The organism is Burkholderia sp. Ac-20345, from assembly GCF_017104825.1.
Lineage (GTDB): Bacteria > Pseudomonadota > Gammaproteobacteria > Burkholderiales > Burkholderiaceae > Burkholderia > Burkholderia lata_B.
This window is the reverse complement of record NZ_JAAGPO010000053.1, coordinates 1-56,652: the sequence shown is the minus strand read 5'-3', so window position 1 is coordinate 56,652 and position 56,652 is coordinate 1. Positions and strand designations below refer to the sequence as shown.

The window sequence follows — 56,652 nt, the reverse complement described above, 5'->3', positions numbered from 1 at the left end:
CGACACCGTACAGCAACGCTTGCGGCAACAGTGCGCGCGTGGCGAGCGCGGTGCCCGACAGCAGCCCGCCGCCGCCGAGCGGCGCGAATACCGCGTCGAGCGGGCCGACTTCGTCGAACAGTTCCTTGGCCGCCGTGCCCTGGCCGGCGATCACGTCCGGGTGGTCGTAGGGCGGGATCAGCGTGAGCCCGTGCTGCGCCGCGAGATCGCGCCCGATCTGCTCGCGATCCTCGGTGTAGCGGTCGTAGGTCACGACCTTGCCACCGTAGCCGCGCGTCGCGGCCATTTTCGCGGCCGGCGCATCCTGCGGCATCACGATCGTCGCGGGAATGCCGAGCATGCGCGCCGACAGCGCAATCGCCTGCGCATGGTTGCCGGACGAGAACGCGACGACGCCGTTGCGGCGCTGCTCCGCATCGAAGCGCGACAGCGCGTTGAACGCGCCGCGGAACTTGAATGCGCCCATGCGCTGCAGGTTCTCGCACTTGAAGAACACCTGCGCGCCGAGCGCTTCGTCGATCGTCCGCGACGTCATCACCGGCGTGCGGTGCGCATGGCCTTCGAGCCGCGCCGCGGCAGCGGCAACGTCGTCGTACGTGGGGAGAGTCGGAGAGTTCATGGGTTGCCCGGTGGTCATGAAAATCGGTCAGCAGGAAAGCAGCGCGAGTATCGCGCTTGCGTTATTTCGCATCGTTGTAGACGGTCGCGCGCGAGACGCCGAGATGCTGCGACACGATCTCCATCGCGCGGCGCACTTCGAGGAAACCGTCAGCCTTCAGCGTCTGCATCAGCTCGCGGCGCTGGTCGGTCTTCAGTTCGCGCGGCGTCGTGGCGAGACGCATCGCGAATGCGTCGATGCGTTGCCGGATCGCATCCGCGCCGGCCGGGTCGAGCGTTTCGGCGATGGCTTCGCCGTCCGTGCTGCAGAACTGGTTCAGCATGCCCTGGAAGCCGCGGAACAGCGTGACGTCGGCATTCAGGCACAGCGCGGCCACATAGCGGCCGGTCGAATCCTTGATGCCGATCGACGTGCTTTTCGCGGTGCGGCCGTCGGCGAAGCGGTTCGGGTAGTTCGCGAGCACGGGCGGGAAATCGTCGTCCGCGATGCGGGCGAGGCCGAGCTCGGTCGCGGGATCGCCAACTGCGCGCCCCGACAGGTTGTTGTGGATCGCGAGGATCGCGTGCTTCGGCGTGCGCAGGTCGTGGACCACGACTTCGGTGAACGGCGCGAACATCGCGCCGAGCCCTTCGGCAATGCGCTGCACCTGTTCGATCAGCGATGCCTGCTCGGACAGCACGAGTTTCCGGGTGGTGGTCATGATGGTTTCGCGTTCAGGTTTCGGATCGAGGCGACGGCTTCGGGAACGGGGCAACCGGCGTGTTTATACGCCGTCCGCGGCTTCCGGCCGCGTGATGTCGGCGAGCAGCGGCTGCGCGATCCGCACGTAGTCGGCCGCGTCGAGCACGACGGAGCGGTCGAGGCGGCCCGCGTTGAAAGCGATCTCGGTGTTGCGTTCGACCAGTGCCGGATCGACGACGAGCGTCACGCTGGGGTCGAACACGAACGGCGGCACGGCGCCCATCACGCAGCGCGTGACGGTGGCCGCGAGGTCGGGCGACGCGAGCGTTGCCTTGCGGCGGCCGACCGCATCGGCGACCTTGCGGAAATCGATCTTCAGATGGCCGGGAATCACCGCGAGCGCGGTGGTGTCGCCGCCATCCTTGAACGAGCAGAGCATCGCTTTCGCGCCCTGTTCGGGGCGTGTACCGCGCAGCGCGGCAATCGCGTCGGATTTCCCTTCGGCCGGGTGCTCGAGCACGCGGAATCGTGCGCCGGACGTAACCAGCAGATCGCAAAGCGTGTCGAAAACGGGGTGGTCGCTCATGTCGCTCCGGGCAAATGGGGCCGGGGAATCGAGGCGCGCTCGGGTTCGAATGCTTCAGCGTGCCGGTCGATGGAATGTCCAATTATAGACGTTTTGTCATGGGTGTGGCAAAGGGGCGGGAGGCCGGGGAGTGGAGGGCGTGGCGGGAGGAAAGGGGATCGTCGAAAAAGGGGGGCGTTGCGGAATGGGTCGGGGCGGCGGTCGCGACGCCGCCGTCGCGCCGCTGGTGACGACGGGAGCGCGCGACCGCCCGCCGTTACTTCGTCAATCCTCGTTCCTCCCATCGGTCCCACGTCTTCAGTGCCTGACGGGCGACCCTGCCGAACAGAAACGACAGGGTGTCGCTCTTCATCGACATCGATTTCCTGTTCACGATCCAGAAGTCCGTCAAGGCCGATTGCTTTCCGCTCAGCAGATCCGCGATCGTTCGGCCGTTGAGGTGTGTCAAGGCGACGCCATGACCGAAGCATCCGCCCGAGTAGATGATGCGTTCGTCATCGATGAAACCGATCTCCGGAACCATGTCCATCGTCACCGAAACCGGGCCGCCCCATCGGTAGTCGATGCGCGTGTTTCGTAGCTGCGGGTAGATCCATTTCAGGTGTTCCTCGCAATGCCGCCACGCCGCTGGGGCTGGCGTTTCTTCCATGGCATCCGTCCTGTAGCTGATCGCATCCCCGCCTCCCATGAGAATGCGGCCATCGGCCGTCGGCCGGAAATAGTGCAGCATCTGCCGGTTGTCGCCGAACGACTGTCGTTCCTTCCAGCCGATGCTTTCCCATTGCGCATCGCTCAAGGGTTCGGTGACGACCTGATACGTCCAGAGCGGATACTGGCGCGCTTTCAGCTTCGACGAGGCGGGAACCTGGCGAGAATAGGCATTCGTCGCCACGACGATCCTGTCCGCCTCGATCCGGCCATGCGGCGTCGCGATGCGTACCGCCAACGGCGTTCTTTCCAGGCTGGTGACGGGTGTCAGCTCGTAGATCGAGACCCCGCTCGACATCGCCAGGGCCTTCAGCGACCGAACCTGCTTGCACGGGTCGAGATAGCCGGTGTCCGACTCGTAGATGCCGCCTGCGAAGCGTTCGGAGTGGAAGTCCTGCTGGAACCGGTGCGCGTCGTGCCACACCATGTCCGTGTCGATGCCCAGCTGCTGGAACAATTCAAACGTCTTCTGCATGCGGCCCAATTGCTGTTTCGTGTAGCTCGCGCGAACCAGGCCGCCATGGCAGTAGTCGGACTGAAAGCCGTGTTCGTCGATGAGCTGCCGGGTGTGCGCCACGGCGAGCTTCAGGTAGTGATGGGCATCGACCATCTTTTGCTTGCCCCAGCGCAGCACGACCATTTCCGGCTCCAGGCCGAACATCTTCGTGCTGAACCCGGCGTTGCGACCGCTGGCGCCGAATCCCACGATAGCGGCTTCCAGCACGACGACTCGGGCGTTGGGATTGTCCTTCTTGAATTGAAACGCGGTGTTCAGCCCGGTGAAGCCGCCCCCGATGATGGCGACATCGACCTTGAGATCCCCGATCAGCGACGGGTTGGGCGCATATTCTCCGTAGGCTTGCTGCCAGAATGACCTGGCCTGCAGCGGTGATGTTGGGTCGAATGCCATGACGATGCTCACATGTGGGGAGATCCGGTCGCCGCTCCACGAATGACGGTGAGGGCGCAGCGGTCGATTTCACGGGTTATAAGGGCTCACACTTGTTGATGTCGGCTATTGATTTCGGTATCCATAATAATTTTCTCGTTCTGAAGAATGAACGCGTCGACGCGGCTTGCCAGCACTGCATCATCGCCATCCAGTGAGCGCCTCATCATGTCGATCTGGAATTCCTCCTGATCGACCATGTAATCGAGAAAGGCACGCACATCGGAAGGGCCGATGTCTCGAAGCCGACGCAACACTTCGCAGTAGGCGATAGTCTCCGCGTACACGTGCTTCAGGAGCGGCGTCAGCAGGCTCGTCGGGACTGAACCCACCACCCAGGCCTTCACCCGTGTGGTCAACGAGGGCGTAGCATCCATCCCCCAGCGCGTTGCCGCGGCATGGTAAATCGGCGCATTGAACGCTTCCAGTTTCAGATAGGCGGCCCAAAGTCGCTGGCGCGGATCGCCGTCGAGGCGCCCCGCAAGTCTTCCAATGGCACGCAAGGCGAACGCGCGGTTCTGGATCTCGTAGTGAAATCCGTCGGTGAATGCGTTGGTCGGCATCAAGATATCCCGCTCATTTAAGGCCAGCGTTTGGCAGGGAAAAGCGGTTCCCTGCCATGCCGGCATGTCGATCGATTCGAGTGATAGAAAAGTAATCCTAATAATTAAGGTCCGGCATCCATCAATGGTCGGAACAATGGGTTAGGTACTTAGTCGCTGGAAACGCCGCCAGCCTCGCGCTCGACAACGCCGTACCGCTTCCCGCGAGGAAAGTGATCCTTGTGAGCCTGTTATGCGTGGCGTCGGGCAATCTGCCCCGTATGCAATACGCCGGTGCGTATCGACGATAATATGTCGCGTGACCTATTCGTGCAACACCGGCGATGAACGTGCATCGTGGCTCGAGACGGGCGCCGAACGAGTCGCATGTACGCTCGCCGATGGATACCGTCTCGTCTCCGCGATTCGGAAACCTGCGTAGAATGTCGCCGTCAGGTTCGGCATCTCGGCTTCCACATTGGACCGGCGCCTGGAAGCCGACGGCAAATGCGGGTCGATCGACACGACCCAGTGTCACGCCTCGATGCTTCGCAATATCCGGTCGACCAACCTATATCTCGGCTACCCGTGTACCGAGCGGGCGCGGTGCGGCCGGTATGCGGCCGGGCATGAGCGGCGCCGACGCGTCATCAGCACCATTGCCCCGGGCATTCGCTCACAGGGCAGCAGGAGGAATTCGTGAAGAGGGCGGTTCTCGATAACGGACGCGTCTTGACCGAACGCGGCAAGAACACCGTGAATAAAATTATGGCCAGTGCGATCGAGATCTTCGTCGTCGAAGGCTACGGTGGGCTGACCATGCGGAAGGTCGCGGCAAAAGCGGGATTGGCGCTGTCGAACCTGCAGCACTACTTTCCCACGCGCGAAGACATCTTCGAGGCCATCCTTTCCGTGACGCGGGAGGCGTATGCCAATACGTACGACAGCGTGCGTGCGGACACGTCGCTGACACCCGAGGGCCGTCTGGAGAAAGTGGTCCGACTGTTGCTCGAAGACGGAAAGCAGCCCAAGACCCAAAGCCTGTTCGTGAACTTCTGGGCACTGGCCCAGACGCAAGAGTTCGCGCGGAAAATGCTCGAAGAGGGATACGGGTTTCAACGAGGCGTGATCGCCGGATTCATCGAAGCCGTGAACCCGGCGCTGTCACAAGCAGCGCTCACCAGGCGAGCTGCACTGGTCACGGCGCAGATCGAAGGGCTTATCGTGCTGATACCGCAAAGAAATCGGTTCCCGTCGGATATCAAGGGAATCGAGGACGATGTGGTGATGGCCATTCTGGCCTTGGCCAAGGCGCCATGAGTTGAATCGCTGTGGCGGTTTGGCGCCAGCCGCGGATTGTAGGAGCTTCGGAGCGCGGAAAATTCTGCGCGCCAAGGTTGGCCGAGGCGCAGCGTTATCTCTCGTAGATCCACGGGGCAGAGACGTTGGCCCGACGAGGCTTGCTTGCAACTGGCTGGAATGTGGATCTACGAGGAGTAGACGGGCAATGTTGATCAGCACGCAGGAAAAGGGCGGGGAGGATTCATCCTCGGGGCCGCGATATCCAGGCATTCGAAAAATCAAGAAACGCCACTTCTCCATAAAAACGGTGCTGGCACTCATACTGGCGCTTGTTGCAAATTGCACGTTTGCCGCAAGCGACGTGGGCGACAACGATCAGCAGCAAGCCGCGTTGCGTACCCTGATGGGCAAGGATCCGGTGCCGTCGGACAGTGTCAAGGGTGTCGCGTTGTCGCCATGGGCGCATGGACCATCGGCTTCAGGGCCGCTGTGGGTCGTGTCGGCATTGGTCCAGCGCTCGACTGAAAGCGTCGACGCGGAGTTGTGGACGGGTGTCCTGACCCGCGACGGACAAGGGTTCCACCTGCTCGCGAGTGACCGAAGCGAGCGCGTCGATACGTCACCGATGTTGTGGAATGCATTCCTGACCATGGACGTGATTCCCTACCGGATCAGCGCGCAGGAAACCGCCTTTGGTGTTCGCTTCAACAATAACTACACATCGACCTCCCATAGCGATTCGACCGGGATACTGAGCCTGTATCGCTATGCCGATGCACGCGTGACACCGATCTTCACTGCAGTTACCGACTGGTCGACCTATGACAAGGACGGGGCTGCGGCGTGTGTCGTGGAGAAGGCCGGAAAAGACAAGGATCCGGGCGACGCACGGCAGGATGCGTGTGATGCGGAAAACACGGAGGAGGTGCATTACGTGTTGTCGTTCAGCCCTCATATGAGCAACGGGCACTACGACCTCCTTGTGCGTCCGAAGGGTAAAACCGCGTCGGGCAAATCCGCGCGGTTTGCCTGGAATGAAAAGACTTATCAGCCGCGTCGATTCGCCGGTGACTGGCACTGAAAGTCGCTGCGTGTGGGCCAGGTGTCGACGGTCTCATGCATATAGGCAGCCGTTGGCTATGGCTCTTCATCACGGGGATACCTTACAAACCATGCAGACGGAAATCGAAGCCCCGGGCCCCGTCGGCCCGCTGAAAGGCACGCTCTTGTCTCCGGACATCGCCGACGCTCCGGTGGTGCTGATCGTGCCGGGCTCGGGCCCGACCGACAGGAACGGCAACGCGCCGAACGGGCTCCAGGCGTCGACCTACCGATTGCTCGCGGAAGGATTGCTCGATGAAGGCATTGCGTCGGTTCGAATCGATAAGCGCGGCATGTACGGTAGTGCATCGGCGATACCGGATGCCGATGACGTCACGATCGAGGACTACGCGGCTGACATCCATTCGTGGATAGCCGCCATCCGGGCGCGGACAGGTGCTTCCAGCGTATGGGTGTTGGGGCATAGCGAGGGTGGTTTGGTGGCGTTGTTGGCTGCGCGGCAATCGGCCGATATCTCCGGCCTGATTCTGGTTTCTACCGCGGGACGCCCGCTAGGGCCGGTATTGAGGCAACAACTGCAATCGAGTCCTGCAGTTGCCCCGTTCCTGGAAAATGCGATGTCGATCCTCGATTCCCTGGAAGCCGGGGATCGGGTAGAGGGAGCCAGGATCGATCCTGCACTCATGCCGTTGTTCAGGCCGCAAGTTCAGCGCTTCCTGATGAGCGAATTGACGGTTGATCCGGCAGCGCTGCTGGCCGGTTATATGAATCCCGTGCTCATCGTGCAGGGATCGCGGGATATCCAGGTTGCCGTACAGGACGCGGAACTGTTACAGCGAGCAAATCCGCAGGCCGAAATGGCGCTGATCGCCGACGCCAATCATGCACTCAAGACGGTTCACACGGCGGATCTGCAAGAAAACCTCGCCGCTTATTCGAACCCGGATCTGCCGCTGGCGGACGGTGTCGTGGAGGCAGTTTCGGCGTTCGTGCACACATCGACAGCGAGTCGGCGCTAGTTCCGGAGGAAGCCGGTTCGTCCGCCGCCGCGGCCTTTAAAGGGGCGTGTAACTGCCGGATGATGTCGAGCGTCTGCTGTCGGGAAGGCGGAGCGGCCGTTTCAACCCGTTTCGGCCGGACGCGTCGGGCGGGAGTCGGCCATAACGGGACTTTCGGCGGATTCGCCGAGATCGACGACAATCGCTATGCCACCGAAATCGTGAGGCTGTCGGTTCGCTGGCTTGGACGACAGAAGCACGTCATTCCCGTTCGGTAACCGTCACGGAACAGAGGCTCCCAAATGAAGAGACGCAAGCTATCGATGATCCTTTGCGTCGCTGCCGCAAGCATCACTGCGATGGCAAACTCACAAGAGCCTGGTTGTCACAACGACGGATCGGGTGCTGATAGTGCTGTTTGTGCGCACCAAGGTTTCGTTAGAGCCGACGCGCAGCTGAACGACGCTTACCAGGCCGCCCTTGATCTCTTGGGTGTCGATACCGAGCGGGCTGATGCGAGAGCTGCGTTAGTGGCGGCACAACGACAATGGATCAAGTTCCGCGATGCTGACTGCCAGGTTCAGGATCGCATCTTTCAACATGGAACATTACGCGCTGCGATCGTAGAGTCGTGTCTGAAAAATTTGACGGAACAACGAACGACAGAGCTGAAAAAACTTTGGCTGCCTTAGTTGAAAGACCGCAAACAGCAAGTCTGAAGGACCGCTTCGAGTTGCAGATTCAACCGGTCAACGCAACAAAAAAACGAACCATGACAAACCTGATTCGATTCCGCGTCCGACCGGTGTTTCACGGCAGCGATCTTCTGGTCGAGGTACTTGACGACCATCGCGCAGTGGATTTCCCGAACGTCGTCGCGATCCTGCAAGATGCGCTGCATTCGGTCCAGGTCCCGCATCCGGACGGCCTTGATGAGCCCGTGGTCGCATTGTCACAGGACCGTTACTTCAGCTATTGGACATACGCTCGAGGCAGCTACGAAATAGACGACGATATCTGGGGCCTGTTCGTTACGGCCTCTATCGACAACGCCGCTATCGTCGCGGACATTGAAAGCGCACTCCTTTTGACGGGAAAGTTCGTCAAGGAAGAAGTGGATTTCAGCAAGTTCGAGTGAGTTGAAAGAATCCGGGAAAGCTTGCACAACCACGACGAACGACCGCTCTCGGGGGGGCAGCAGGAGCCTCTCCAGGTTGATCAACGCCAACGACGGAAATCCGCGAAGCAGCAAAAACGAGCCGGCGACGCGCATATGCGCGCCACCGGCCCGCAACGGAACACGGCCATAAATCCAGAGGAAGGCGATCGCACCACGCGATCGCCCGACCTCACCCCCGCACGGCCTTCACCACATACTGACTCGTCGGCACCACATCGATCTTGTCGAAATCGATGAAGCGTCCACAGCTGTCCATCATCTCCGCCACATTCCGCTGAAATTTCTCGTCATCGCCGACCGCGTCGAAGAACGCATGCGGATCGGTCATCGCCGCAGCGGGGAAGCATTCCTCGACGATCGCGTCGTACCCAGGCGCCGCATGCGTGAGCGCGCGCACCACGACGTTCTGCACGTACAGGAAATTGTCCTGCGTATCGATCGCGACGCGCGTGTGATGCCCGTGCCACACGTCGAGCCACGCTTCAAGCGTAAGCCGCGGCGGCCGTTTCAGAAACGCGAGCTGCGAGAACCCGCTGGTCCGCTCGCCCGGCCGCGCCGGAAAGCGCGTATTCGGAATCGGTTGCGACTCGGTGACGAGATACGCAGCCATGTGCGGGACGACTGCGCGCACCGCATCGTCGAACGGCTGACGGAACATCGCGTTCGCGCTATCGACCCACACCGCGACGATCCCGTCGATGCCCGGGTGAGTATTGGTCTGCTTCAGGCCGGCGGCCGGTGCGACATCCGCATCGGCGACGTTCACCTGCACGCCGTGCGCACCGAGCGACAGCAGCGTGTCGGCGAGTTGCGCGCGCACCGTGCGGCTCCATTGATCGGGCGCGGCCTGCGTATCGCGCCACAACACGTAAATGACTTTCTCCATTGTTCCGGCTCCAGGGGGAATGACGGGTTCGGCGGCATGGCCGCCGGGGTTCAGGAAGCGGTTTCAGGCGATCCGGCCGTCTGGTGCGCGCCCGGCGCGAACCGGTTCGCGGTCAGCGAGAACGACGGCGGGATCGGCGACGTGACGGTTTCGAACAGTCGTTCATGACGCGTCGCGTGAATGCGCCACACGCCATCGCGTTTCACGTACTGGTCGTCATAGAACGCTGTGCCGTGCAGCAGGTAGTTATCCTCAAGATTGATCGCGTGATCCTCGAGAAACCACACGCCGCACGCGTGATCGGCCGAGACCAGCGTGAGCTCCGGGTGATGGCCGTGATGCATCGTCAGGAAGGTCGGCTTGCCGATCAGCTCGCGCAGGCTCGACACGAACGCGTCGCGGCCGTCGTACGCATAGCGGCCGCCGTACAGCCGCGCCTCGCAGTCTTCGGTCAGGCAATCCGCGAGCAGCGCCCAGTCGTGCGTGTCGACCGCGCGGAAATACCGGTACTTCAACTGTCGGATCTGCTCGTACTCATGGAGCGTGCGGGTCGTGTCGTCCATTGCCGGGTCTCGTGGTGGTGTCGTTCGATGGTAGGAACGAAGCCGCCTGCATCACATCGTCTGTTCGGACGAACGCGGCGCACGCATACGGCCAGCTTCGCCGAGACGAATCGCCAGCTTCATCCGAACGGGTGATGGCCGCCGCATCGCGCGGCGGTAACGTGGCATCGACGCGGCGTTCGAACCGCGCCGGCACCGAACAAGGAGACAGGATGACCCTCATCGAATCGCTGGAAGCGCGCGTGCGCCGGCTCGAGGACGCCGACGCAATCCGCCGGCTGAAGGCGCACTACTTCACGTGCTGCGACCGCAAGGATCCGCAAGGGATGCGCGACTGCTTCGCGCCCGGCCGCGTGCACATCGACTACGGCCGGATCGGCACGTTCGACACGCGCGACGGGCTCGTCGACATCTTCGCGCAACTTGGCTGCCATCCTCACATCGTCGAGATGCACCACGGCGTGAATCCCGAGATCGACGTGCTCGACGACACGCATGCACGCGGCACGTGGGGCCTGCACTACCAGATGATCGACACGAACGCGCGCACGCTCACGCAGCTCGGCGCGTACTACGACGACGAATACCGGAAGGTCGACGGCGAATGGAAGATCGCGGGCACGCGCTGCGTCGTCACGTCGACGCTGTCGGCCCGCTACGAAGGCGATGCGCCGGGCGTGCTGTTCGCCGGCGCGCAACCGCCGGCCGCCTGACGCTCGCCCGCGCCCCGCACGTGGCGCACATTCCACAGGAGACATCGAACATGACACAGAACCACGAGGCGCCGGTCGCCGTCGTGACGGGCGCCTCGCGCGGCGCGGGCAAGGGCATCGCGCGCGCGCTCGGCGCGGCCGGCATGACCGTCTATGTAACGGGCCGCTCGCAGAACGAAGGCGATGCGCCGCTGCCCGGCACGATCCACGAGACCGCACGCGAGATCGATGCGCTCGGCGGCCGCGGGATCGCGGTGGCCTGCGACCACGCGGACGACGCGCAGGTGAAGGCGCTGTTCGAGCGCGTCGAACGCGACAGCGGGCGGCTCGACATTCTCGTGAACAACGCGACCTACCTGCACGATCAGTTGATCCTGCCGGGCCCGTTCTGGGAGAAGTCGCTCGATCTCGTCAACATCCTCGATGTCGGGCTGCGCTCCGCCTATGTCGCGAGCTGGCATGCGGCACGGCTGATGGCGAAGCGCCGCAGCGGGCTGATCGCGTTCACGTCGTCGTTCGGCGCGAGTTGCTACATGCACGGCGCGGCCTACGGCGCGCAGAAGTCCGGCGTCGACAAGTTCGCGAAGGACATGGCCGTCGACCTGAAGCCGTTCGACGTCGCGGCCGTGTCGATCTGGATGGGCCCGCTACGCACCGAGCGCACGACGCGCGTGTGGGAAGAACACCCGGATCTGTACAAGGAATTCTCGCTCGTCGCGGAGAGCCCGGAATTCACGGGCCGCGTGATTCACGCGATCCACGGCGATCCGCAACGCATGGCGCTGTCGGGGCAAGTGCTCGTCGGCGCGGAAGCCGCGCGGCAGTACGGCATCGCCGATCTCGACGGCAAGCAGCCGCCGTCGTACCGCGAACTGCTCGGCGGGCCCGTGCAGGCGCATCCGGCAATCGTTGCCTGAGGAGCACGCATGGGCATCCTGAAAGGCAAGGTCGCGCTCGTGACGGGCGCGGGGCAGGGCGTCGGCCAGGGCGTCGCGCAGGCGCTTGCGGCGGAAGGCGCGCAGGTCGCGGTGGTCGGCCGTACCCGCGACAAGCTGCTCGCGACCTGCGAAGCGATCCGTGCACGCGGCGGCGTGGCCGAACCGTTCGTGTGCGACGTGATGGACGCCGCGCAGATCGCGCAGTGCGTGGACAGCGTCGTCGCGCGGTTCGGTGGCGTGCAGATCCTGATCAACAACGCGCAGGTCGTGCCGCTCGGCCGCCTGCTCGACGTGACCGATGGGGATTTCATGGCGGGGCTCGAATCGGGCCCGATCGCGACGCTGCGCATGATGCGCGCGTGCCATCCGCATCTGAAGGGCGACGGCGTGATCGTCAATTTCGCTTCGTCGGCCGCGGTGCGCTGGGATGCGTCCGGCTACGGCGCGTACGCGGCGACGAAGGAGGCGATTCGTGCACTGACGCGTGCGGCCGCCTGCGAATGGGGCGTGGACGGCATCCGCGTGAACGCGGTCGCGCCGCATGCGTTGTCGCCGGGCCTGAAAGGCTGGGTCGACGCGAATCCGCAGGAAGCCGCCGCGTTCTTCCGCACGATTCCGCTCGGCCGCGTCGGCGACTGCGAGCAGGACATCGGGCGCGCGATCGTGTTCCTGGCGAGCCGCGACGCCGCATACCTGACGGGCGCGACGCTGCCGCTCGACGGCGGGCAGGCGTACTGGGGCTGAAGGCGCGCGGCACTGGGGCCACGCGCCAATCATGATCCGGCAAACACGCGCGTGGGCGCGGTGTGACAGCCGGCAAACCGGAATCGAAGAGAGGACGACATGGGTCGACTGGAAGGAAAGGTAGCGATCGTCACGGGCGGTGCGCGTGGCATGGGCGCGGCGACGTGCCGGTTGTTCGTCGCGGAGGGTGCGCGCGTCGTGATCGGCGACGTGCTCGACGTGGAAGGCGAAGCGCTCGCGCGCGAGCTCGGCGACGCGGCGCGCTTCATGCGGCTCGACGTCGCCGACGAAGCGAACTGGGTGCGCGTGACCGAAGCGACGATGGAGCAGTTCGGCCGTATCGACGTGCTGGTCAACAATGCGGCCGTGCTGACGTTCGGTGGCATCACCGAGCTGTCGAAACGCGATTTCGAGCGCGCGGTGTCGATCAACCTCGTCGGGACGTTCGTCGGAATCCGGACGATCGCGCCGCACATGATCGCGCAGAAGAGCGGGTCGATCGTCAACATCTCGTCGGTGGATGGGCTGCGCGGCGTGAACGCGCTGGCTGCGTACGTGTCGAGCAAGTGGGGCGTGCGCGGGCTGACGAAGGTCGCGGCGCTCGAACTCGGTCATCAGGGCGTGCGCGTGAATTCGATCCATCCGGGCGGCGTGAACACCGCGATGTCGAACCCGACCGGCGCGCCGCTCGAGGAAATCAACAAGCACTATGCGAACGTGCCGCTGCAACGCGTCGGCCTGCCCGACGAAATCGCACGCGCGACGCTGTTCCTCGCGAGCGACGAAGCGTCGTACTGCAACGGTGCCGAACTGGCCGTCGACGGCGGGATGGCGGCAGGCGCGTATTACCCCGGATTGCCTGGCGCGCCGTTTTGAGCAGGGGTGTTTGCTACACGTTCACGTCGGATGTTTGTGTACGCAACCTAATTCAGGGTTTGCCTGAGTAGCGAAAACGTGAATTCGCACGGCCCGCGTTCGCGTTGGCCTCACGCGGGAGCAGCGCGCCGAATTTGACGCTCCCGCGAAACCCTTGCCGGACGGCCGTCCCGGCCGTTTCGTCCCCAAAGCGCACGCAATGGCGCTGAAAAAAGCACGCACAGGCAACCGGCGTGCCGGCTCGCCGACATAGTTGTTTCTTGTTGCAACGCAACGTTTGCCGAATAACGGCGATGGTATGCTGGCCGTCATGGAGTTGTACGGCAGGTTGCTTGTATGGCGAAACTCGCGTTCGCACCTACTAAAGAGACATCACCTTCTCTCGCTCGCATCGCGGCATCGACGCGCGCTCCGCTCGCGCGTCCCGTCCTGCGCGCCGCCGCACCCTGCGCTCCAATCGCATACCCCATCTCGCGGGCTCGCCCCGCAACCCCCATCCCCGCCCAATAATCTGGAGACATCCTCATGTCGCAAAACAATCTGGCCGAAGCAACACACGGCCCGCTGATCGCTCCGCCGGCTTTCGTCAAACATCGCAAGCTGATCGACTGGGTGTCGCGCATCGCGGCGCTCACGGAGCCCGAGCGCGTCGTGTGGTGTGACGGTTCGCAGGAAGAAAACGACGCGCTGTGCCAGGCGATGGTCGACCAGGGCACGCTCACGCGCCTGAACCCGGCGAAGCGCCCGAATTCGTATCTCGCGCAATCCGATCCGTCCGACGTCGCGCGCGTCGAGGATCGCACGTTCATCTGCGCGGCATCGCGCGACGACGTCGGCCCGACCAACCACTGGGTCGAGCCCGCCGAAATGCGCGACACGCTCAACGGCCTGTTCCGCGGCTCGATGCGCGGCCGCACGCTGTACGTCGTGCCGTTCTCGATGGGCCCGCTCGGCTCGCCGATCGCGCACATCGGCGTCGAACTGTCCGACAGCCCGTACGTCGCCGTGAACATGCGGATCATGACGCGCATGGGCCGCGAGGTGTACGACGTGCTCGGCGAGGACGGCGAATTCGTGCCGTGCGTGCACAGCGTCGGCCATCCGCTCGAAGCCGGCCAGCAGGACGTGCCGTGGCCGTGCAACCCGGTCAAGTACATCGTGCATTTCCCCGAAACCCGCGAGATCTGGAGCTTCGGATCGGGCTACGGCGGCAACGCGCTGCTCGGCAAGAAGTGTTTCGCGCTGCGCATCGCATCGACGATGGGCCGCGACCAGGGCTGGCTCGCCGAGCACATGCTGATCCTCGGCGTGACGTCGCCGGCCGGCAAGAAGTATCACGTCGCGGCTGCGTTCCCGTCCGCGTGCGGCAAGACCAACTTCGCGATGCTGATTCCGCCGCAGGGTTTCAATGGCTGGAAGGTCACGACGATCGGCGACGACATCGCGTGGCTGAAGCCGGGCCGCGATGGCCGACTGTATGCGATCAACCCGGAAGCCGGCTTCTTCGGCGTCGCACCGGGCACCGGCGTGAAGACCAACCCGAACGCGATTTCGACGCTCACCGAAAACGTGATCTTCACGAACGTCGCGCTGACGGAAGACGGCGACGTGTGGTGGGAAGGGCTGACCGACACGCCGCCCGCGAAGCTGACCGACTGGCAGGGCAACCCGTGGACGCCCGAGATCGGCAAGGAAACGGGCCGCAAGGCCGCGCATCCGAATTCGCGCTTCACGGCACCGGCCGCGCAGTGCCCGTCGATCGACGGTGACTGGGAGAACCCGGCCGGCGTGCCGATCGACGCGTTCATCTTCGGTGGCCGCCGTTCGACGACCGTGCCGCTGGTGACTGAAGCGCGCGACTGGGTCGAAGGCGTGTACATGGCCGCGACGATGGGTTCGGAGACGACTGCCGCGGCAGTCGGCCAGCAGGGCATCGTGCGCCGCGACCCGTTCGCGATGCTGCCGTTCTGCGGCTACAACGTCAGCGATTATTTCGCGCACTGGCTCAAACTCGGCAAGCAGCTCGAAGACACGGGCGCGAAGCTGCCGAAGATCTACTGCGTGAACTGGTTCCGCAAGGATGCGAACGGCAAGTTCGTGTGGCCGGGCTTCGGCGAGAACATGCGCGTGCTGAAGTGGATGCTCGATCGCCTCGAAGGCACGGGTGGCGGCGGCGAGCATGCGTTCGGCGTGTCGCCCGCGTATGAGGATCTGCACTGGGACGGCCTCGATTTCACGCGCGAGCAGTTCGATGCGGTGACGTCGATGAACGCCGACGAATGGCGTGAGGAGCTGAAGCTGCATGCGGCGCTGTTCGATACGCTGAAGCTGCGCCTGCCGGCCGAAATGACCGACACGATGAAGAAGATCGAGCAGCGCATCGGCGCCTGACGGTCCGCCTCCGCATAGTCGTCCTGACGTCCCGCCGCCGGCATGCATCGCCGGCGGCGGGACGTTTTTGCATCCGTGCCAGGCACGCGCCGTTCGCTTATTGCGCCAGGCAATGCGCGACGACTTCGTCCACCGCGCGCTGCACGTCGCCGCGCCGGTAGCGCAGCAGCGCGCTGTCGGCCGGATCGGGCTCGTACGACACGACGTTGCCGCGCCCCGTGTAGATCGCCATGTCGGGCAGCAGCGGGTGCTCCTGGTCGAGCGACGGCACGTCCTGTGGATTGCCGGCCGCGCGGAAGAAGGCAGCGAAGTAGTCGGCGAAGCTGAGATTCTCGTCGCCGACGAGGTAGGCCTTGCCCGCTTCGCCGCGCTGCAGCGCCCCCCAGATCGCTTCCGACAGCGATTGCGTCGAGATGAAGTTGCTGCCGCCGGCCGGCCCGAACACGGGCAGCCCCGCGAACTGGCCCTGCGCATAGCCCGTGTAGGCAGCGAACATCTCGTTGCGCAGCCCCGGCACCGACCCGACGACGAACGGGGCATTGACGCTGCACACGGCGAACGACGGCGTTGCGAGCCCACGCACGCGCTCGTCGGCGAGATGGCGCGAGCGCACGTACGGCACCGTATCGACCAGCGCCGGCGCGACTTGCGGATAGAAGCTGCCGACCAGCACCGCGCGCTTCACGCCCGCGTCGCGCGCGAGCGCGAAGAAGCGCGGCACCGCGTCGACGTTCGCGCGTTCCCAGTGCGCGGCTTCGTCGGTGCCGGGCGGCAGGTGGCGGATGTCGTTGCCGGCCGCGAATACCACCGCGTCGAACGGCGCGAGATCGTCACGCGTGAAGTTGCCGGCTACGTAGTCGCGCAGCAGCACGTCGAACTGCGCGAGCGCGCTGCCGGGTGCGGGCGGCTTGCGCGCGGCGAGCGTGACGTGATTGCCCTGCGCGTGCAGGTGCAGCGCGGCATGGCCGCCGATGAGGCCGGTGCCGCCGACGATCAGGATCTTCATGGAGTCTCCGGTAGCGGCGCAACCGCGCCGCGTGAAAGGAACAGGCGAGCGATGCCGCTCAGAAATTGAAGCCGTTGCCCGTGACGACGGGCATGTTGGTCCAGAAGCCGTTCGGGTCGCGATACCAGCCGGCCGCCGCGAGCGCGCCGCCGTCGACATGCAGCGTCGTGCCCGTGACCCACGCGGCGAGCGGGCTCGCGAGGAACAGCGCGGCGCCCGCGATATCGCCGGCCGCGCCGAAGCGCCCGAGCGGGATCCAGCGCGGGATGTGCTCGCGATGCTCGGCCGCGACCATCGCGCTGACGGGCACCTGCGGCGTCTCGGTGGTTTCGGGGGCGATCTGGTTCACACGAATGCCGGCCGGCCCGAGTTCGAGGGAAAGGCTCTTCGTGAAACCGGTCAGCGCGGCCTTGAACGACGCGTACACGGTGCAGTTGGGAATCGCGCGAAAGCCTTCGATCGACGACACGCCGACGATGCTGCTACCCGCGCCGCGCTTGCGCAGCAACGGCAGCATCGCGCGCGTGACGATGAAGACCTGGCGCAGGTTCACGTCGAACAGCCGTGCGATGTCGTCGTCGGTGCAGTCGTCGAACGGTTTCGCGATCTGCAGGAAATCGCCCACATTGTTGACGAGCACGTCGAGGCCGCCGAAGCGCGCGTCGACGGTTCGCGCGAACGCATTGACCTCGTCGCGGCGCGTGACGTCCACGGTGCCGACGAGCGCATCGACACCTGCCGCTTCGAGCGCCTGGCGCACGTCCTGCGCGCGGGCCGGGTCGATCTCGGCCACCGCGACGCGCGCGCCGGCCGCGCCGAACGCTTCCGCGCACGCACGGCCGATGCCTGCGCCGCCGCCGGTGACCAGCACGGTCTTGCCGGTGAATGAAATCATCGATGGACTCCTCTGTACGGGAAAGCAGTGGGCCGCGTCACAGCGACGACACCAGTTGTGCGTTGTCGATCCGCAGTTCCGCACCGTTCACGAAACGCGATTCGTCGGACGCGAGGAACAGCACGAGATTCGCGACGTCCTGCGGGTCGCACATGCGTGCCATCGGATCGCTGCCGATGCCGAGTGCTGCCGGGTCGAGATCGGGCATCAGCGCCTGCGTCATCGGCGTCCAGATCCCGTCCGGATGGATCGAGTTGCAGCGGATCCGGTAGCCGCTGCGCTTGCAGTGCACGGCGACGCTACGCGCGAGCGCCGTCACCGCGCCTTTCGACCCGGTGTACGCGCACATCATCGGCAGCCCGCCGAGTGCGGCGACCGACGACATCATCACGATCGAGCCCGGCGTGTCGTTGCCCTTCATCGCGCCGATCGCGTATTTGCAGCCGAGGAAATAACCATCGGCATTGGTGCGCATCACGCGCCGCCATGTGTCGAGGCTTGTGTCCTCGATCGAGCCGACCGGGCAGATCGCCGCGTTGTTGACGAGCACGTCGAGGCGTCCGAAGCGATCGAGCGTCGATGCGATCGCGTGCCGCCAGCCGTCCTCGTCGGCGATGTCGTGGCGGACGAACAATGCCGCGTCGCCGATTTCGCGTGCGAGCGCGCGGCCTGCGTCTTCGTCGATGTCGGTCAGCACGACACGCGCGCCTTCGGCGGCGAGCAGCAGCGCATCCGCGCGGCCAACGCCGCTTGCCGCGCCGGTGACCAGCGCGACCTTGTTTGCGACTCGATTCATGGTCGGTCGGATTCCTTTGATGTTGAAAGAAGGCAGGCGCTCATGCGGCGCCCGGCGCGCGGCCGGCCTTGATCGCGTCGAGCGTGGCCGTGCCGTAGATCTGCGCGATCGTGTCGTCGACGCGCGGGTTGGTACGCAGCTCATGGCCGCCGTCGACGGCGAAGCTTTGGCCCGTCACCCAGCCCGACTCGGGGCCCGCGAGATAGCGCACCGCATGCGCGATCGCTTCCGGTTCGCCGAGCGTGCCGAGCGGGATCTGTTCGAGAAAGCTGTCGACGAGCGCGCGGTTGTCGAACATCGGCGCGGTGGCTTCGGAGCGCGTGAGGCCCGGGCGCACCGCGTTCACGCGGATCTTCGCGCCGGCCAGTTCCTCGGCCGCACCGCGCACGAGCGCTTCGAGCGCGGCCTTCGCGGTGCAGTACGCGGACAGCCAGCGGAAGTTGATCTGTGCGGCCGTCGACGAGATGCAGACGATCGCGCCGCCGCCGCTGTCGGCGAGCCGCGGTGCCGCATGACGGATCGCGGCGAACGCGCTGTGCAGGTTCAGGTCGATTTCCGCGCGGAAAGTGTCGGCGTCGTGCAGCAGCAGCGGCCGGAAGCCCGCACCGCCGACCGTCGGCACGACGATGTCGAGGCGATGGTCGATGGCCCATGCGCAGTCGAGTGCGGCCTGCAGGTCGGCTTCGTCGCAGGCGTCGCCAGCATGGATCGCGACGCGGCTGCCGGGCACGGCGTCGGTCAGTTGCTGCTGCGTGCGTTCGAGCGCATCGCGGCGGCGGCCCATCAGCACGACGGCCGCGCCGTCGGCGACGAGCGCGTGCGCGCAGGCCGCGCCGATGCCGCCGGCGCCGCCCGTCACGAGCGCGGTGCGGCCATTGAGGGGAGCAGAGGTGCGCATCGTTCAGCCCTCCAGCGGCAAGTCTTGCGCCCAGTCGACGTGCAGCGTGCGCGCGGCGAAGCGCCACGTGCCGCCGTCGAACACGCAGCGGTCGCGATAGCGCAGCCCCCAGTCGAGCTTGCGCTTCACGCCGTCGCGTACGTAGACGTGGCAGGCGACGCCATAGGTCTCGACGTCGGCCTCGCCGCCATCGAGCGTCACGAGCTGGTTGTGCACGTGATGCTGGGTCGCTTCGTAGCGCTCGATTACGCGCATGCCCGCGACGATCGCATCGCGGTCGTCGAAGCGGAAGCCGGGGCCGGCCAGGGTTGCATCGGAGGTGAAAAGGGCCGTGAGTCGTGGCCAGTCGCGCCGATCGACGGCTTGCGCGTAGCGGCACGCAAGTTCGTACAGCGCGTGGTGGGGATTGGAATCGGTCATGCGTGGGCTCCCGTGGAAGAACGGAACGCGTCGGCCGCGCGAGGTGGGCCGACGCGGCGGCATTGCGACGTCGCTGCGCAGGTTCGCACCGGGCAGGCCGGGATTCATCATCCATACGGAGCAGGGCGAGGGTCGGGGAAAACACCGGGGCAGGCCGCCGCGCGCCACGCGAGGGTGTATCGATTGTGCGGCGCAGCGACCGGTGCGCGACATGCGTCTGACGATTCGTGCGGCCGGCTGCGACAGGTGCACGACGAGTCGCGTCTCCTTCATGTATGCGAAGCCGCGGCGCGCGATGTTGCGATGCGGCAGGTCGCGCGTCGTCCGCTCAGCGTTTGCCCCTAGTCGAAACGGACGATGGCCGACGGCCGGGCGCTGGCTACCGTGCAGTCATCCGGTGCCGCATGCGATGCACGCCGGACACGAACCGCACCAGCGGACAACCGGAGGAGACGACGATCATGAGACTGACGACTCGCAAGCTGTGCGTACTGGCGATGGGCACGTTCGCTGCCATGGCGATGGCGCGATACGGCGCCGATCAGGTCCCGTCGCCGCCGTACGCGGCCGGCATCCTGCAATGCCGCTCGGTCGACGTGAACGGCCTGCCGACCGGTTGTGTGCCGATCGATCCGTCGCACTTCGGTTTCGCCGCGATGCGCGGCATGTGACGCCGGCGCGGCCGCGCGCCGCACCGGGCGGAAGCCGTGGCGGCTACGACCACGGCGCAATCGTCGCGCGCCGATCCCGCTTCACGCGGTTCGGCTTCAACCGGGAATGAGATGGCGTGCGCGTTGCACGCGCACCATCGCACGCCCGTCCAGGTAACGGGGCACCGCGGCGACGGCCGTGTCGGGCCGCCTGCCTGGCATTCGCCGCAATCACCGCGTCTCGCAGAATTCCACCACGCTGACCCATTCCTCATGTCATCCGACTATTCCCTGACTCACCCCTTGAATACCCGCGACGTGCATCGCTGGGATGCCGAACACGATGTCGTGATCGTCGGCTTCGGCGCGGCCGGTGCCTGCGCGGCGATCGAAGCCGCGAGCGCCGGCGCCGACACGCTGATCGTCGAGCGCGCGTCGAGCTACGGCGGCACGAGCGCGCTGTCGGGCGGCGAGATCTACCTCGGCGGCAGCGGCGGCACGCCCGCGCAGCGGCAGGCCGGCTTTACCGACGACACCGAGGATCTGTACCGCTACCTGATGCTGGCCGGCGGCCGCGACGCCGACGACGCGAAAGTGCGCCTCTACGCGAACGAAAGCCTGGCGCACCACGACTGGCTCGTCGCGCAAGGTCTCACGTACAAGAACACGTTCATCGCCGAGCGGATCGTCGAACCGGAAACCGACGACTGCCTGATCTGGTCGGGCAGCGAGGAAGCCTGGCCGTTCAGCGAGGCCGCGAAACCGTGCCCGCGCGGACACACGCCGCAATGGCCGGGCTGGGGTGGGGGACAGATGCTGATGCGCGTGCTGGCCGAACGCGTCGCGGCACTCGGCGTCGCGACGCGCTACGACACGCGCGCGCTCGCATTGATCGTCGACGACGGCGGCGCGGTGCGCGGCGTCGTGCTGCGCGCATATGGCGAGACGGCATTCGTGCGGGCGCGCCGCGCAGTGATCCTGTGCGCAGGCGGCTTCGCGATGAACCGCGAGATGGTACGCCGGCATGCGCCGCAGTTCCTGCGCTCGGACGAGCCGATCGGCAGCCCCGGCGACGACGGCTCGGGCATCCTGCTCGGCCAGGGCGCGGGCGGTGCGGCGATTCACATGGACCAGGGCTTCGTCAGCCTGCCGTTCTATGCGCCCGAATCGCTGATCAAGGGCATCTTCGTGAACGCGCGCGGCCAGCGCTTCATCAACGAGGACGGCTATCACGGCCGCACGGGGCATCACGCATTTCACCAGGCCGACGACCGGATCTACCTGCTGGTCGACCAGGCCACATATCAGGAGCCGCCGGCGATCGCACGGATCGGCATCGCGGCGGCCGGTGAAACGTGGGAGGAAGTCGAACGCGACCTGCAGATGCCGGCCGGCACGCTGACGGCGACCGTCGACGTCTACAACCGCCATGCGGCCGAAGGCGCCGATCCGCTGTTCCACAAGGCGAAGAAGTGGCTGCAACCGCTGATCGAGCCGCCGTTCGTCGCGCTCGATTGCCGGATCGACTACGCGTTCTATCCGCACTTCACGCTCGGCGGGCTCGACACGCTGCCGACCGGGCAGGTGGTCGATGCGGCGCGCGCGCCGGTGCCGGGGCTCTATGCGGCCGGCCGCACGACCTGCGGGCTGCCGCGCTGGGGCGCCGGGTACAGCTCGGGGCTGTCGCTGGCCGATGCGACGTTCTTCGGCCGTCAGGCGGGCCGTCACGCCGCGCAGGCGGGGTGCGATGCGCTGCGCAGTGCCGCGTAGCGTTTGCCGGCCGGAAATGAACGACGCCCCGGGCAATCGCATTGCCCGGGGCGTCGTCGTTTCAAGTCGCCAAGTGGCTAATCGGCCAAGCCAGTCAGCCGTCAGCCGAGATCGAGCGCGTTCGTGAGATCGCCCGGCGGCGTCGCGCCGCGTGCGGCGAACGCCTTGTTGCGCGCGACCACGCCGTCGAGCGGCGCGAGCCCGTGCACGCGGCTGATGAAGCGCAGGATCGAGTTCGTGTCGTACAGCGTGTGATCGACGAAACCCTTCTTTGCGAACGGCGAGATCACGAGTGCCGGAATCCGCGAGCCCGGGCCCCAGCGGTCGCCTTCCGGCGGCGCGACGTGATCCCACCAGCCGCCGTTCTCGTCGTGCGTCATCACGATCACGGTGTTGTCCCACTGCGGCCCGCGGCGGATGTGGTCGATCACGGTCGCGATGTGGCGGTCGCCCGATTCGATGTCCGCATAGCCCGCATGCATGTTCAGGTTGCCCTGCGGCTTGTAGAACGTGACGGCCGGCAGGCGGCCCGCGTCGATGTCGGCGATGAAACGGTTGGTCGACGGCTCGTCGCCGAGCCCCGCGTCGCGCAGGTGCTTGCTGCGCGCGTCGGTGCCGGGCGCGTAGTTCACGAAATAGTTGAACGGCTGGTGGTGGTACTGGAAATCGGGCACGGTGCCCGTGTCGCGATGCTCGAGCGCGTACTGCCATGCGCCGCTGTACCACGCCCAGTCGACGTTCTTTTCCGACAGGCGATCGCCGATCGTCGCATAGCCCTGCGGCGGCATCACGCGATGGTCGGCCGGATCCGCATACGCGGCGTTGCCCGGATCGGGCGGCGGCACGTAGCTCGGCTGGTACGGCGGCGCCATCGTGTTCACGCCGTAACCGTCCGGCGTCAGCGAGCCGTCGGCCGCGAACTTCGGCGGACCGTCGAGCGCGGACGCGGGCGAATTGTCGGCGAGCTTGAGGCGCGTACCGGCGGGATCGTCGCCTTCGACCTTCGACAGCAGTTTCGCCGCATGCGGATGCTTGTGCGCGTCCGGATACAGCGGCGGCTGCGCGGAGATCAGGAACATGTGGTTCATCCACGAACCGCCGAAGGCCGCCATGAAGAAGTTGTCGCACAGCGTGTATTGCCGCGCGAGATTCCACAGCCGCAGCGTGTCGGCCGAGTTGCGATAGTGGCCCATCACGAGGCCGCCCGAATCGGCCCACGCGGCGAACTGGTTGTTGCGGCCGGCCGCGATCTGCATCTGGTTCTGGTAGAAGCGGTGCCACAGGTCGCGCGTGATCACGCCGTTCGGCAGCGCCTTGCCCTGTGCGTCCGTAATCAGGAACGGTGCGTTCGGCAGCTTGTCGATGTCGCGCTCGGCGATCGCGTAGCGCTTGCCGTCCACTTCCTGCGCCTGCGGTACGAGCCCGCCCCAGATCTTCGGCAGCACGGGCAGCGGCGTCTTGCCGTCGCGATCGAGCTGCTGCGCGTGCTCGGGCCGCACCTCGCTCAGCGGATGGCGTACGCCCGGGAAATCGCCGTACAGGTTCGCGAAGCTGCGGTTTTCCGCGTAGATCACGACGATGTGGCGCACGCGCTGGCGCAACGCCTCGTCGATGCGCAGGTCGGCGGCGGAACGCGGCGCGCTGCCTGCCGTGGTTTCACAGCCGCTGAGCGCGACACCCGCACCGAGCGCGGCGAGGCCGCCGAGTACTCGGCGGCGGTCGGGATCGGCGGGAAGGTCGTCGGGGCGATCGGGGGTGTCGTTCACGTCGTGGGTTCCTCGAATGGGCGGGTGGACGGGGGCGTGATGCGCGGCGGCGTCGCACAGGCTGCCGCGCCGCGGGACGGAAAGCAACGGCCCGTGTTGCGTATGGGCAGGTGCGATGCATCTGTCACAAAAATGTCACGAACGCGACTATAACGCGGCAACGGGGGCAGATGAAAGGTGTTTGTCGGACGATTCGAGTCGCGCCTCGGGCGATGCGCGACGCCCGCGCGCGAGCTAGACTGGATTCAGGGGCGGCACGTCGCGGCGTGCCGCCCGGGCGAGGATTGCCCGGCGGCGCCGGCCGATGGCGTCGTCGTGGCGCCATTGATGCGACGAACGAGGCGATGAAGCGAGGCGACGATGGCGCGCTTGACTGCCGCTTCCGCATGGCCGCCGATGGCGCGCGCCGGTTGCGCGCGTGTCCGCACACGTCCGCCGTGTCGCGCAGCGTAGCGTAGCGCGCACGTCCGGCCCGATGCCATGGACAGGAAATTCGACTACCCGGGATTGCTGATCGCGGCGGGCTTCTTCGTGCTGTTCGCCGCGCAGTTGCTGATGCTGCGCCCGTCGTCGGCGCCGATCGCGTACAGCGATTTCCACCGGCTCGTCGCCGCACGGCTCGTCGATGATCTCGAAGTCGGCCCCGTGTCGATCTCGGGCACGCTGAAGATGCCGCAGGCCGGCACGATGCTGCCGGCGTCCGAAGTCGCGGCCGTGCAGCAGGCCGGCGCGCCGTACCGCTTCACGACCAACCGCGTGACCGACGAGCACCTGACCGACACACTGACCGCCGCCGGTATCCGCTATCACGGTGCGCCCGATACGAGCTGGATCGCATCGCTTGCGTCGTGGCTGCTGCCGCTCGTGCTGTTCGTGTTCATCTGGAACATGATGCTGCGCAGGCGCGGCGGGCTGCAGGATTTCACCGGGATGGGCAAGAGCCGCGCGCGCGTGTACGTGCAGCAGGAAACCGGCATCACGTTCGACGATATCGCGGGCATCGACGAAGCGAAGGCCGAGTTGCAGCAGCTCGTCGCGTTCCTGCGCAACCCCGACCGCTACCAGCGGCTCGGCGGCAAGATCCCGAAGGGTGTGCTCGTGGTCGGCGCGCCGGGCACCGGCAAGACGCTGCTCGCGCGCGCGGTGGCCGGCGAGGCGGCCGTGCCGTTCTTCTCGATCAGCGGCTCGGCATTCGTCGAGATGTTCGTCGGTGTCGGCGCGGCGCGCGTGCGCGACCTGTTCGAGCAGGCGCAGCAGAAGGCGCCGTGCATCGTGTTCGTCGACGAGCTCGATGCGCTCGGCAAGGTACGCGGCGTCGGCCCGATGTCGGGCAACGACGAACGCGAGCAGACGCTCAATCAGCTACTTGTCGAGATGGACGGCTTCCAGGCCGGCTCCGGCGTGATCATCATGGCTGCAACGAACCGCCCCGAGATCCTCGATCCCGCACTGTTGCGGCCCGGCCGCTTCGATCGCCACATCGCGATCGACCGTCCCGACGTGAACGGCCGCCGGCAGATCCTCGGCGTGCACGTGAAGCGCGTGAAGCTCGCGGCCGACGTCGATCTCGGCGAGCTCGCGTCGCGCACGCCGGGCTTCGTCGGCGCGGATCTCGCGAACGTCGTCAACGAGGCCGCGCTGCATGCGGCCGAACTCGGCAAGCCGGCGATCGGGATGGCCGACTTCGACGAGGCGATCGACCGCGCGTTGACGGGCCTCGAGCGCAAGAGCCGCGTGATGAACGCCCAGGAGAAGCTGACCATCGCGTATCACGAAGCCGGCCACGCGCTCGTCGCGGAAAGCCGCGCGCATTGCGATCCGGTGAAGAAGGTGTCGATCATTCCGCGCGGCGTCGCGGCGCTCGGCTATACGCAGCAGGTGCCGACCGAGGATCGCTACGTGTTGCGCAGGAGCGAGCTGCTCGACCGGATCGATGCGCTGCTCGGCGGGCGGGTGGCGGAAGAGCTCGTGTTCGGCGACGTGTCGACGGGCGCGCAGAACGATCTCGAACGCGCGACCGCGATGGCGCGTCACATGGTCATGCAGTACGGGATGAGCGAGAAGATCGGGCTCGTGACCTTCGACGACGGCGACACGCGTACCGGTATACCGGGCGTATGGCATGCGGGAGACGGCCGCTGCAGCGAGCACACCGCGCGGCTGATCGACGACGAGGTGCATACGTTGCTGACCGACGCGCATGCGCGCGTCGCGGCAACGCTCGGCGAACGTCGCGACGCGCTCGAGCGGATCGCGCAGCGGTTGCTTGCGCGCGAGGTGCTCGAGCGCGACACGCTGCAGGCCCTGATCGACGGGCGTGTCGAGCCGTCGTCCGTCGCGGCGTCGGCGGCGGCGCCGGACGACGAAGCCGGCGCATGCGGCGGCGCGATCGAAACGGAGCACGCGTCAGCGGTCGAGCGCGATTTCGTCGCGTACGGGCCGCCACGCGAACCCGAGCGCTGAAGTCCGGGTCTCGCGCGCAGCCGGCGGGCGGCCATGACCGCGTCGCGCCGGGCTGCCACTCACGCGCGTCGGCGCGGCACTGCGCCGGCCGTCCATTTCCTCTTTCCAGTCACGGAGTCGCCATGAGCGAGGCGCACGTATCGGTCGATGCCGCGCAGCACGCGCGTTTCAGTTTCGAGGTCACGTTTGCCGGTACCGATCTTTCGCCGGTGCTGACCGACGAGCCGCCGCCGCTCGGCGCCGGCCGCGGCCCGAACCCCGTTCGGCTGCTGGCCGCGGCAGTCGCCAGCTGTCTCGCGGCGAGCCTGCTGTTCGCGCTCGAGAAACAGCGCGTCGATCCGCAGCCGGTGGCCGCGCATATCGACGTCGACATGGAACAGAACGACGCGGGGAGGGTGCGGGTCGGCGCGATGGCCGTGACGTTGTCGGTCGGCAAGGCGTGGGCCGATCTCGCAGCGGCGACACGCATGCTTCACCGGTTCGATGCGTATTGCGTGGTGACCGAGAGCATGCGCGAAGGCATTCCGATCTCGGTGACGGTGCAGGATGTGAACGGAGCGGTGCTCGACCGCGAGACGACCGGCGTGTGAGCGCGTCAGGATTCGGTCGCAGCCGCGACTTCGGCTGCTTCGGCGAGTGCGTCGAGAAAGCGCGTGCGCCACCAGTGCACGTCGGTCTTGCGCACGATCGCCATCAGCGCCGTGTGACGCTGGCGGCGTTCTTCGAGCGGCATCGCGAGCGCGCGCTGGATCGCCTGCGCGGTGCCTTGCGTGTCGTACGGATTGACGAGCAGCGCCGACTTCAGCTGCTCGGCCGCGCCGGCGAAACGCGACAGCACGAGCACGCCCGGGTCGGCTGCGTCCTGCGCGGCCAGAAACTCTTTCGCGACGAGGTTCATCCCGTCGCGCAGCGGCGTGACGAGCGCGACGCGGCTCGCACGATAGAGGCCCGGCAAGCGCTTGCGCGCGACGGTGCGGTGAATGTAGCGCATCGGCATCCATTCGAGTTCGCCGTAGTCGCCGTTGATCGCGCCGCACAGGCTGTCCATCTCGCGCCGCAGGTCGTCGTACGCGCCGAGATCCTCGCGGCTCGGCGCGGCGATCTGGATCAGCGTCGCGCGGTTGCGGTTCTCCGGATACTGTTCGAGCAGCTGGCGGAATGCATTCACGCGCTGCGGCAGCCCCTTCGTGTAGTCGAGCCGGTCGACGCCGACCAGCAACTGGCGGCGTGAGTATTCGTCGCGCATCCGCTCGAACATGTCGATGCCGTCGCGATCGCGTGCGAGCGATTCGAACTCGTCGACGTTGATGCCGATCGGGAACGCGCCGGCCGACAGCGTGCGGCCGAATGCGCGCAGGCGGCCGTCGGGCAGCCGCGCGGCACCGGCTTCCGCTTCGACATAGTGCTCGAAGTGGAGCAGATCCGACTCGGTCTGGAAGCCGACGAGATCGTACGCGAACAGCGAGCGCATCAGCCATTCGTGTTCCGGGATCGCGGCCATGATCGGCGGCGGCGGCATCGGGATGTGCAGGAAGAAGCCGATCGGATTCGTACAGCCCATCGCGCGCAGTTCGGCGGCGAGCGGAATCAGCTGGTAGTCGTGGACCCAGATGGTGTCGTCGGGCCGCAGCAGCGTGCGCAGCTTGCGCGCGAATAGCTGGTTGACGCGCCGGTAGCCGTCGGCGAAGCGGCGGTCGAACTGCGCGAGATCGAGCCGGTAGTGAAACACCGGCCACAGCACGTTGTTCGAATAACCGAGGTAGTAGGCGTCGTAATCCTGCGGGTCGAGATCGATCGTCGCGAGCTGGATGCCGCCGACGTTCTGGATCTGCACCTCGTCGCCATGCGTGGGCTGATCGTCGCCGCCGCGCAGCCTCCCGCTCCAGCCGAACCAGACACCGCCGGATTCCTGCAGGCTGTCTTTCACGGCGACGGCGAGCCCGCCGGCCGCGGCTTTACGGGGATCTGCAATACGATTGGATACGACGACGAGTCGGCTCACCAGCTCTCCTGACGATTGTTGGGGGAAAGGTTTGTGCGGCCGTGGCGCGAGAAGCAGACGCCGCCATCGACACGCGGTGCGCGAAGCGATGGGGCCGCAATACGATCGGACGGGAGTCAGGGCACGCGATTCGCCGTCCGAACGGGGAGTGCTCTTTTAAGCATACTCGTCATTCGTTCGATTTAAAAGTCTGCATCGGCGAGCGATGCGCGTGCGAATGCAGCGCGATCTCCATGTCGCCGGTGTGGCAACGCGAGAGACACGCGCGGGATCGAAACTTGCGCCACGCTGCAAACGCAGCATGCGTCATGCAATGCGGAGGAGGAGAACGCATCGCGCGAGATCGGTCGTGACAATGCGCCTTTCCGGATACACGCACGATGCCGCGCCGGTCGGTAGAAACGACCGGCGACGATGCAGCGATGCCGATGTGCGAGCTACATGTACGCGTGCCGCGAGCGTGCGACGCGAATCGGCGAAGCGCGACGTCGTGCATGCGAACCGGCCGCGCCGGACGGCGACGATGCACAGCCGCACCGCGTGCCGTGTGCCGCCGCGCTTCGCGCGGTGCGCGCAAGCGTGACGCAGGCGGGGCGGCGGAACAGTGTGCGCATCGTCGTCTCCTTGCGGCATCCGTTACGCGGTGGCCGGTTGCCAGTGATGTGCGGCGGGCGCTTGCGCGTGCGCGTTCGGCGACGTCACGTGCGAGCCGGACGGCATCCGGAACGCGGCAACCGTTTCGGACAGCTCGCGGCCTTGCGCCTCGAGCGACTTCGATGCGGCCGCGGCCTGCTCGACGAGCGCGGCGTTCTGCTGTGTCGTCTCGTCCATCTGCGTGATCGTCAGGTTCACCTGGTCGATGCCGCGGCTCTGCTCGGCCGATGCGGCCGCGATCTCGCCCATGATGTCCGTCACGCGCGCAACGGCCTGCGTGACGTCCGACATCGTCTTGCCGGCTTCGCCGGCGAGTGCCGAGCCGTCGCGGATCGTCTGCACCGACGCGGAGATCAGTTCCTTGATCTCCTTCGCCGCCGTCGACGAACGCTGCGCGAGACTGCGCACCTCGCTCGCGACGACCGCGAAACCGCGGCCCTGTTCGCCCGCACGCGCCGCTTCGACGGCCGCGTTCAGCGCGAGGATGTTGGTCTGGAATGCGATGCCTTCGATGATGCCGGTGATGTCGGCGATCTTCGACGAGCTGTGGCCGATCTCGGTCATCGTGTCGACCACGCGGCCGACCACCGAGCTGCCGCGATGCGCGACATCCGATGCGTTCGCGGCGAGCGTGCTCGCCTGTTGCGCGTTCTCGGCATTCAGCCGCACCGTCGACGTGAATTCCTCCATCGTCGCGGCGGTTTCCTGCAGCGATGCGGCTTGTTCCTCGGTGCGCTGGCTCAGGTCGAGGTTGCCCGACGCGATCTCGCTCACCGCATGCGCGATGCTGTTCGACGAATCGCGCACGCGGCCGACGATGCCGATCAACCGCTCGTTCATCGTCCGCAGCGCGTCGAGCAGATCGCGTGTCTCGTCGTTGCCGCTCACGTCGATGCGGCTGCCGAGATCGCCGTTCGCGACCGTGCGCGCGACGTCCACGGCCGAGCCGATCGGCACCGTGATCTTGCGCGTCAGCCACAGGCCGCCGCAAACCGCGACCGCGACGGCGACCAGGCAGATGCCGGCCAGCAGGTTGCGCTCCATCGCATAGCGATCGGCGAATTGCTGCGCGATCGCGAGTTCGCGTTCATGCGTGTAGGTTGCGTAGGCGTCGGTCGCGCGTACCAGCTGCGCGAGCAGCGGGCGGCAGTTGTCGTCGATGTCGGCGGTCGCCTCGTCTTTCTTGCCGGCCTGCGCGAGCCCGACGATGCGCAGCGCGACGGGCCCGTAGCTGCCTTCGATGCGCACGATGTCGGCCACCAGTTCGCGCGCGCGATCGGAGGTGTCGGTCGCGTTCGCCATCATGTCCTTGAGCTTCGCGAGACGTTCCTGCACGTCCTTGTGCGCCTGGTTCACTTCGGCCAGTTCGAGCTCGAGGTCGGACGGTTTGGTCACGAGCACGAGGTTGCGCGCGGCGATCGCGCGCCGGTCGACTGCCGTACGGATCTGCGCGGACATGTTGGCCCGCGCGCTGACGCCGTTCATGTAGCGGGAAAATTCGGCGTTCGTATCGGATAGCGCCTTGAGTGCCATGCCCGACACGATCACGACGACCGCGGCGAGCAGGCCGAAGCCGCCAAGGAGTTTGGTCTTGATGCTCATTCTGGCGATTTTCACAGTGTGCCTCTGTGCGTGTGGTTGACGAATTGAATTTATTGTTCGACCAGATACGGGCTCGTGCCGGCATTAACGGGTATACGGGATGATTCTTTACCCTTCGAAAACCCTGATATTAGTTTTTTTAGCGCTGGAATCGTTGCCAGGTGGGCGTTCCTGATTTTGATCAAGATTCGGCTGAGCGCCCGTGATTCAAAGGTTTATACGTGGAATTTGAAACCGGTTTTCTTGGGTGAAACAAAAACAGGCTTTTTGATAATAATTGTCTGATGAATTTGTTTCGATTTATGGGTAAATAAAGGAATTTCGTTGCGGCCTAATTGGGGAGGGAGCCGATGCGCGTTATCGGCGTGTGCCGCGCAATTGGCGGTAATGGCCGATTAACGGAAAATCGCGGCGGAAAGGGGCGCCGGAAAGCGGCCCGCGGCGGGCGCCGCGGGCCATGAGGGGGTCAGAACGTGGTGCGCAACCCGGCCATCGCGCTGCGGCCGCCCGCAGGCGCGAAGCCGCGCACGACCGAAGTCGAATAGCGGATTTCCTGATTCGTCAGGTTGTCGCCGCGCAGGTAGGCAAGCCAGTGCGTCGGGCCGACGCGGAACTTGTAGGTCAGCATCACGCCGAGCGACGTGTAGCCATCCGTCGAAAAGTCGTTGTCGGGCACGCGATGCTGCGACCACGCATGCGTGAGCTGCGCGCGCGCGCCGAACGGGCCGTAACCGTAGTCGGCTGCGAGCGTCGCGCGCAGCGGCGCGATGCGCGGCAGCGGCTGGCCCGTGTCGACGTTGCGTGCATGCGTGTAGTCGGCCGTCAGTTCCAGGTCGACCGTATGGCCGCGCCGCGCGAAGGCGCGCCACTTGCCGTCCAGCTCGATGCCGTAGAACTCGGCGCGCACGCCGCGGTAGATCGCCTCGTTGAGCGAGCCATCGGTACCGGGCGCGACCGGTTCGCCGTCGTCGTTCACCACGCGGCCCGTGTTGTACTCGGCCAGGTAGTTCGAGAAGCGGTTGTAGAACACGCCGACGCTGCCGCGATTCGGGCCGCTCGCATAGCGCAGCGACAGGTCGGTCGACACGGCTTTTTCCTTCGACGCGTTCGGGTTGCCGATCAGGAACTGGCCGGTCGCATCGTGCGGGCCGTTCGAATACAGCTCGTAGAAGGTCGGCGCGCGTTCGGTGTACGCGACGTTGGCCGCCACCGACCACACGGGCGTCAGCGAGAACAGCGCGCCGGCCGACAGGCTGCCCGCGTTGAATTCGCGTGGCTGCGCCCCCGCGAATTTCTCGACGCCGGCCGGATCGGGATCGACCTTCACGTGCTCGAAACGGCCGCCGAGGCTCAGCTTGAGCGCCGGGACGACCTGCCATTCCTCGAGGCCGAATAGCGCGACGCTGTTCGTGCGCGTGGACGGCACGAGCATCTCGTCGCCCAGCGCGGAGAACGTGTTCTGGCCGAACTGCACGCCGATCGCGCCTTCGAACGGGCCGATCTTGCGATGGGTTGCCTCGATGCGCGCCTCGTAGCCGCGATTGCGGAAGGTGGTCGCGGTTTCGCCGTTGTCGACTTCCTTGTGGCGGTAGTCGGTGTACGCGAAGTCGAATTTCAGCTTCGTGAACGGCCCGCTCAGGTTGCGCACCTCGGACGCGAGCGCGAGGCGTTCCTGGCGCATCCGCAGCCGCACGTCGCTTTCCGCGACGGAGCCGTAGTTCGATTCGTAGCCGCTGTAGGACAGCCCCGCGAAGCCGTCCGCCCACGTGTACGACGCGCCGACCGCGCCGCCGTGCACGCGGCCGTCGCTGTTCGGCACGTTGCCTTCCGGCTGCGGCGTGTCGGGGCCGTCGATCGCGCGTTGCGCGCTGCTGCGCGCGTAGCCGGGAATCCGCAGCTTGCTCGTTTCGCGGTCGAATGCGTCGACGTGGAACGCGAAGCGGCCATTGCCGCCTTCGACCTGCGCGGCGCCCGCGCGTACCGAGTTCGCTCCGCCGTAGCGCGCGTCGAGCGCACCCGTCACGCCCTGGATCGCTTCGCGCGGAATCCGGTTGTCGATCGTGTTGACGACGCCGCCCACCGCGTTGCCGCCGTACAGCAGCGCGGCCGGGCCGCGCACGATCTCGACGCGTTCGACCGACAGCGGATCCTGCGGCACCGCATGGTCGTACGACAGCGACGACGCGTCGTAGGCCGCGACGCCGTTCTGCAGCAGCCGGATCCGGTCGCCGTCCATCCCGCGGATGATCGGGCGGCCGACCATCGGCCCGTAGGTGGTGGTCGACACGCCGGGCAGCCCGTTGAGCGTTTCGCCGAGCGAATCGGCCTGGCGGCGCGTCAGCGCATCGCCGGAAAGCTGGACGGTCGGCGCGATCAGTTCGTTGTCGCCGAGCGGGTTCGCGGTCACGAAGATCGGGGCAAGCGAGGTGGTCGGCGGCGTATCGGTCTGCGCGTGCGCGACGGCGGCGAACAGCATCAGCGACAGGGACGAGAGCGGGCGAAGCGGTAGACGAGGGAGGTCGCGCATGGTCGGTGAATCGGTTGGAATCGGATCGGATAACGAGCGATGCGGATCACGGCTGGATACGATATATTGTTGCGTCTGCGACGCGCAGTGACCCGTTGGAATATGGCTCGGCGAGGCTCGACCACCCAAAGTGGAACGGCGTCAGGCGGACGAGCACGCGGAATGATATGTTATATCATTTCAAATTCCAAGCCGGATGGCAGGATCCTGTCGGGTTTCTGTCGGATGAGTGAAATGGTGGCGGGAGCGGAACGTGTCCGTGCAGGGTTCGTGTCGCCCGCATTCGATGTCCGTTGAAGCTGCCCGCCGGGAAACAGCCATACGGTGATCGATGTGGCGGTCGTGGATTTCCTCTCTCGCATCAGGATCCGGTGCATTCCGGCGTCATGCCCTGGTGCGACGCCTTGAAGCAGCGGCCGTCGCCGCGCATCGTCCCGCGCATTGACGCGCATCAACGTCGCTCGATTCCGAAACCGGATACTGGATCGCTCATCGACCAGGCAGGAGCGACCCATGACCCAAACCATGAAAGCGGCCGTCGTGCACGCATTCGGCGAACCGCTGCGCATCGAGGAGGTGCCCGTGCCGACGCCGGCGCCCGGCCAGATCCTCGTCAACATCAAGGCTTCGGGCGTGTGCCATACCGACCTGCACGCGGCCGATGGCGACTGGCCGGTCAAGCCGACGTTGCCGTTCATTCCGGGTCATGAAGGTGTGGGCATCGTCGCCGCGGTCGGCGCGGGCGTCACGCACGTGCGCGAGGGGGACCGCGTGGGCGTGCCCTGGCTCTACACGGCCTGCGGTCATTGCGAGTACTGCCACACCGGCTGGGAGACGCTGTGCCATGGCCAGCAGAACACCGGCTATTCGGTGAACGGCAGCTATGCGGAATACGTGCTGGCCGATCCCGACTACGTCGGCCATCTGCCCGCGCAGGTCGCGTTCGACGAGATTGCGCCGATCCTGTGCGCGGGTGTCACCGTCTACAAGGGCATTCGCGTCACCGATACGCGCCCGGGCCAGTGGCTTGCGATCTCCGGCATCGGCGGCCTCGGGCACGTGGCCGTGCAGTATGCGCGTGCGATGGGCCTGCACGTCGCGGCCATCGACATCTCACCCGACAAGCTCGCGCTGGCACGGCAGCTCGGCGCGGAACTGACGATCGACGCGTCGATCGACGATCCGGCCAAAGTGATCCAGAAGGAGATCGGCGGTGCGCACGGCGTGCTCGTCACGGCCGTGTCGCGCAGTGCGTTCGCGCAGGCGCTCGGGATGGTGCGGCGCGGCGGCACGGTGGCGCTCAACGGCTTGCCGCCCGGCGATTTCCCGTTGCCGATCTTCTCGACCGTGCTGAACGGCATCACCGTGCGCGGGTCGATCGTCGGTACGCGGCGCGACCTGCAGGAATCGCTCGATTTCGCGGCCGACGGCCTGGTGCGCGCGCACATCCATCGCGACCGGCTCGGCAACATCAACGACGTGTTCGCGAAGCTGCGCGAAGGCAAGGTCGACGGGCGCATCGTGCTGACCGACATGCATTGATGCCGCGCACGCCGGCCACGACGCCGCGCGACAGGCGACGTCGCGCGGTGCCGTGGCGGCCAGGTGTGCGTTACTGCGCGAAGAACACGTCGGTGCGGTTCGTCAGGTTGCCCGCGTTGGTCTGGACGAAGAACGGATGGAACGACGACGATGGAAGCACGTCGAGCCCCTGGTAGTCGCCGATGAAGAAACCTTCGGCGTTGGGTGCGAGCTTCATGTCGAACGGGCCGCCGACGCGCCGCTCGTCGGTGAACGTGGTACCGCCGTCATGCGAGATCTTGCGCCAGAAGCCGGTTGGCAGCGTCGTAGTGTTGCCGGCCTGCAGGTCGCGGAAGTCGTAGTAGGTGACCATCACCGCCCCCGTGTTGTTGACGCGCACCGATGGATTGAACGCGGGGCGTCCGGTCGGCGTGTTCAACTGTTGTGGCGTGCTCCAGGTCGCGCCGCCGTCCTTCGACGTCGATACCGCAATCTCGTCGTACGTGCCGCCGTTGAAGCGGCTGTCCTGCCACACGACGTACAGTTGCCCCGATGCGGGATCGATCGTGGGTTCCGGAATGATGTCGCCGGTGCGCACCGGTTCGCCGGTGACCGGATCCGTGACGCCGACCGTCTGCAGGCCGGCGATCACCTGCGGTTTCGTCCACGTCGCGCCGTCGTCGGTCGACTTGATGAACGCGACCTTGCCGGCCGCCTTGCTGAACGGTGGCTGGATCAGGTCGAAGAAATCGTAGAGCGTGCCGTTCCTTGGATCGACGACGATCTGGTTGCCGATCGTCTGCTGGCGCGAAGGCACGTGGACGATGACCTTCGGTTTGCTCCACGTCTTGCCGCCGTCGGTCGTCTTCGAGAACAGCGTCGGGCCGCGGAACGCCTGCGTATGCAGGTTCGCGTACGGGTTGCCGTTCGGCAGCTCGAGACGGTCCCATACCGCATAGGCCGCGCCGGCCTTCACCGGGTTCGCGGTGACCGATTCCTTGTCATTGAAGAACTGCGTCGTCGGCTCGTCGTTCGCGATCAGCACGGCGGGGCTGCTCCAGGTCTGTCCGCCGTCGGTCGAGACCGACGCGGCGACCGAGTTGCCGTTGTTCGACTGGTTGAACGAGATCGACACCGAGTACGCGGTGCCGTCCGGCCCGAACGAGACCCACGGATCGGACGCGCGTTCGTACTTGAGCCCGCCGGGCGCGCATGCGCTGAACGGCTGCGGCGTGCGTGCCCAGGTCGCACCGCCGTCGAACGTGTAGCCGGCGACGAGCCCGTGGGCGCCGCCGTTCGACCAGCGGTCCTGCTGCCACACGCCGATCATGTTCATCGGGTTTGCAGGGTTGACCGAAAGCCACGGCTCGACTTCGGCGTTCACGTAGTTGGTGCCGGGGCCGCCGATGGTGCAGGCGACGAACGGGCTCGGGCCGGAAACGACGACGGGCTCGGCGTGCGCCGCGGCAGCGGCGGCCATCGCCATCGCGGCGGACAGGCGGGTGACAAGCGAGTGGGACACGATCATGCGTCGCATGGACTGCTCCTCGTTGGGGTGCGGGTGCGATGGTGCGACACGCTGCGGCAGCGTGATCCGGTGCGCGGCGTCGGATGCCGCGCATCGTGCCGATACGTGTCGTTCAGGATGCCGCTTCAGCCATCGCAATCCGCGTGTGCTGGATGCCGCCAGCACGTCGGTCAAGACTCCTCTTCATTCTCATTGATTGTCGGGCGTGTCTGCGATGTCGACCGGACGGAAGGGCCTGTCGGCGCATGCGACGAATGTGTCGAAGTGGATTGCAATTTAGGCGATTCGAATGCCGGCGGACAGGCAGTTTTTTGTAACAGCGGCGTAGCCGGAAAGCGTTGCCGGCACGGGGCCGAAGGCACGCAAAAATTGCCGTCGCGACGGCATGAAAATCAAATCGAAAACGCGAATCGCAATCGCTTGCGATGAGGGCCGCCGAGCGTCGGTGGCGATGCCGGAAGGCGCCGCTCAGCGTTCCGCCGGAAACCGGTCCTGCAACGCATGCAGCCAGCGCGCGACGACATCGAGTTCGTCGTCGGAAAACCCGTCGCACAGCTTGCCGTTCAGCTCGCGCAGCAGCACGCGTGCACGCTTGAGCGCCGCGTGGCCGTCGTCGGTCAGGTACAACCGTGTCGCGCGGCCGTCGTCCGAATCGGCATGACGCGTAATGAGGCCGGCTTTCGCCATCCGGTCGGCAAGCCCCGTCATCGCGGATGGCGCAAGCTGCAGTGCGGCGCCGATCTCGCCGATCAGCGCGCCATCCTGTTTCGCAAGACAGAACAGTGCGCCGGCCTGCGCGGCGCTCGCGCGCGTCTCGGTCTCCGCCTTGCGGTCGATCCAGCGCTGCACGCGCCGCTGGCCGATGTTCAACATGAAAAACAGTCGTCGGTCTTCGCTCAAGCTGGGTTCCCGGCTGCAATGGAAAGGGAGGGACGGCCCGCGGCTCGCGGCGTGTCCAGCGCCTGCGCGAGCCAGTCGGCCACGTCGGGCCACAGCACGGTGCCGGGGCGGCTGCGGAAGAAGCCCATGTGCCCGACCGGGCCGCTGCCCGCCGCGTGCGGATCGATCTGGCGGCGTTCGACCGCCGCGCGGGTCAGATAGCTTACCAGCAGCCCGATGGCAGTCGGGTTCGCCCACGGGTCGTCGTCGAAGCCGAGCGCGAGGATCGGCAACTGCTGTTTCGCGTAACGCTCGGCCGCGCCGAGTGTCGGATCGTCGAAGAAATAGTGCGGCAACGTCGTCCAGCGGCTCCATTCGCGGAACACGCCGGCCGGCATGTCCTCGCCGAGCCCGAGCCGCTTGCCGGGCACGTAGCCGAGCAGCACGGACATCAGCGGGCCGAGCACGCGCAGGATGAGCCGCACCTTCAGGCGCTCGGCCGCCTGCGTGATCAGCCGCGTGCTGCCCGCATGCGCGGCGACGAGCACCGCCGCGCGTAGGTGCGGCGTGGCGGCGGACAGCCCGATCGCATGCCCGCCGACGCTATGGCCGACGGCCAGCAGCGGCAACCCTTCATACGCCTGCCGTGCCCACGCGGTCGCGGCGCCCACGTCGAGTTCCATCCAGTCGCGCATGCGCGCCTGCAGCGCGCCCAGGCGCGCGGGCCGCGACGCGCCGATGCCGCGATAGTTGTAGGTGAGCGCCGCGAAGCCGCGTTCGGTCAGGAAGCGCGCGAAGCCCGCATACAGCCGCTCCGGCACGGCCGTCGCCGGATGGATCAGCACCAGCGCCCGCGGCGGCGCGTCCGGCGACCACAGCGTGCCGTGCAGCGCGTAGCCGTCGGCGGCGGAAAACTCGATGGGTTGGGAGGTCATGGCCATCCTCGTCACGGGTAGTTATTTCGTATGCGAAATATAGTCCGTGATTTATTTCGCGCACGAAATATCTATCGAGGATTCATTCGAACCGGGTTCCCGGGAGGGCGGCAGGCGGCATCAGGCGATACCGGTCACTTCATAAAATATTTGCATCTTTGCATAGAAGAATATTGCGTTTGTTTCATGAAGCGGATCGACGTATCTTCACCGGTTCCATCCGTTCCGCCGGCCGTCGTGCAAGGTGGAACACGAGGCGCCGCCATCGCGCGGCCGCCCGCCAACACTACGGGAGATCACGTTGCTGAGCCGAATCGTCACGGCACTCTTGCTGGCGCTTGCCGCGCAGCCGGGTATGGCCAAAGACACCGTCACGCTGCGCGTCGGTGAACAGAACTACTTCAACATCCAGGCGTCGATGGAGGCGTCCGGCGTGCTGAAGGACCTGCCTTACACGATCGAGTGGAAGCATTTCCAGGCCGCCGCGCCCGTTGCCGAATCGCTGAACGGCAATGCGATCGACGTCGGTTTCCTCGGCGATTCCGCGCTGCTCACGCTGGCCGCGCGCGGAGCGCCGGTGAAGGTCGTCGCCGTGTCGCGGCAGAGCCTCGACGGCGTCGCGATCCTCGTACCGAAGAATTCGCCGGTGCGCACCGTGGCCGACCTGCAGGGCAAGACCATCGCCGTGTGGCGCGGCGCATGGAGCCAGCAGCTCGTGCTGCGTGCGCTCGAACACGCGGGGCTGCGCGCCGATTCGGTCAAGTACGCGTACCTGATGCCGATCGACGCGACCAACGCGCTCGCGAACGGCTCGGTCGACGCCGTGTCGCTGTGGGAGCCGTTCGTCAGTACGCTCGCATTGCGGCAGGGTGCGCGGCCCGTGACGACCGCGCAGGGGCTGATGCCGGCGCTGAGCTTCGTCGCCGCGAACGAGCAGGCCGCCACCGGCAAGCGCGCCGAGATCACCGATTTCCTGCGTCGCGTGGTTGCCGCGCGCCAGTGGGTCGACAGCCATCCGCGCGAGTACGCGGACCTGTGGGCGAAACGCGCGAAGCTCGAACCCGATGTCGCGTACCGGTGGCTCAACAACGCGAAGCAGCGCGTCGGCCCGGTCGACGAGACGGCCGCGAAGGACGCGCAGAACACGGCCGATTTCCTGCACAAGGCCGGTGTGATCCCGGCCGCATACGACACGTCGAAGCTGCTCGACCGCTCGTATGCGGGCGCGTTCGCCGCGCCCGTGCAGAAGACGGCCGCCGCGCAGTAAGCGGGCCATCCGGCCGCGATTTCCGATCGAGAACCACAAGGACATCCCGACATGCCAGTCGATATCATCGGCATGATCACCGCGACGCCCGGCGCGGAGGTCGACGTACCGGGCGGCGAAGCCGTCCAGCCCGACTACGTGCGCCGCTTCGCGCAGGCGCACGAGGCCGCCGGCTTCGACCAGATCCTGGTCGGCCATTTCAGCAACGCGGCGGACGGCTTCATCGTCGCGTCGTTCGCGGCCGCCGCGACCGAACGCCTCCGCATCCTGCTCGCGCACCGGCCGGGCGTGATCGTGCCGTCGGCCGCCGCGCGGCAGATCGCGACGCTCGACGTGTTCAGCGGCGGCCGGCTCGCGCTGAACGTCGTGTCGGGCGGCGACGATGCGGACCTGCAGCGCGACGGCGATTTCGTGCCGCACGATGCGCGCTACCGCCGCACCGGCGAATATCTCGACGTGCTGAAACGGATCTGGCAGGCCGACGGGCCGGTCGACCACGACGGCGCGTTTTACCGGCTGCGTGGCGCGTCGCCGCTCGTGAAGGGCGCGCAACGGCCGCACGTGCCGATCTATTTCGGTGGCTCGTCGCCGGCTGCGCTGGCGGTCGCGGGCGAGCATGCCGACGTTTACATGACGTGGGGCGAGCCGCTCGCGTCGGTGCGCGAGCAGATCGCGCGGGTGCGGGCTGCCGCCGCGCCGTTCGGGCGTGCGCCGCGCATCAGCGTGTCGTTCCGGCCGATCGTTGCCGACACCGAGGCTGCCGCATGGGAGAAGGCCGAGGCGATCCGCGAACGCGTGCGCGCGGCTCGGCTCGCAAATGGCCAGCCGATCGCCGGCCATGCGCCGCAGAATGCCGGCTCGCAGCGGCTGATGGCGGCCGCCGCGCAGGGCGACGTGCTCGACGAGCGGCTGTGGATGGGCGTCGCGAACCTGACCGGCGCGCGCTGGAATTCGACCGCGCTGGTCGGCACGCCCGAACAGGTCGCGCGGGCGCTCGGTGCGTATTACCGGCTCGGCGTGTCGACGTTCCTGATTCGCGGGTTCGATCCGCTCGACGATGCGCTCGATTACGGGCGCGACCTGATTCCGGCGATTCATGCGCAGGTCGCGGAACTCGACCGGTATCACGCGGCGGTGCCGGCGTAAACGCTTCGCGGCGCAGCGACGTACGGGACTTCTGCGATTCGCCCCGGCTTTCCGTTACGGGATGCCGGGGCGATGTCACTTTGGTCATCGACGTTTCGAAGCCTTCAAAACGACGGCAACCCCGGCGGATTGGTTTCCGCGAGTGCAATCGCTTCGCTCTGCAAGCCCCAGCGCGCGAGCGCCTGCCCGTAGCGGCCACTCCCGATCAACGCGTTCGTCGCGAGCGTCAGCGCGGGCGCGAGCCCGCTGCCGCGCCGCGTCGCGATCGCCACGTCGGCGTTGGCCGGCCAGCCTGCATTGACGACGCCGACGCGGCGGATCTTGCCGGTGCGCGCGGCCTCGTACGCGAGCGACGCGTTCGGGTTCAGTTCCGCATCGGCGCGGCCCGACAGCAGCGCGACGCGCGATGCCGCATCGTCGTCGAAATAGAGCAGCTCGGCCGGCTTCAACCCCTGTGCCGCGTTGCGCTTGTTCCATTCGAGCAGGATGCGCTCCTGGCTCGTCCCCGCGCCCGTGATGATGCGCAGGCCGGCGATGTCCTTCGGCTCGGCGATCTTCGTGATCGGGCTGCCGGTGCGCACGTAGAAACCGTGCAGCCCGAGCCGGTAGGTCGTGAAGTCGTATTTCTCCTTGCGCTTCTCGGTCACGCCGACGTTCGAGATCACCGCGTCGTACTTGCCGGACGTCAGCCCGAGCGGCCAGTCGGCCCACGCGATCGGCAGCAGCACGAGCGTGCGGCCGAGCGCGTCGGCGACGAGTTGCGCATAGTCGGGATCGGCGCCGACCACGGTGCGCGCGTCGGTCGCGTAGGTCGACACGGGGGGCGCGTGCGGTGAAATCGCGACCGTGAACGCGCCGTCGCGTACCCAGCGGTAGCCGGCCGCCTCACGAACGGCGGCGTCATCGCGTGTTGCGCGAATGCGGCCGGCCTGGCGCGGATCGAGATCCGCGGTCGCGGCGGCTGCATGCACCGCGTGCCATGGAAGGCTACCCGCTGCCGCGACCAGCGCGGCGGTCATGAACTGGCGTCGGTCGGTCATCGTGCGGCACCTCGCAGGTCGGGAGCGGCGTGCATCACAGCACCCGCGACAGGAACGCACGCGTGCGCGGATGCGTCGGCGCGTCGAGTACGACGGCCGGCGGCCCGGCCTCGACGATGCGCCCGCGCTCCATGAACAGTACGTTGTCCGCGACTTCGCGCGCGAAGCCGATCTCGTGCGTGACGATCACGAGTGTCGTGCCCGAGCGCGCCAGCTCCTTGATCACGTCGAGCACCTCGTTGACGAGCTCGGGATCGAGCGCCGACGTCGGCTCGTCGAACAGCAGCACCTTCGGGCGCAGCGCGAGCGCCCGCGCGATCGCAACGCGCTGCTGCTGGCCGCCGGACAACTGGCGCGGATACGCATCGGCCTTGTCCGCGAGACCGACGCGCGCGAGCAACGAGCGGGCGATGCGTTCGGCCGCGTCGCGCGTGACGCCGCCGACCACGACCGGCGCCTCGACCAGGTTTTCTAGCACGGTCAGGTGCGGGAACAGGTTGAAATTCTGGAACACCATCCCGACGGCCGTGCGCCGCGTCAGCACGTCGCGCTCCTTCAGTTCGTAGAGCACGTCGCCGTCGCGGCGATAGCCGATCAGTTCGCCGTCGATGTCGATGAAGCCGTCGTCGACGCGCTCGAGATGGTTGATCGTGCGCAGCAGCGTCGACTTGCCCGAGCCCGACGGCCCGACGATCACGGTCACGCTGCCGCGTGGCGCGACGAACGACACGTTGTCGAGCACGCGCTGCATGCCGAACTGCTTCGATACGCCATGCACGGCCACTTCGCCGCCGGTGCGCGGGGCGACGACGGTCGCGGCGTCTTTCTCGTCCTGGGGCCGCGCGACCGATACCGCGTGACGGGACGCGACACGCCGCCAAAGCACGCCGAGGCGCGCAAGCGCGAACGTGATGACGGACGGAGGCGGGTTGCGCAGCGCCCCGCGCGCATAGTGCCGCTCGACCTGCACCTGGATGGCCGACAGCACGGTCAGGATGATCAGGTACCAAACGGTGGCGACCATCAGCAGCGGAATCACTTCGAGATTGCGGCGATAGATCACCTGCACCGTATAGAACAGCTCCGGCATCGCGAGCACGTAGACCATCGACGTGCCTTTCGCGAGCATGATCAGGTCGTTGAACGCGGTCGGCAGGATCGCGCGCATCGCCTGCGGCAGCACGATTCGCGTAGTCTGGCGGCCGCGCGGCAGCCCGAGCGCGGAGGCCGCTTCGAGCTGGCCCTGGTCGACCGCGAGAATGCCGCCGCGGATCACCTCCGCGGAAAACGCCGCGTGGTGCAGCGTGAGGCCGAGCACGGCCGCGAGGAACGGGCTGATCAGGTCGGTCGTCGGCGTGTCGAACCACACGATGTCGGTGAACGGCACGCCGAGCCGGACATGCTCGTACAGGTAGCCGAGGTTGTTCAGGATCAGCAGCAGCACGATCAGCGGAATCGAGCGGAACAGCCACACGAAGGTCCACGCGCTCGCCGACAGCAGCCGCGAACGCGACAGCCGGGCCAGCGCGACGAACGCGCCGAGCACGAGGCCGAATACCGCGCCGAGCAGCGTCAGCACCAGCGTGCGCGCGAGCCCCGACAGCACCGGCGGCGACAGGAACCATTCGGCGAACACCGGCCAGCCCCATTGAGGGTTGCCGAGAATCGAATGCAGGACGATCGCGATCAGCGCGACGGCGAGCACGGTGCCGACCGTGCGCGACCGGTGGCGCGCGGGCACGATCCGGAAACGCGTGCCGGCGTCGCGCGCGCCGGGGGAAGAGAGCGGCGGCAGCGCGCCGCCGAGGTGGGTCGTGTCGCTCATGTCGGTGGAGATCCTCGAATCGGTCGGGCGGGCGCGCCGCGCACGGGCGGCGCGGCGGCGGGTGTCAGGCGTGCGCTTCGGCCGCGGTTTCGTGCGACGCGCCAGGCACCGCATGGCGGCTGGCCTTGCGCGGCAGGCCGAGGTGGTCGCGCAGCGTCGCGCCGGACAGATCGCGGCTGTAGCGGCCGCGCGCCTCGAGCGCCGGGATCACGAGTTCGACGAAATCCTCGACCCCCTGCGCCTGCACCGCAAAGCCGAGGATGAAGCCGTCGCCGGCACCGGCGTCGTGCCAGCGGATCAGCTCGTCGGCGACGTGCTCGGCCGTGCCGATGAAGTTCGGGCGCGGCGTGGCGACCGCGAGCGCCGTCTCGCGCAGCGACAGGCCTTGCTGTTTCGCGTCGGCCTTGATCCGGTCGGTGGTCGAGCGGAAGCTGTTGCGGCCGAGCTCGCCGAGTTCCGGAAACGGCGCATCGAGCGCGTACTGCGTGAAATCGTGGTGATCGAAATAGCGGCCCAGATACGCGAGCGCCTCGTCGATCGTCAGCAGGTTGCGGATCGCCTGGTATTTGTCCTCGGCCTCGGCCGCCGTGCGGCCGACGATCGGCCCGATGCCGGGGAAGATCTTCACGTCGCTGCCTTGCCGGCCGTGCTCGATCGCGCTCTGCTTCACGCGCCGCGTGAACGCGGCCGTTTCGTCGAGCGACGGCGAATGCGTGAACACGGCATCCGCGTACTTGCCCGCGAGCCCGATGCCGGTGTCGGACGAACCCGCCTGGAAGATCACCGGCTGCCCCTGCGGCGAACGCTGGATGTTGAGCGGGCCCGCGACCTGGAAGAAGCGGCCATGGTGGTCGAGCGTATGGAGCTTGTCGCGATCGAAGAAGCGGCCGGTCGCCCGGTCGCGCACGAAGGCGTCGTCATCCCAGCTGTCCCACAGGCCCTGCACGACGTCGAGGTATTCGTCGGCGATCTCGTAGCGCAGTTCGTGATCGGGATGCGCCTTGCCGAAGTTCTTCGCGGTGCCTTCGAGCGGCGTCGTCACGACGTTCCAGCCCGCGCGCCCGCCGCTGATCGCATCGAGCGACGCGAGCTGGCGGGCGACCGTGAACGGCTCGCTGTACGACGTCGAGATCGTGCCCGCGAGCCCGATCTTCTTCGTCGCGACCGCGAGCGCCGACAGCACGGTCAGCGGCTCGAAGCGGTTCAGGAAGTGCGGGATCGACTTCTCGTTGATGTAGAGGCCGTCCGCGACGAACGCGAACGCGATGCCGGCGGCTTCCGCCTTGCGCGCGATGCCGATCGCGAAATCGAGGTTGATGCTCGCGTCCGGCGGGTTGCTCGGGTGCCGCCATGCGTTCATGTGGCTGCCTGCGCCTTGCAGCATCAGGCCGAAGGGGATCGATCGTCGGGTCGTCATGGGAGCGTTACGCGTTCTGGTCAGGGGAGAGGGAGCCGTCGGCCGCGAGGGCCGCCTGCAACGGCGTGGCCGACAGCGCGCCGCCGAGCCATTCGGCCGATGCGAGCCGCGCCGCATAGTCGGTCACCGGCGAATCGATCACGAACGCATCGACGTCGAGCCGCCGGCTCAATGCATCGAGCGCGCGGTGCACACGCTCGGGCGTATCGGCCAGCACCGTCGGGCGCAGCTCGTCGATCCGGTAGTCGGATGCGCCGCTCTGCCACGCGAATTCGGCGGCCGCCTGCGCGCTGGCGAGATTGAAGCTCTGGCCGCCCGCGAACTGCAGCTTGAAGATCTTCAGCGGCCCGATCAGTTGCTCGGCCTCGTCGCGCGTCGGCGCGGCCACCGCGTACAGCGCGACCAGCGGCCGTGTGCCGCCCGCGCTGCGGTACGCGTCCAGCGAGCGTTCGAGGTTCGCGTCGTCGCCGTTGAAATGCCCCGCGTAGCAGAAGCGCCAGCCGTTGCGCGCGGCGAGTGCGCCGCTGTCCGGCGAGCCGCCGAGCAGGATGCGTTCGGGCGGCTGCGGCGGCACGGGCAGGGCGACGGCACCGGCGAGCGGGTGATCCTCGGCGACGCCCCAGCCGAGAAACGCATCGAGTTCCGCCAACAGGCCCGCGAAGTCAGGCTTGCGCGCCTTGTCGTGGAACCACTGCAGCGCGCGCGTGGTCAGCGGCAACCCGCCGGGTGCCTTGCCGACGCCGAGATCGACGCGGCCCGGCGCGAGCGCGGCCAGTACCTTGAAGGTCTCGGCGACCTTGAACGGGCTGTAGTGCTGCAGCATCACGCCGCCCGAGCCGACGCGGATGCGCGACGTATGCGCGAGCAGGTGCGCGACGACGATCTCCGGCGCCGAGCTTGCAAAGGCCGGCGTGCCGTGATGTTCGGCGACCCAGAAACGCTCGTAGCCGAGCTGTTCGGCGCGTTGCGCGAGCGTCGTGGTGAAGCGCAGCGCATCGGCGGCGTTCGCGCCGTCGGCGATCGGACTCTTGTCCAGCAACGAAAGCGAATAAGACATGGTGGGCGGCGTTCCTGCGTGAGCGTGGGGTGAGCGTGAATGGACGGTGAGCGTGCGCGGCGTTCAACTCTTCGGCAGCCCGGGCGGATTCGTACGCGACTGGTCGATCGCTTCGGATGCGAGGTTCCAGCGGTCGAGCACCTGCTGGTAGCGGCCGTTCTTGATCAGCCCGTTCAGCGCGACGGTGAGCGGATCGGCGAGCCCGCTGCCGCGGCGCGTCGCGATCGCGATGTCGGCCGTGCGCGGCCAGCCGCCGCTGATTGCGCCGACGAGGCGCGTCTTGCCTTGCTGAGCACTCTGGTACGCGAGCACCGAGTTCACGCTGAACACGGCATCGGCGCGGCCCGACTGCACGGCGACGATGCGCATCGCCTGGTCGTCGTAGTACTGGATCTGCACGGGTTTCAGCCCGTGCGCGACGTTCTCGCGATCCCACGCGAGCAGGATCTTTTCCTGGTTGGTGCCGGCATCGGTCACGACGCGCAGCCCGGCGACGTCCTTCGGCTCGCGGATCGCCTGGATCTTGCTGTCGTTGCGCACGTAGAAGCCGACCTGGTCCTTGCGGTAGGTCGAGAAATCGAACTTCTGCTTGCGCTCCTCGGTGACGGTGACGTTCGAGATCACCGCGTCGACTTTCCCCGATTCGAGCGCGAGCGGCCAGTCGGCCCATGCGAGCGCGACGATCTTCAGCTTGCGGCCGAGGCTGTCGGACACGAGCTGGCCGACGTCGGCGTCGAAGCCGATCACCGTGCGCGCGTCGGTCGCATACGAGCTGATCGGCGGCAGGCTCGGCGCAACACCGATCGTCAGCGTGCCGGGTTCCGCGAACTTGAACGACGCGGGCACCGAGCGCTCGACTGCCGCATCGGCTACGCCGCGCGGGCGGCCGCGCTGTTCGGGGCTCAGGTCGAACGTCGCGGCGGCCGCGGCTGCGGCGAACGCGGTCAAGCCGATCAGCGCGGCGGCCAGCGTGCGCGCGGCACGGGAAGAAAGCGGTACGGCTCGTTGCATGAAAGCGTCCTGTGGTGGCAAGCGGAGATCGGAGGGATAGAGGGGCGCGGGCGCGGTCAGCGCGGCAGCACCGGTTCGGGCACGGGCGCCCACAGGTCGGCCAGCGTCGACGTGCGTGACGGATCGGCGAGATCCTTGCCGAACCGCAGGTGGAAATACGCTTCCGGGTCGATGGATGAATCGAACAGCCGCGTATAGCCGGTGCGGTCGTACAGCGCCCATGCCTCGGGCTGGCGAAAGCCCGTGGTCAGGTAGACGCGGCGATAGCCTTGCTGCGCGGCGCGCAGTTCGAGCGCCTCGACGATGACGCGTGCGAGGCCCTGGCGGCGCAGGTCCGTGCGGGTCCAGATGCGTTTGAGCTCGGCGGTCTGTGCGTCGTAGCGCTTGAATGCGCCGCCGCCGATCGTCTCGCCGTCGCGCAGCAGCAGCACGAACGCGCCTTCGGGCGGCGCGAACAGTTCGGCCGGGTAGCGTGCGAGCTCATCGCGCGCGGACGCGTGGCTGTCGGGGCGATACGCGTTGTAACGGGTCGAATACTCGTCGATCAGCGCGTCGATCAGCGGTTGCGCGCGGACGTCGAGCGGCGTCGTGTCGATGATGCGGTCGGTCGTGGCCATGGGCATCGCGAAGGGCGCGCGATGCGGACGTTCCTGGCGGGGTGCGGGCACGCGGCCCGTCCGGTCTGTTCCGTTATCGCGACGCGGTTGTCGTGATGGCGGCGGCCGGTGCGAATCCTGCTGCGATACAGATGGCGGGCCGCCGCCGTTTTGAACACGTTAGCGGCGCGGCCGGCAAAGGCGAACGAAGCAATTTCGATAAGGATTTCGCGGCGGGCGTCAGAAGGCTTGCAGCGGGAGTGGGGTGAGTGTGGCGGGGGAGTGCGCATGCGTCGAAGCCGGTGCTCGACGAATGCGCGATGCCGCCTTGGGAGCGCCTATGCCGCTCGAACTTCGGCGAGCAGATCGGGGTGACGATCCAGGATCTTCAGCAATTTCACGAGGGCAAGCGGCGGATTCGTCTTGCCTGTCTCGTAACGGGAGAACGCGTTGACGCCGCCGCCGAACAGCTCGGCCGCCTCGCGCTGATCCAGCTTCAGCTTCTTGCGCACCTTTGCGATGTACTTCGGGTCGACGATGGTGGCGTTCACCTGCTTGTTGAACTCGGTGATCGCTTCGCCGAGACGGGTGGCCTCGTCGAGCTCCAGTACCGACTCTCCGCAGGCCGGGCAGAAGTCGCCGGTGATGTCGCGGACGACAGTCGACTGACCCTTGTAGGTATAGGGGATATCGCGTGTGTCGCGGACCAGCCGGGCGGCACCGCATGCAGGGCACTTCATGTTCAACGCTCCTTGAAAGACACGATCAGCACATCGTCGATCACGGTCAGTTTCAGGTACACGTCGCCACGCACCGTGAAAGGCCGGTAGACGTCCTGCCAGATCGTGTGGTCGGCGTAGGTCGTCATGCTCTTGTGGAAGTCGAGGTCGGTCAGCGACAGCACGACATCGAGCGCCTCCCTTTCCGTGAAACCCAATAGTCGGGCGCCGAGGACCGCACTCGCGGTCAACCGGACCTTGCCGGATTCGACGAGCGCTTTGACGCGGGGCAGCTTGCAATGAGGCGTTCTCTTTTCCATCTGCGATCATAACCAAGTAAGTTAATTTGTCAAGTTGGTTAATGGCGAGCGCATGCCGTCCGCCATGACTGGCAGACAGCAAGGAAACGAGATGGGTCCGGATTTAGGCCGTCTGGCCGATGCTCGGCGGCGCCGACAGCTCCGCCAGCTGGAACAGGCAATCGCCGCGCTGCACCTGCGCGGGCACGCGCTTGCACACCACTTCGCCGTCACCCTTGAAGCGGTGCAGCACCGGCTCGCGCAGCGGCGTATCGGGGAAATGCACCCACGCGGCCGGCTGCCCGGCCTTCACCTGGTCGCCGAGTTCGACGAGCGGCTCGTACAGCCCGCGCTCGTACGCGTAGACGAAATGGCGGTCGCCGTCGACACGCATGAAGCGCGTGGTGGTCGGCGGTGCGTCGGGCACGAGCGCGCCGCGCAGCAGGCCGATATGGCCGAGGTAGTGCAGCAGCCCGTGGCGGCCCATCCGGATCAGCGAAGGATCGGCCATGCCCGCGCCGCCGAGTTCGGTCACGATCGAGATCGCGCCCTGCCGGCGCGCGGCCGATGCCGAATGAACGGGATTCGGCGCGTGCAGCAGCGCATTGTGCAACCCGAACGCGACCAGCAGCCCGTTGAGCTTCACGGCTTCGTCGGCGTCGAGCGGATCGATCGCGAGCATGTTGCCGCCCTGGTACAGCAGCGAGCTGCCGCCCGAGTGCAGGTCGACCAGATACTGCGCGCGAGACAGCAGCACATGCTCGATGTAATGCGCGATCATCTGCGTCGGCGTGCCGGTCGGATCACCGGGGAAGCTGCGGTTCAGGTTGCCTCCGTCGAGCGGCGACACGCGCAGGCCCGCGTCCGCCGCCGGGAAATTCGCCATCGGCAGCAGGATCAATTGCCCGCTGACCATCTCGGGTTCGATCTCGCGCATCAGTTGCGACACGATGATCTGGCCTTCGTACTCGTCGCCGTGATTGCCGGCCATCACGAGCGCGACCGGGCCGTCGCCGTTGCGGATCGACGCGATCGGGATCGGCAGCCAGCCGTATGCCGAGCGGTGTACCGAATGCGGCAGCCGCAGGTAGCCCGCGTGCTTGCCTGGTGCGTCAAGATCGATTTCGCAGTGGATGGGATTGCGATGTGAGGAAGAGGCGGTCATGGCGGCATCGTTCGATGAACGGAATCTGCCATCTTATCGGGAAACGACCGCCGCGCGGCGCGCCGGGCGCGCGCAACGCCGAACGCTATCAAGCGGCAAGCGCATGGATGCGTACGGGCGAGTTGCAAAGCCGATACGCGAGACCCCGAGCGATGTTGCAGCGGTGAACACATGCCGGCACGCCGGCCGGCCGCATTCGGGCGTGATGTTTCGCGTCGGCCCCTTGCCGCGGCAGGGCCGGCGCGCGCAACCGGCTTACCGGCCCGATGTTTCAGCTTCGAGACGTCCTTCTTCCCACAGCGCCCAGAAACGGCTGCCGGCGCGATACGGATTCGCGCGGTGCGCGCCGTGATCGGCGACGCCCTGGCGGAATGCGCCGTACAGCGTCAGCGGCGGATTGTCGACGCACCGGGCTTCGCGCGCGGCCGGCATGCGGCGTTCGGAAACGAGCCGGCGGATCAGCGAGGCGCCGTCGATCACATCCAGTTCGTCGATGGTTTCGCTGCGGCTGAGGACTTCGACGGTATTCATGTTGGGTCTCCCTGACAACCTGTTTCCATGACAGGGAGCAATAAGAGTGCCAGGCTCGAAAAGCCTTGCGCTGCTTCGATCGTGCCGGCTTCTGCAGCCAATGTGGCGGGTGACGAGCGGCGATGTTACGGAACACGTCACGTGACACGCGAACGCGCGGCGCCACGTGCGGCCACGCAAAGCGTTTCGGAATTGAATCGTCGGGAGGACGCGGAGAAGGGTGAAAGCCGGCTGCGCAGCCGGATCAGGTCGCGGTGGCCGGCGTGACCCGGCTGCTGCCGCTCGAATAGAAACGGTAGATTCCCTTGCCGGCCGACTTCGCGTCGTACAGCGCGCTGTCGGCCTGCCGGATCAGTTCATCGGGGGAGCCATGTCCGTCGTCGAGCGCGATGCCGATGCTGATACCCAGGCTCACGGTCTCGCCGATCGACAGGGTGTACGGCGCCGAGATCTGCCGAATGATGCGCGCGGCGAGGATCGAACACGCGTGCATCGTCGTGTCGTCGATTGCGACGACGAACTCGTCGCCGCCGATGCGCGCCGCCAGCTCGCCGGGCGGCAGTGTCTTGCCGAGCCGCTCGGCGACCTGGGTCAGCACGTCGTCGCCGGCCTGGTGGCCGAACCGGTCGTTGATCGCCTTGAAGCCGTCGAGGTCGAGATACATGACGGCGAGCGCGGGGCCCGGCATGCGCGGCCGGCGCGCGAGCATCCGCTTGAGCTGGGCATGCAGTTCGTGACGGTTCGGCAAACCCGTCAGCGCATCGTGCCGCGCGAGATGCCGGATGTGCTGCTCGGTCTGGCGGCGCGCGGTGACATCCTCGACGATGATCACCGCGTTGCCGTCCGGCACGCGGTGGCGCGTCAGTTCGAGCTGGCGGCCGTCGGCGAGCACGACATCGAGCGGCACGGGTTCGTCGCAGGTCAGCCAGAGCTCGCACTGCGCGGCGAGACTGGCGCCGCCCGGATCGGTCGCGTCGTTCGCGCCGAGCACCGCGACGACGGCAGGCAGCGGCGTATCGAGCATGATCTCGCGCGGCGAGCCGAACAGCTGCGCGGTGCGCCGGTTCGCGACGATCACGCGCCGTTCGCCGTCGATCATGCACAGGCCATGCGGCATGTAGGTGAGCGCGGCGTCGAAGCGCGCGACGAGTTCGGCGTTGCGCTGGCGCGCGGCGATCAGCGCGACGAGCACGCGATAGTGACGCTGGACGACCGTGCGCATCGCGGCGAGATAGATCGCGAGCGGCGGCAGCAGCAGCCACGCGCCCGACCGGTGGGCCAGGAGCGCACCGATGCCGATCGGCAGCACGCCGAGCGTGACCTGCATCATCGCGAGCCGCGGCAGCGCCGAATTGCGCGACGCGATCCCGCCGAACACGCCGCCTGCGACCATCACCGACAGCGTGCCGAGCTCGACGTCGACGGCCTGCACGCAGCCCATCACGCCGAGGCCGAGCACGAAGCATGCGACGAGCGACACGGGCGCGTAACGCATCGCCCAATATTCGGCGCGGTCGTCACCGGCGTCGCGCTGAACCGTGTATGCACGCGCGATCGAGAGCCGCGCGATGAGCAAGCCGGCGTCGACGATCAGCCACGCGAGACACCAGAGCTGCTGCAGCCGGATCAGCGCGACGGCCGCGACGAAGCCGCTCGCGAGCCCGGAGAGCGCCATCGGGCGGACGTCTTCGAACAGGGTAACGAGCATCGACGGGCGCAGCGCGGCCGTCACACGGTGGTTGCCGGAGGGAGGAGTGGCGAGAACGGAGTGCAGGAGAGATGTCCTGACTGCCATGGTTTTTGACCTCGACACGATGTCGCGTGATGTCGCGATGCCTGGCGGCGCCCGCACGGCACATGGCGGAAGCCCGGCCAGGCCGGATGCGCACGACATTACCATGAAACCCGGGCGCCGCGGGTTGTCCGGCGGAGCGGCGGCACTAGTCGTAAACCACGCCAGTGAAAGCCTTGCGCATTCACCGGGGCGGGGGCAGCATCGTTGCGAACGAATGCGGCCGGGCGACCGGCAGGAGGCTGGTCGCCACGCACGGTGCGCGTGCCCGCCCGGCGCGGCCGGCACGATCGAAACCGCTGCAACCAGGCATGCGACGCGGTCGAATTGCCTCCCGCGACCGGCTGCCGCAGCCCGGCTGAATACCGTTATAAGAAATTCAATAAGTATTTCATGCGAGAAATACTATAGGCGATATATCTAAAACAATGCCAGAATGCGCGCCGCTCCGAACGTCGCGACACCCGATCGCCGTCCGAGCCGCATCAGGAGGTTCCCCCCAATGAAAAACCACGGCCTGTCACGGCGGGGTTTTCTGAAAGCCAGCGTGCTGGCGGGCGTCGCAGTGTATGTCGCGCCCCTGGGCAGCCGCGCATTCGCGGCGCTCTTCGAAGAAAAACTCCTCACCCCCGTCAAATGGGATAGCGTCACCGGCATCCCCCAATTCCGCATCGACGGCATCGCGAAGGTCACGGGCTCGAAAGTGTTCGCCCGTGACGTGCGCGCAGCCGACATGCCGCACTGGCCGCAGCAGCAGTCGCATGCGCTGATCCTGCGCGTCACGCAGGCCGACCGCACGTACGAAGGCTTCGACCTTTCGCTGCTCGGCGACGAGCTGAAGCCGGACCGCGTGGTCACGGCCGACGATCTCGCGCGTGACGGCGTCGCGTTCCCGACGTTCTACGGCGACGACATGTTGCTGCCCGCCGGCAAGACGCCCGCGTATCTCGGTCATGCGGTCGCGATCCTCATTTACCACGACTTCGCGCGCTTCCGCTTCGCGAAGAACACGCTCAAGTTCCGCGACGACGTGATCCGCTACGGTGCCGTCACGGGCCCGCTCGAGCGCGATCCGTGGGGCACCTTCCGCTACGTGCGGGTGGGCGGCAAGACGGCCTATGACGACGACGTCTATTCGAGCCTGAAGGATGCGCCGATCTTCCCGAGCATGATGCGCAAGCACCTGCCGGTGTGGCCGGACGGCAAGGAGCACGGCAAGCTCGACGAGCAGGGCATGTTCCTGGCCGGGCAGATCGCCAGCGAGCTCGACCATCCGTCGGCCGACTGGCTCGTGTTCGACCGCGAGTACAACACGCAGTCGGTCGATACGTCCGCGCTTGAGCCGGACAACGCGAACTGCTGGTACGACGCCGCGACGCAGTCGCTGCACCTCGTCGTGCCGACCCAGTCGCCGCTCGAAGTGGCGGAGAACGCGGCCGCGATGGTCGCGAAGTGCCGCTTCCCGGTGAAGAAGCTGTTCGTGCATCCGTGCTACACGGTCGGCTACGGTTCCAAGGATCACTTCAATGTGCCGTTCTACGGCCTCGTCTGCGCGCTGTACGCGGACGGCCGCCCGGTGCGTTTCGCGAACGACCGCTACGAGCAGTTCCAGACGTCGCTGAAGCGTCACGCGTTCAAGATGCACTACCGGATCGCGGTGGACCGCAACACGGGCCTGCTGCAGTCGTTCAAGGGCGACTTCGAGGCGAACGGCGGCGGGCGCTCGAATTTCTCGCCGTCGGTCGCGATGGTCGGCGCAACGGCCGCGCAATCGATCTACTACTTCCCGAAGAGCGATCTGGCTGCCGTCGCGATCGCGTCGCGCGCGATCGATGCCGGCTCCGCGCGCGGCTACGGCACGCTGCAGAGCATGGCGGCGACCGAGATGGCGGTGGACGAGATCGCCGCGCAGCTGAACATCGACCCGATCGATTTCCGCCTGCGCAACGCGCTGCGTTCGGGGATGAAGAACACGCAAGGGGCGATTCCCGCCGGCGCGCTGCGCGTCGACGAGGTGCTCGAGCGCTCGAAGCAGCATCCGCTGTGGACGCGCCGCGCCGCGCGCAAGGCCGAATTCGAGGCCGCGAATCCGGGCAAGCGCTACGGCGTCGGCTTCGCGTGCGTGCAGAAGGATTTCGGCACGGGCGCGGAAGCGTCGTTCGCGAAGGTCGAATTCGACGAGAACGGCAAGGTGTCGCTGCAGCACACGGCGGCCGAGATCGGCACCGGGATGTCGACGTCGCAGGCCGTCGCGGTCGCGAAATGGCTGGGTCGCCCGGCGACGGAAGTACGCGTGGCCGTGACCGAATGGCCGGACCTGCCGGTCGAGACCAGCGGCGATCCGTACCTCATGTCGCAGGCCGACCAGGATCGCCTGAGCGCGAACCCGCGCTGGTCGCCGAGCTATGCGTCGCCGTCGAGCGCGACGAACTCCGCGTACTACTTCACGCACAGCACGCGCGAAGCCGCGCGCGCCGTGTTCCGCTACGGCCTGTGGCCGGCGGCGATGTCGATCTGGACCCGCGGCCTCGGCGGCGGCCAGGCCGCGCCGTATGCGATCCGCATCGAGGACGCGCGCTGGGTCGACGGCAAGCTGACCGCCGACGGCCTCGAGCCGCTGTCGTTCGAACAGCTCGCGAAGCAGGCCTATGCGCTCGGCCTGCCGACCGGCGCCGTCGTGCACGTGTTCAACCGCTGGCAGTGGACCGACGCCGAGTTCGAAGTGGGCGGCACGGTCGAGCGTTTGCCGATCGACGGGCTGTCGCTGCGCGTCGGCGCGCCGAAGACGGGCGACAACGGCCCGGTGCCCGGCACCGCCGCGCCGGCCGGCGCGACCGCGATGCGCGGCACGCTGGCGCCGACCGCGAACGGCTACCGCGTGCTGGACCGCAAGCGCGTGTTCATCCCGCCGACGAGCCGCAACAACGCGGCCGTCACGTACTACACGGCGGTCGGCACGCTCGTCGAGCTGGCCGTGCACGAAGCGACCGGCAAGGTCGAGCTGCTCACGCATCACTCGATCATGGAGTGCGGCAACCAGATTTCGCCGCAGCTCGTGTCGGGCCAGTTGCAGGGCGGCCTTGCGATGGGTATCGGCCACGCGTTGCACGAATACCTGCCGCTGTATGAAGACGGCCCCGGCAACGGCACGTGGAACTTCAACCGTTACCAGCTGCCGCGCGCGTCCGACGTCGCCGTCTGGACGCAGACGGGCGACGTGCTGCCGCCGCTGTCCGAGACCGATCCGCCGAAGGGTGTCGCCGAAGTGGTGATGATCCCCGTCGTCGGTGCGATCGTGAACGGGATCGCGCACGCGATCGGCCATCGTTTCACCGACCTGCCGGTGACCCCGCAAAAGATTCAGGAGGTGCTCGCATGACGACCGCCCAAACCGCGGCTTCGGCCGCACCGGCATCGGTCCCGGCCGCGCCGGCATCGGCATCAGCATCGGCATCTGCGCCGGCCGCCGTCGAGCGTCCGCTCGTCCGGTTCCAGTCGAAACCGCTGTCGATCAATATCAACGGCAAGTCCGTCGGGCCGATGCAGGTGCCGGAAGGGCTGATGATGATCGAGTTCCTGCACGAGTACGCGGGCCTCACCGGTTCGCGGCTCGGCTGCGGGCAGGGCATCTGCCACGCGTGCGTCGTGATCGTCGACAAGCCGGACGGCACGAGCGAGGAAATGCGTACCTGCATCACCGGTGCGCATTTCTTCCACGGCCGCTCGATCCGCACGATCGAAGGACACGCGAAGCGCAACGAAGCGGGCGAAGTGGTCGAGCTGTCGCCGATCCAGCAGAAGTTCCTCGAGCACTTCAGCTTCCAGTGCGGCTATTGCACGCCGGGCTTCGTCAACGCGGCGACCGTGCTGATCGAACGCCTGAAGCGCGAGCCGATTGCGAAGGCCGACGTCGAACGCACGATCACCGAGGCGCTCGATGCGCACCTCTGCCGCTGCACGGGCTATGTCCGCTACTACGAAGCCGTCAAGGACGTGGTGCTGACGACGCCGGGACTCGTGAAGGACGCCGCATGAAACGCACATTCGCTCATCGTGTCGCGCGGGCCGCGGGCCTCCCCGTGTTGGCCGCGGCCAGCGCGTTGCTGCTCGCCGCGTGCGGCGGCCATGACGCACCGGCGTCGAACGCGGCGTCCGGCGCGCCCGGTGCCGACCAGATTGCGCGCGGCCGCTATCTCGTCAAGGCCGCCGACTGCGCGGCGTGTCACACCGCGAAGGACGGCGCGCCGTTCGCCGGCGGCGCGCCCCTCGAATCGCCGTTCGGCACGTTCTACGGCTCGAACATCACGCCCGACAAGGATCACGGGATCGGCAGCTGGAGCGCGGACGATTTCTACGCCGCGCTGCATGACGGCAAGGCGCCGGGCAAGCGCCTGTATCCGTCGATGCCGTACACGTCGTACCGTCAGCTCACGCGCGCCGATTCCGACGCGATGTACGCGTACCTGAAGACCGTCAAGCCGGTCGCACTGGAAAACCGCGAGCACGAGCTGAAGTTCCCGTACAACCTGCGTTTCGGGATGGTCTTCTGGGACATGGTGTTCCTGAAGGACAGCCTGCCCGATGCATCGACGGGCCAGTCCGCCGACTGGCAGCGCGGCCGCTATCTGGCCGGCGCGCTCGGCCACTGCGCGGAATGCCATACGCCGCGCGCGTTCACGGGCCAGCTCGACAGCGCGAAGCCGTTTGCAGGCGCCGCGCTCGGCCGCGTGGCCGCGC

The 56,652-nt window shown here is 66.8% G+C and carries 50 protein-coding genes (1 of these 50 only partly in view); 20 read left to right on the top strand and 30 right to left on the bottom strand.

Annotated elements, in window-relative coordinates:
• The 5 genes from G3O06_RS20415 to G3O06_RS20395 form a co-directional block, all read right to left on the bottom strand.
• Positions 1-619, bottom strand: the 5' portion of a protein-coding gene (locus G3O06_RS20415) for a threo-3-hydroxy-L-aspartate ammonia-lyase (RefSeq protein WP_205817284.1). The gene continues 356 nt to the left of window position 1, outside the view; the window shows 619 of its 975 coding nt (coding positions 1-619); it begins with the start codon at positions 617-619; its stop codon lies off the left edge, out of view.
• A 61-nt stretch (positions 620-680) separates the two neighbouring features.
• Positions 681-1,319: a helix-turn-helix transcriptional regulator gene (locus G3O06_RS20410; RefSeq protein ID WP_174915547.1), complete on the bottom strand. Its 639-nt coding sequence runs from the start codon at positions 1,317-1,319 to the stop codon at positions 681-683.
• 63 nt (positions 1,320-1,382) lie between these two features.
• Positions 1,383-1,886 carry a YbaK/prolyl-tRNA synthetase associated domain-containing protein gene (locus G3O06_RS20405; RefSeq protein WP_205817283.1) on the bottom strand — a complete coding sequence of 168 codons (504 nt, stop codon included), beginning with the start codon at positions 1,884-1,886 and terminating at the stop codon, positions 1,383-1,385.
• Positions 1,887-2,142: 256 nt separating this feature from the next.
• The gene (locus G3O06_RS20400) at positions 2,143-3,516 is read right to left on the bottom strand and encodes an FAD-binding oxidoreductase (protein WP_346779542.1); all 1,374 of its coding nucleotides are present in this window, start codon (positions 3,514-3,516) and stop codon (positions 2,143-2,145) included.
• Positions 3,517-3,590: 74 nt separating this feature from the next.
• Entirely contained in the window at positions 3,591-4,172 is a 582-nt protein-coding gene (locus G3O06_RS20395; RefSeq protein WP_205817282.1) for a hypothetical protein, read from the bottom strand.
• Positions 4,173-4,784: 612 nt separating this feature from the next.
• Between G3O06_RS20395 and G3O06_RS20390 the strand changes: the two genes are divergently transcribed.
• From G3O06_RS20390 to G3O06_RS20370, 5 genes are all read left to right on the top strand, one after another.
• A complete protein-coding gene (locus G3O06_RS20390; RefSeq protein WP_174970071.1) occupies positions 4,785-5,405 on the top strand; it encodes a TetR/AcrR family transcriptional regulator in 621 nt (206 codons plus the stop codon).
• Between the two features lie 187 nt (positions 5,406-5,592).
• Positions 5,593-6,468: a hypothetical protein gene (locus G3O06_RS20385; protein ID WP_205817281.1), complete on the top strand. Its 876-nt coding sequence runs from the start codon at positions 5,593-5,595 to the stop codon at positions 6,466-6,468.
• A gap of 91 nt (positions 6,469-6,559) precedes the next feature.
• Positions 6,560-7,468: an alpha/beta fold hydrolase gene (locus G3O06_RS20380; RefSeq protein ID WP_205817280.1), complete on the top strand. Its 909-nt coding sequence runs from the start codon at positions 6,560-6,562 to the stop codon at positions 7,466-7,468.
• Between the two features lie 281 nt (positions 7,469-7,749).
• A complete protein-coding gene (locus G3O06_RS20375; RefSeq protein WP_205817279.1) occupies positions 7,750-8,139 on the top strand; it encodes a lysozyme inhibitor LprI family protein in 390 nt (129 codons plus the stop codon).
• Complete coding sequence (locus G3O06_RS20370; protein WP_346779541.1) at positions 8,079-8,585, top strand: hypothetical protein; 507 nt, start codon at positions 8,079-8,081, stop codon at positions 8,583-8,585. Before G3O06_RS20375 ends, G3O06_RS20370 begins: the two co-directional genes overlap by 61 nt.
• A 211-nt stretch (positions 8,586-8,796) precedes the next feature.
• On the opposite strand, the gene G3O06_RS20365 is transcribed toward G3O06_RS20370, so the two are convergent.
• Both G3O06_RS20365 and G3O06_RS20360 read right to left on the bottom strand, forming a co-directional pair.
• Positions 8,797-9,513 carry an EthD domain-containing protein gene (locus G3O06_RS20365; protein WP_205817278.1) on the bottom strand — a complete coding sequence of 239 codons (717 nt, stop codon included), beginning with the start codon at positions 9,511-9,513 and terminating at the stop codon, positions 8,797-8,799.
• Positions 9,514-9,563: 50 nt separating this feature from the next.
• Positions 9,564-10,076: a nuclear transport factor 2 family protein gene (locus G3O06_RS20360; RefSeq protein WP_174915553.1), complete on the bottom strand. Its 513-nt coding sequence runs from the start codon at positions 10,074-10,076 to the stop codon at positions 9,564-9,566.
• A 212-nt stretch (positions 10,077-10,288) separates the two neighbouring features.
• On the opposite strand from G3O06_RS20360, the gene G3O06_RS20355 reads away from it, so the two are divergent.
• The 5 genes from G3O06_RS20355 to G3O06_RS20335 all read left to right on the top strand — a co-directional run bounded on the left by G3O06_RS20355 (position 10,289) and on the right by G3O06_RS20335 (position 15,738).
• Positions 10,289-10,789 (top strand): nuclear transport factor 2 family protein, encoded by a 501-nt coding sequence (locus G3O06_RS20355; protein ID WP_174970078.1) that lies wholly within the window; start codon positions 10,289-10,291, stop codon positions 10,787-10,789.
• 50 nt (positions 10,790-10,839) lie between these two features.
• The gene (locus G3O06_RS20350) at positions 10,840-11,706 is read left to right on the top strand and encodes an SDR family NAD(P)-dependent oxidoreductase (RefSeq protein WP_205817277.1); all 867 of its coding nucleotides are present in this window, start codon (positions 10,840-10,842) and stop codon (positions 11,704-11,706) included.
• A 9-nt stretch (positions 11,707-11,715) separates the two neighbouring features.
• Positions 11,716-12,471 carry an SDR family oxidoreductase gene (locus G3O06_RS20345; RefSeq protein WP_205817276.1) on the top strand — a complete coding sequence of 252 codons (756 nt, stop codon included), beginning with the start codon at positions 11,716-11,718 and terminating at the stop codon, positions 12,469-12,471.
• Positions 12,472-12,570: 99 nt separating this feature from the next.
• Positions 12,571-13,347: a glucose 1-dehydrogenase gene (locus G3O06_RS20340; RefSeq protein ID WP_174915557.1), complete on the top strand. Its 777-nt coding sequence runs from the start codon at positions 12,571-12,573 to the stop codon at positions 13,345-13,347.
• 525 nt (positions 13,348-13,872) lie between these two features.
• Positions 13,873-15,738 (top strand): phosphoenolpyruvate carboxykinase (GTP), encoded by a 1,866-nt coding sequence (locus G3O06_RS20335; protein ID WP_175000325.1) that lies wholly within the window; start codon positions 13,873-13,875, stop codon positions 15,736-15,738.
• A gap of 97 nt (positions 15,739-15,835) precedes the next feature.
• Here G3O06_RS20335 and G3O06_RS20330 read toward each other — a convergent pair whose 3' ends face one another.
• From G3O06_RS20330 to G3O06_RS20310, 5 genes are read right to left on the bottom strand one after another with little or no spacing between them, the layout of a single operon-like run.
• Positions 15,836-16,744: an NAD-dependent epimerase/dehydratase family protein gene (locus tag G3O06_RS20330; protein ID WP_205817275.1), complete on the bottom strand. Its 909-nt coding sequence runs from the start codon at positions 16,742-16,744 to the stop codon at positions 15,836-15,838.
• A 58-nt stretch (positions 16,745-16,802) separates the two neighbouring features.
• Positions 16,803-17,636, bottom strand: a complete 834-nt coding sequence (locus G3O06_RS20325) for an SDR family NAD(P)-dependent oxidoreductase (protein WP_205817288.1) — start codon at positions 17,634-17,636, stop codon at positions 16,803-16,805.
• 40 nt (positions 17,637-17,676) lie between these two features.
• Positions 17,677-18,435, bottom strand: a complete 759-nt coding sequence (locus G3O06_RS20320; RefSeq protein ID WP_047903207.1) for an SDR family oxidoreductase — start codon at positions 18,433-18,435, stop codon at positions 17,677-17,679.
• 40 nt (positions 18,436-18,475) lie between these two features.
• A complete protein-coding gene (locus G3O06_RS20315; protein WP_205817274.1) occupies positions 18,476-19,333 on the bottom strand; it encodes an SDR family oxidoreductase in 858 nt (285 codons plus the stop codon).
• A gap of 3 nt (positions 19,334-19,336) precedes the next feature.
• Positions 19,337-19,753: a nuclear transport factor 2 family protein gene (locus G3O06_RS20310; RefSeq protein ID WP_205817273.1), complete on the bottom strand. Its 417-nt coding sequence runs from the start codon at positions 19,751-19,753 to the stop codon at positions 19,337-19,339.
• Between the two features lie 461 nt (positions 19,754-20,214).
• On the opposite strand from G3O06_RS20310, the gene G3O06_RS20305 reads away from it, so the two are divergent.
• Together G3O06_RS20305 and G3O06_RS20300 are read left to right on the top strand one after the other, a co-directional pair.
• A complete protein-coding gene (locus G3O06_RS20305) occupies positions 20,215-20,424 on the top strand; it encodes a hypothetical protein (RefSeq protein WP_174970086.1) in 210 nt (69 codons plus the stop codon).
• Positions 20,425-20,676: 252 nt separating this feature from the next.
• On the top strand, positions 20,677-22,173 hold the full coding sequence (locus G3O06_RS20300; protein WP_174982594.1) for an FAD-dependent oxidoreductase: 1,497 nt from the start codon (positions 20,677-20,679) through the stop codon (positions 22,171-22,173).
• A 101-nt stretch (positions 22,174-22,274) separates the two neighbouring features.
• Here the strand turns inward: G3O06_RS20300 and G3O06_RS20295 are convergent, their stop codons facing one another.
• Entirely contained in the window at positions 22,275-23,939 is a 1,665-nt protein-coding gene (locus tag G3O06_RS20295) for an acid phosphatase (RefSeq protein ID WP_205817272.1), read from the bottom strand.
• 480 nt (positions 23,940-24,419) lie between these two features.
• Here G3O06_RS20295 and ftsH point away from each other — a divergent pair, with 480 nt between their 5' ends.
• Positions 24,420-26,402, top strand: coding sequence for an ATP-dependent zinc metalloprotease FtsH (gene ftsH / locus G3O06_RS20290; protein ID WP_205817271.1), 1,983 nt, complete (start codon positions 24,420-24,422; stop codon positions 26,400-26,402).
• A gap of 122 nt (positions 26,403-26,524) precedes the next feature.
• Positions 26,525-26,992 carry an OsmC family protein gene (locus G3O06_RS20285; RefSeq protein WP_174970090.1) on the top strand — a complete coding sequence of 156 codons (468 nt, stop codon included), beginning with the start codon at positions 26,525-26,527 and terminating at the stop codon, positions 26,990-26,992.
• A gap of 5 nt (positions 26,993-26,997) precedes the next feature.
• Here the strand turns inward: G3O06_RS20285 and otsA are convergent, their stop codons facing one another.
• The 3 genes from otsA to G3O06_RS20270 all read right to left on the bottom strand — a co-directional run bounded on the left by otsA (position 26,998) and on the right by G3O06_RS20270 (position 33,187).
• Complete coding sequence (otsA, locus tag G3O06_RS20280; protein ID WP_205817270.1) at positions 26,998-28,404, bottom strand: alpha,alpha-trehalose-phosphate synthase (UDP-forming); 1,407 nt, start codon at positions 28,402-28,404, stop codon at positions 26,998-27,000.
• Between the two features lie 636 nt (positions 28,405-29,040).
• A complete protein-coding gene (locus G3O06_RS20275) occupies positions 29,041-30,660 on the bottom strand; it encodes a methyl-accepting chemotaxis protein (protein ID WP_205817269.1) in 1,620 nt (539 codons plus the stop codon).
• A 466-nt stretch (positions 30,661-31,126) separates the two neighbouring features.
• A complete protein-coding gene (locus G3O06_RS20270; protein ID WP_241020151.1) occupies positions 31,127-33,187 on the bottom strand; it encodes a TonB-dependent receptor in 2,061 nt (686 codons plus the stop codon).
• Positions 33,188-33,700: 513 nt separating this feature from the next.
• Between G3O06_RS20270 and adhP the strand changes: the two genes are divergently transcribed.
• Positions 33,701-34,729 carry an alcohol dehydrogenase AdhP gene (gene adhP, locus G3O06_RS20265; RefSeq protein WP_174915570.1) on the top strand — a complete coding sequence of 343 codons (1,029 nt, stop codon included), beginning with the start codon at positions 33,701-33,703 and terminating at the stop codon, positions 34,727-34,729.
• A 70-nt stretch (positions 34,730-34,799) separates the two neighbouring features.
• Here the strand turns inward: adhP and G3O06_RS20260 are convergent, their stop codons facing one another.
• From G3O06_RS20260 to G3O06_RS20250, 3 genes are all read right to left on the bottom strand, one after another.
• A complete protein-coding gene (locus G3O06_RS20260) occupies positions 34,800-36,245 on the bottom strand; it encodes a sialidase family protein (protein ID WP_205817268.1) in 1,446 nt (481 codons plus the stop codon).
• 459 nt (positions 36,246-36,704) lie between these two features.
• On the bottom strand, positions 36,705-37,136 hold the full coding sequence (locus G3O06_RS20255; protein ID WP_174970095.1) for a MarR family transcriptional regulator: 432 nt from the start codon (positions 37,134-37,136) through the stop codon (positions 36,705-36,707).
• On the bottom strand, positions 37,133-38,050 hold the full coding sequence (locus G3O06_RS20250; protein ID WP_205817267.1) for an alpha/beta hydrolase: 918 nt from the start codon (positions 38,048-38,050) through the stop codon (positions 37,133-37,135). Before G3O06_RS20250 ends, G3O06_RS20255 begins: the two co-directional genes overlap by 4 nt.
• Positions 38,051-38,351: 301 nt before the next feature.
• Here G3O06_RS20250 and G3O06_RS20245 point away from each other — a divergent pair, with 301 nt between their 5' ends.
• Both G3O06_RS20245 and G3O06_RS20240 read left to right on the top strand, forming a co-directional pair.
• Positions 38,352-39,317: an ABC transporter substrate-binding protein gene (locus G3O06_RS20245; protein ID WP_175000314.1), complete on the top strand. Its 966-nt coding sequence runs from the start codon at positions 38,352-38,354 to the stop codon at positions 39,315-39,317.
• Positions 39,318-39,368: 51 nt separating this feature from the next.
• Positions 39,369-40,463: an LLM class flavin-dependent oxidoreductase gene (locus G3O06_RS20240; protein ID WP_205817266.1), complete on the top strand. Its 1,095-nt coding sequence runs from the start codon at positions 39,369-39,371 to the stop codon at positions 40,461-40,463.
• 104 nt (positions 40,464-40,567) lie between these two features.
• Here the strand turns inward: G3O06_RS20240 and G3O06_RS20235 are convergent, their stop codons facing one another.
• From G3O06_RS20235 to G3O06_RS20185, 11 genes are all read right to left on the bottom strand, one after another.
• Entirely contained in the window at positions 40,568-41,503 is a 936-nt protein-coding gene (locus G3O06_RS20235) for an ABC transporter substrate-binding protein (RefSeq protein ID WP_205817265.1), read from the bottom strand.
• Between the two features lie 34 nt (positions 41,504-41,537).
• A complete protein-coding gene (locus G3O06_RS20230) occupies positions 41,538-43,328 on the bottom strand; it encodes an amino acid ABC transporter permease/ATP-binding protein (protein WP_205817264.1) in 1,791 nt (596 codons plus the stop codon).
• 64 nt (positions 43,329-43,392) lie between these two features.
• Positions 43,393-44,745, bottom strand: coding sequence for an LLM class flavin-dependent oxidoreductase (locus G3O06_RS20225; protein ID WP_205817263.1), 1,353 nt, complete (start codon positions 44,743-44,745; stop codon positions 43,393-43,395).
• Between the two features lie 7 nt (positions 44,746-44,752).
• Positions 44,753-45,802, bottom strand: coding sequence for an LLM class flavin-dependent oxidoreductase (locus tag G3O06_RS20220; RefSeq protein WP_205817262.1), 1,050 nt, complete (start codon positions 45,800-45,802; stop codon positions 44,753-44,755).
• 63 nt (positions 45,803-45,865) lie between these two features.
• Positions 45,866-46,813 (bottom strand): ABC transporter substrate-binding protein, encoded by a 948-nt coding sequence (locus G3O06_RS20215; protein WP_205817261.1) that lies wholly within the window; start codon positions 46,811-46,813, stop codon positions 45,866-45,868.
• 56 nt (positions 46,814-46,869) lie between these two features.
• On the bottom strand, positions 46,870-47,430 hold the full coding sequence (locus G3O06_RS20210) for a GNAT family N-acetyltransferase (protein WP_174970102.1): 561 nt from the start codon (positions 47,428-47,430) through the stop codon (positions 46,870-46,872).
• A gap of 317 nt (positions 47,431-47,747) precedes the next feature.
• Complete coding sequence (locus G3O06_RS20205) at positions 47,748-48,149, bottom strand: type II toxin-antitoxin system MqsA family antitoxin (RefSeq protein ID WP_205817260.1); 402 nt, start codon at positions 48,147-48,149, stop codon at positions 47,748-47,750.
• Positions 48,150-48,151: 2 nt separating this feature from the next.
• A complete protein-coding gene (locus G3O06_RS20200) occupies positions 48,152-48,448 on the bottom strand; it encodes a type II toxin-antitoxin system MqsR family toxin (protein WP_205817259.1) in 297 nt (98 codons plus the stop codon).
• Positions 48,449-48,551: 103 nt separating this feature from the next.
• Complete coding sequence (locus tag G3O06_RS20195; RefSeq protein ID WP_205817258.1) at positions 48,552-49,592, bottom strand: succinylglutamate desuccinylase/aspartoacylase family protein; 1,041 nt, start codon at positions 49,590-49,592, stop codon at positions 48,552-48,554.
• A gap of 255 nt (positions 49,593-49,847) precedes the next feature.
• On the bottom strand, positions 49,848-50,123 hold the full coding sequence (locus G3O06_RS20190) for a hypothetical protein (protein WP_174970106.1): 276 nt from the start codon (positions 50,121-50,123) through the stop codon (positions 49,848-49,850).
• Positions 50,124-50,367: 244 nt separating this feature from the next.
• Complete coding sequence (locus G3O06_RS20185) at positions 50,368-51,918, bottom strand: sensor domain-containing diguanylate cyclase (RefSeq protein ID WP_205817257.1); 1,551 nt, start codon at positions 51,916-51,918, stop codon at positions 50,368-50,370.
• A gap of 499 nt (positions 51,919-52,417) precedes the next feature.
• Between G3O06_RS20185 and G3O06_RS20180 the strand changes: the two genes are divergently transcribed.
• From G3O06_RS20180 to G3O06_RS20170, 3 genes are all read left to right on the top strand, one after another.
• The gene (locus G3O06_RS20180) at positions 52,418-55,294 is read left to right on the top strand and encodes a molybdopterin cofactor-binding domain-containing protein (protein WP_174982627.1); all 2,877 of its coding nucleotides are present in this window, start codon (positions 52,418-52,420) and stop codon (positions 55,292-55,294) included.
• Positions 55,291-55,950, top strand: coding sequence for a (2Fe-2S)-binding protein (locus G3O06_RS20175; RefSeq protein ID WP_205817256.1), 660 nt, complete (start codon positions 55,291-55,293; stop codon positions 55,948-55,950). The genes G3O06_RS20180 and G3O06_RS20175 overlap by 4 nt, the downstream gene beginning before the upstream one ends.
• The coding region (locus G3O06_RS20170) for a c-type cytochrome (protein ID WP_205817255.1) at positions 55,947-56,652 on the top strand (706 nt) is incomplete at its 3' end. The genes G3O06_RS20175 and G3O06_RS20170, both read left to right, overlap by 4 nt.

Excerpts from the sequence above, each read along its gene's own strand:
- G3O06_RS20300 (WP_174982594.1), top strand. The coding sequence starts at position 20,677 with ATGTCATCCGACTATTCCCTGACTCACCCCTTGAATACCCGCGACGTG.
- G3O06_RS20380 (WP_205817280.1), top strand. The coding sequence starts at position 6,560 with ATGCAGACGGAAATCGAAGCCCCGGGCCCCGTCGGCCCGCTGAAAGGC.
- G3O06_RS20215 (WP_205817261.1), bottom strand. The coding sequence starts at position 46,813 with ATGCAACGAGCCGTACCGCTTTCTTCCCGTGCCGCGCGCACGCTGGCC.
- G3O06_RS20405 (WP_205817283.1), bottom strand. The coding sequence starts at position 1,886 with ATGAGCGACCACCCCGTTTTCGACACGCTTTGCGATCTGCTGGTTACG.
- G3O06_RS20355 (WP_174970078.1), top strand. The coding sequence starts at position 10,289 with ATGACCCTCATCGAATCGCTGGAAGCGCGCGTGCGCCGGCTCGAGGAC.
- G3O06_RS20190 (WP_174970106.1), bottom strand. The coding sequence starts at position 50,123 with ATGAATACCGTCGAAGTCCTCAGCCGCAGCGAAACCATCGACGAACTG.
- G3O06_RS20350 (WP_205817277.1), top strand. The coding sequence starts at position 10,840 with ATGACACAGAACCACGAGGCGCCGGTCGCCGTCGTGACGGGCGCCTCG.
- G3O06_RS20330 (WP_205817275.1), bottom strand. The coding sequence starts at position 16,744 with ATGAAGATCCTGATCGTCGGCGGCACCGGCCTCATCGGCGGCCATGCC.
- G3O06_RS20345 (WP_205817276.1), top strand. The coding sequence starts at position 11,716 with ATGGGCATCCTGAAAGGCAAGGTCGCGCTCGTGACGGGCGCGGGGCAG.
- G3O06_RS20395 (WP_205817282.1), bottom strand. The coding sequence starts at position 4,172 with ATGCCGGCATGGCAGGGAACCGCTTTTCCCTGCCAAACGCTGGCCTTA.
- G3O06_RS20315 (WP_205817274.1), bottom strand. The coding sequence starts at position 19,333 with ATGCGCACCTCTGCTCCCCTCAATGGCCGCACCGCGCTCGTGACGGGC.
- G3O06_RS20335 (WP_175000325.1), top strand. The coding sequence starts at position 13,873 with ATGTCGCAAAACAATCTGGCCGAAGCAACACACGGCCCGCTGATCGCT.
- G3O06_RS20220 (WP_205817262.1), bottom strand. The coding sequence starts at position 45,802 with ATGTCTTATTCGCTTTCGTTGCTGGACAAGAGTCCGATCGCCGACGGC.
- ftsH (WP_205817271.1), top strand. The coding sequence starts at position 24,420 with ATGGACAGGAAATTCGACTACCCGGGATTGCTGATCGCGGCGGGCTTC.
- G3O06_RS20285 (WP_174970090.1), top strand. The coding sequence starts at position 26,525 with ATGAGCGAGGCGCACGTATCGGTCGATGCCGCGCAGCACGCGCGTTTC.
- G3O06_RS20360 (WP_174915553.1), bottom strand. The coding sequence starts at position 10,076 with ATGGACGACACGACCCGCACGCTCCATGAGTACGAGCAGATCCGACAG.
- G3O06_RS20185 (WP_205817257.1), bottom strand. The coding sequence starts at position 51,918 with ATGGCAGTCAGGACATCTCTCCTGCACTCCGTTCTCGCCACTCCTCCC.
- G3O06_RS20375 (WP_205817279.1), top strand. The coding sequence starts at position 7,750 with ATGAAGAGACGCAAGCTATCGATGATCCTTTGCGTCGCTGCCGCAAGC.
- G3O06_RS20365 (WP_205817278.1), bottom strand. The coding sequence starts at position 9,513 with ATGGAGAAAGTCATTTACGTGTTGTGGCGCGATACGCAGGCCGCGCCC.
- G3O06_RS20205 (WP_205817260.1), bottom strand. The coding sequence starts at position 48,149 with ATGAAGTGCCCTGCATGCGGTGCCGCCCGGCTGGTCCGCGACACACGC.
- G3O06_RS20305 (WP_174970086.1), top strand. The coding sequence starts at position 20,215 with ATGAGACTGACGACTCGCAAGCTGTGCGTACTGGCGATGGGCACGTTC.
- G3O06_RS20230 (WP_205817264.1), bottom strand. The coding sequence starts at position 43,328 with ATGAGCGACACGACCCACCTCGGCGGCGCGCTGCCGCCGCTCTCTTCC.
- G3O06_RS20195 (WP_205817258.1), bottom strand. The coding sequence starts at position 49,592 with ATGACCGCCTCTTCCTCACATCGCAATCCCATCCACTGCGAAATCGAT.
- G3O06_RS20310 (WP_205817273.1), bottom strand. The coding sequence starts at position 19,753 with ATGACCGATTCCAATCCCCACCACGCGCTGTACGAACTTGCGTGCCGC.
- G3O06_RS20385 (WP_205817281.1), top strand. The coding sequence starts at position 5,593 with ATGTTGATCAGCACGCAGGAAAAGGGCGGGGAGGATTCATCCTCGGGG.
- G3O06_RS20410 (WP_174915547.1), bottom strand. The coding sequence starts at position 1,319 with ATGACCACCACCCGGAAACTCGTGCTGTCCGAGCAGGCATCGCTGATC.
- G3O06_RS20175 (WP_205817256.1), top strand. The coding sequence starts at position 55,291 with ATGACGACCGCCCAAACCGCGGCTTCGGCCGCACCGGCATCGGTCCCG.
- G3O06_RS20270 (WP_241020151.1), bottom strand. The coding sequence starts at position 33,187 with ATGCGCGACCTCCCTCGTCTACCGCTTCGCCCGCTCTCGTCCCTGTCG.
- adhP (WP_174915570.1), top strand. The coding sequence starts at position 33,701 with ATGACCCAAACCATGAAAGCGGCCGTCGTGCACGCATTCGGCGAACCG.
- G3O06_RS20210 (WP_174970102.1), bottom strand. The coding sequence starts at position 47,430 with ATGGCCACGACCGACCGCATCATCGACACGACGCCGCTCGACGTCCGC.
- G3O06_RS20235 (WP_205817265.1), bottom strand. The coding sequence starts at position 41,503 with ATGACCGACCGACGCCAGTTCATGACCGCCGCGCTGGTCGCGGCAGCG.
- G3O06_RS20320 (WP_047903207.1), bottom strand. The coding sequence starts at position 18,435 with ATGAATCGAGTCGCAAACAAGGTCGCGCTGGTCACCGGCGCGGCAAGC.
- G3O06_RS20250 (WP_205817267.1), bottom strand. The coding sequence starts at position 38,050 with ATGACCTCCCAACCCATCGAGTTTTCCGCCGCCGACGGCTACGCGCTG.
- G3O06_RS20275 (WP_205817269.1), bottom strand. The coding sequence starts at position 30,660 with ATGAGCATCAAGACCAAACTCCTTGGCGGCTTCGGCCTGCTCGCCGCG.
- G3O06_RS20340 (WP_174915557.1), top strand. The coding sequence starts at position 12,571 with ATGGGTCGACTGGAAGGAAAGGTAGCGATCGTCACGGGCGGTGCGCGT.
- G3O06_RS20225 (WP_205817263.1), bottom strand. The coding sequence starts at position 44,745 with ATGACGACCCGACGATCGATCCCCTTCGGCCTGATGCTGCAAGGCGCA.
- G3O06_RS20260 (WP_205817268.1), bottom strand. The coding sequence starts at position 36,245 with ATGCGACGCATGATCGTGTCCCACTCGCTTGTCACCCGCCTGTCCGCC.
- G3O06_RS20240 (WP_205817266.1), top strand. The coding sequence starts at position 39,369 with ATGCCAGTCGATATCATCGGCATGATCACCGCGACGCCCGGCGCGGAG.
- G3O06_RS20180 (WP_174982627.1), top strand. The coding sequence starts at position 52,418 with ATGAAAAACCACGGCCTGTCACGGCGGGGTTTTCTGAAAGCCAGCGTG.
- G3O06_RS20200 (WP_205817259.1), bottom strand. The coding sequence starts at position 48,448 with ATGGAAAAGAGAACGCCTCATTGCAAGCTGCCCCGCGTCAAAGCGCTC.